The following is a 54,891-nucleotide window of genomic DNA, read 5'->3' as shown; positions in this document are numbered from 1 at the left end:
ACGCGCGACGAACTCGGGCAGACCGTCGAGGCCCTGGCGGGCAAGGCCGACGTCAAGGCACAGGTGAAGGAGAGGGTGGCGACGGTGAAGGAGCAGGCCGCCTCAGCCTCCGCCCAGCTCCGGGAGAAGTCCGGAGAGGCCGCGCGACTGGTGAAGGACAAGGCCCCGGACCCGCTGGTGGAGAAGGCCGAACAGGGAGCGAGGGCCGCACGCGCCAACCGCACCCCGCTCCTCGCCGGCGGCGCCCTGCTGATCGCCTTCCTGCTGGTACGCCGGAGCCGGGGGCGCAACCGATGAAGAGCACCAAGAGCACCAAGATCGCCTACAAGCCGGTGGGTTTCGCCCTCGGCGCGCTCAGCGGCATGATCGCGAGCGCCGTGTTCCAGCAGACGTGGAAGCTCATCGAAGGCGAGGGCGACGCGCCCGACGCGCTGGACGAGGACCGCTCGTGGCGGCAGATCCTCCTCGCCGCCGCCGTGCAGGGCGCGATCTTCTCCGTGGTCAAGGCCACGGTCGAACGCTCGGGCGCCAAGGCGACCCGCCGCGTCACCGGCGCGTGGCCGGCGTAACCCGCCTGCCGCGCCTGCGGACCGGCGGCCTCCGGGGACCGCCCCGGGGGCCGTCGTCCGCGAGGGGCGACGGCGCCGGGCCCTACACGGCTCGGGGCGCCCGCTCCCGCCCCCGGCCGGCGGGGAAGTCCCGCTCGGGGACGTGAGCCCCGGGGGAAGCGCTGCGGTTGCCGGGCATGAGCCCGGGGAAGCGCTGCGGTCGCCGCTAGAACTGGCGGAGGTGGTCGCGCAGGCTGCGGGCGGCGTCGGCCATCACCGCGTCGACGCCCGGCTGCGCTCCCGCCGGGACCGACGACTCGGTGAGTACGGCGATGGCGAAGGTCTGCCCGTCGGCGTGCTCGACGACGCCGATCTCGTGTCGCAGGTTCAGCAGGGTGCCCGTCTTGGAGGACCATCTGCTCGCGTCGGAGCTGAAGTCCGGGGTCAGCCGGTGGCGCAGCACGTTGTGGGCCATGAGGCCGCGCATCCGCTCGGCCACCTCCGGGTGGATCTTCGACGGGGTCCAGAGGGCCTGGAGGAGGTCCACGAAGGAGCGCGCGCTGCCGGTGTTGGCGCGGGCCGTGTCGAGCTGCGCCACCCGGTGGCCGCGACCGCTGGTGCCCGCGTCGATGGCCAGTGCGTGGGCGAGGTGCGCCTGGCCGGCGTCGAAACGCTCGGCGGGGGTGTCGAACAGCTCCTCCGTCCGGTGGCGGACCGTGATGCCGCGCAGGCCGGCCTCCCGGAGGATGGCGGCGACCCGGTCGGGCGGGGTGAGGGTGAAGAGCGCGTCGGCGGCCGTCCCGTCGCTCAGACAGGTACTGAGATAGAGCAGGTCGTCGATGGCGATCCGGGCGGGGTGCCGGAAGCGGCTGAGGCCGGTCGGGCCCGGCGTGGTCACGCGGCCGGGAGCCACGTCCAGCGGCGTCGCGCCGTCCAGCTCGCCGCGCCGGACGCGTTCGAGCGTGGCGAGCGCGAGGGGGACCTTGACCAGGGAGGCGGACGGCAGCTCCGTGTCCGGCTCGATGCCCAGCTCCTCTCCCGTGCCCAGGTCCCGCACCAGCAGGCAGGCGCGCAGGCCGCCGTCGTGCAGCCGTCCCCGCACCTCCCGCAGCAGCGCCTCGGTGTTCACTCCGCCTCCCCTCCCCCCGTACGGGCCGGGTCCTCCGCGCCCAGGCAGCGGGCGACGGCCCCGCCCAGCCGCGCCTCCATGGGCAGGGGGTTGCCGTCCGCCGCGACCGTGAGAGCGTAACCCCGGCGCAGCGTCAACTCCCCGAGGGGACGCCAGGCCAGGGCGAGTTCGTCCGCCTGTGCCCGGGAACACAGCAACAGGTCGTCGGAGCAGAGCACTTCGGCGGCGGCGGCCGTCGCATCGGATGCGGCGGCCACCTGCGCGGGCCGCAGCCCCACCGCGTCCCGCAGCCGGGTCAGCGGGTCGCGGATGTGCGGCACGTCGTCCTCCGGCTGGATCCAGATCCGGCGGGCCGGCCCCCGGGAGGCCCGTCCGAGCCGCAGCGTCTCGATGTGGATCCGCCGCACCCCGTCGGCCCGCGTTCCGGCCAGCCCCAGCGGCACGGTCCAGGACGCCTCCCCCGCGGGTACGGCGAGCAGCGCGGCCCGCACCTGGTGCGCGTGGAGGAGTTCCTTGCGCCGGGCGGGCCCGGCGGTCCGGAGGTCGAGCCTGACGTCGTGCCCCCGCGCCTCGGCGACCAGGCGGGCCAGGGCGGCGGCGGAGCAGATGGCGGGGACGGCCAGCCGCCAGGGTTTGCGCTTGACGGCTTCGGCCTCGTCCAGCAGGACGTCGGCGGCCTGGACGAGCTGCCGGGCGGCGGTCAGCATGTCGCGCCCGAAGGGGGTGAGCACCGCTCGCCGCGACGTGCGCTCGAACAACTGCTCGCCGAAGCGCTCCTCCAGGGCCGCGACCCGGCGGCTCGCCACCGACTGGGACATACCCGCGGCCGCCGCCCCGTCGGTGAAGCCTCCGTACTCACTGACGCTGACGAACGCCCGACACGCTCCGACCAGATCCACACCCCGAAGCCTATGCGGTTTCGGCATGGAAACGGCCACAAAGGTATTGGACCGCATAACCGGAGGGGACGAAGGTGGCTTCGGCACGCACGACCACACGTCCGGGACCGGAACCGTCCCGGCGCCGATGCGCTCCGGCCCGGAGCGCCAGGAGGTTTGGCCCATGCACCACTCCCGCTTCAGGACCGGCGTCGCCGGAGCGCTCGCCGCACTGTTCCTCGTACCGGTGGCGGCCTGCGGACGGACCGCATCCACTTCGCCTCCCCCGTCCGCCGAACCCGTCGCGGGTACGTCGGCCTCCTCGGCCGCGAAGCCGCCCACCGCCGCGTTCAAGAAGCTGGAACGGGAGTTCGGCGCCCGGCTGGGGGTCTACGCGGTCGACACCGGCACCGGGCGCGAGGTGACCCACAACGACCGGGCGCGGTTCGCCTACAACTCGACCTTCAAGGCGCTCCAGGCCGGGGTCGTCCTCAGCACCTACTCCCTGGACGGCCTGGACAAGCGGGTGACCTACACCCGTGAGGACCTGGTCGCCAACTCCCCGGTGACCGAGAAGCACGTGGACACCGGCATGACGCTCAAGGAGTTGTGCGACGCCTCCGTGCGCTACAGCGACAACACCGCGGCCAACCTCCTCTTCGACCACGTGGGCGGGCCCGCGGGGCTGGACGCCGCGCTGGAGAAGCTGGGCGACGACGTCACGCGGATGGACCGGGAGGAGCCGGAGTTGAGCAGCTGGGTTCCCGGCGAGGAGAGGGACACGTCCACCCCCCGCGCCCTGGCCGGGGACCTGCGTTCGCTCGTCCTGGGCAAGGCCCTGCCCGCCCCCGAGCGGAAGCAGTTGACGACCTGGCTGCGGACCAACACCACCGGGGACGCGGTGATCAGGGCGGGCGTGCCCGACACCTGGGTCGTCGGCGACAAGACCGGGACCGGCAGCTACTACGGAGCCCGCAACGACATCGCCGTGGTGTGGCCCCCGGACTCCGCCCCCATCGTGATCGCCATCCTGTCGCACCGCTCCGCGAAGGACGCCGAGCCGCAGGACGAACTGATCGCCGAAGCGGCCTCCGTGGTCGTGGACTCCCTCTCCTCCTGAGGGCCGGCGGGCGGGCGCGGGGGACGCGCCCGGCCGGGCGTCGTCACCCGGACGGCGCGTTCCCCGCCGGATGCTCGCCCCACCGGACCGTACGGTCGCACCAGCGCTCCAGCAGCACCCGGTCGTGGCCCACCGCCAGCAGCGCCGCCCCGGACTCCGCGCGGTAGCGCTCGACGACCGCGACCAGCGCGGCCGTCGTGGAGGCGTCGAGCATGGCGGTCATCTCGTCGCAGATCAGCAGCCGGGGCCGCAGGACCAGCGCCCGTGCCAGGCAGGCCCGTTGCAACTGGCCGTCGCTCACCGCGTGCGGACGGCGCTCCAGCAGCTCGTCGGAGAGGCCGACCAGCCGGGCCAGCTCCGTCACCCGGTCGGGGGCCTCCCGGCGGCGGCCGGTGGCGCGCAGCGGCTGGGCGACGAGTTCGCGCAGGCTCAGGCGCGGGTCGGCGGAGAGCCGGGGTTGCTGGAAGACGACGCCCACGGCCGTGCGCTGCTCGCGCGGCGCGCGGTGGCGCCAGCCGCGCACCGCCGTGCCGTCGAGGGTCATGGTTCCGGCGTCCGGGCGGTGCAGCAGGGCGGCGACCTTGGCGAGGGTGGATTTGCCGCAGCCGCTGGGACCAAGGAGTCCGACCGCCTCGCCCGCCGCGACGCGCAGGGACACCTCGCGGACGACCGGGTCGCGGCGGTCGTATCCGGCGGTGATGCGGTTCAGCTCAAGCACCGGCGGCCTCCTTGAGCGGGTGCGTCCGGCCGGCCGGCGCGTGGTGGCAGGCCAGGTCCGCGTCGAAGGCCGGGCGTTCGGCGGTGCAGCGGGCGTCCGCGTAGGCGCAGCGGTCGGCGAAGGCGCAGCCCTCGGGCAGCGCTCCCAGCTCCGGCGGCATGCCGGGGATGGGGAGGAAGTCCCGTTCGGGCAGGGCCGCCAGCAGGCCCCGGGCGTACGGGTGGCGGGGGCCGGGCGCTCCGAAGAAGCCCGCCGCCTCCGCGATCTCGACGATCCGCCCCGCGTACATCACGGCGACCCGGTCCGCGATGCGTTCGGCGGCGGCCAGGTCGTGGGTGATGATCAGCAGCGCCCGGCCCTCGTCGGTGTGGCGGCGCAGTTCGTCCACGGTCCGCTCGACCAGGTCCCGGTCGAGTCCGGTGGTCGGTTCGTCGGCGAGCAGCAGCGGCGCGTCGCCGATCAGGGCGAGGGCGGTCGCGGCGCGCTGGGCGAGGCCGCCGGAGAGCTCGTGCGGGTAGCGGTCGAGATGGCCCTCGGGGAACGAGGCGCGGGCGGCGGCCTCGACGGCGGCCTTCGGCAGCGCGTTCCCCCGCACTCCGGTCAGCTCGCGCAGGCTCTCCTCCAGTTGGGCGCGGACGGTGCGCACGGGGGTGAGGTGGGCGGCGGGGCTCTGCGGTACGAGGCCGATGCGCCGCCCCCGTACGGTGCGGGCGAGGACGCGCTCCCCGGCGGTGAGCAGGTCCGTGTCCCCGCCGAGGACGGCGCTGCCGGTGGTGGCCGCGTTGGCGGGCAGCAGGCCGAGGAGGGCGGAGGCCAGGACGGATTTGCCGCAGCCGCTCTCGCCGACCAGGGCGAGGCACTCCCCCGGGGCGACGGAGAAGCGGGCGCCGGTGACGGCGGCGATGTCGCGGCCGCCGCGCATGCGGAAGCGTACGGAGAGGTCCCGGACGTCCAGAACGGGGGGGCCGGCGGGTTCAAGGGCGCGGGTCACAGCATCAGCTCCGATTTCCGGCGCGGGTTGATCCGGTCGCGCCAGGCTCCGGCGAGTCCGGCGAGCGCGAGGGTCGGGACGATCAGGAAGAGGCCGGGGAAGAGGGTCGGCCACCAGTCCCCGGCGAGCAGCGAACCGCGCGCGGACTGGACGAGGTTGCCGAGGCTGGCCTGGTGGGCGGGGAGTCCGAGCCCGAGGAAGGAGAGCGCCGACTCGTGCCACATCGCGTGCGGGACCATCAGTACGGCGGCCAGACCTGCCTGCGGGAGGACGCCGGGCAGCAGGTGGCGCACGACGACGCGAGTGCGGGAGGCGCCGCCGGAGACGGCGGCGTCGATGAAGGGGCGCGAGCGCAGCGAGAGCACCTCGGAGCGGACGATGCGGGCGGTGGAGATCCAGTGCGTCAGGGCGACCGAGACGATCACCGGCCAGACGCCGGGCCGGAACATCGCGACGATGAAGATGCCGAGCAGCAGGTGCGGGATGGAGGAGAGGGCGTCGACGACGCGCATCACCACCCGGTCGGTCCAGCCGCCGAACGCCCCGGCGAGCGCACCGATCGCGGTGCCGACGACGGTGGCGGTGAAGGCCGCGACCAGGCCGACGAGCAGGGAGACCCGCAGCCCGTAGACACAGCGCAGCAGGAGGTCGCGGCCGACGTCGTCGGTGCCGAAGGGGTGGGCGGGGGACGGCGGGACGAGTTTGTTCGCGAGGTCGACGGCCTGCTGGTCGAGCTGGGTCAGCGGCGGGACGACGAGGACGGCGAGCGCGACGGCGAGGACGATCACGGCCGAGGTGACGATCCGGACGCGGCGTGCGGCGCGGCCCGGCAGGGCGATCACGGTGTCAGCCATCGAAGGCCACCCGGGGGTCGGCGAGTCCGTAGAGGAGGTCGGAGATCAGGTTGCCGAGCAGGACGGCGGCGGTGGCGAGCACCGTGAGCGCGGCCAGCAGGGAGAAGTCCACGGAGGTGGCGGCCTCGACGGTGGCGGCGGCGATGCCGGGCCAGCTGAAGACGGTCTCCACGAGCAGGGCGCCGGTGATGAGTTCGGGGACGCGGGAGCCGATCAGGGTGAGCATCGGCAGCATCCCGGAGCGCAGGGCGTGGCCGAGGAGCACGGTGCGCTCGCTCAGACCCCGGGCGCGGGCGCCGCGTACCGGGTCCTCGGCGAGGGCGTCGGCCACCCCTTGGCGTACGTACAGGAAGAACCACGGCAGCTGCGAGACGCCGAGGACGGCGGCGGGCAGCACCAGGTGGGTGGCGACCTGGCCGAAGGTGACGGTCTCGCTGGCGGCGTCGGTCAGGCCGCCGGCCGGGAGGACGTCGAGCTTCAGGGCGAAGAACCAGATGGCGAGCAGGCCGAGCCAGAAGGCGGGGGCGGCTTCCAGGGTGTACGCGAGGGAGCTGACGCACCGGTCGAGCCAGCCGCCGGGCCTGCGGGCGGCGAGGACGCCGAGGCCGGTGCCGAGCAGGATCGCGACGAGGAAGGCGGTGGCGGCGAGCAGGACGGACCAGCCCATGCGCTCCGCGATGACGTCCGCGACCGGTTGGCGCATCACGCTGGAGTCCCCGAAGTCGCCCCGGAGGGCGGAGGTCAGCCAGTCCCACCAGCGTGCGACGAGCGGCTGGTCGACGCCGAGGTTGGCACGGAGCTGGTCGAGGTTCTCCTGCGAGGCGGTGAGTCCGGCGGTGCCGGCATAGGCCTTGACCGGGTCGAAGGGGGAGGCGGCGGCGACGGCGAAGACGCCGAAGGTGACGGTGCCGAGGACGGGGACGGCGAACAGGGCCCGCCGTCCCGCCATCCGCGCCATCGGCCCCCAGGGGAGGGGTCGGCTCACTTCTTCGCGTCCCCGCCGCTCTTGGCGGACCACTTCTCGACGTTCCACCAGGGGCCGGAGGCCAGCCCGTGGTCGTGCGGTTCGACCTGGGTGGTGAGGGCGCCGAAGCGGTCGTCGACGACGTAGAGGTGGTCGATGTGGGTGAGGAAGGTGTAGCCCGGGTTCTTCACCAGTTCGCGCTGGACGGTGTCGTACGCCTTCTTCCGCTCGGCCTTGTCGCCGCTCCTGCGGCCCGCCTCGATCGCGGTGTCGACGGCCTTGTTGTCGTACCAGGCCATGTTGTTGAAGCCGTCGCCCGCGAGGGAGGACTTCAGCAGGGTGTACTGGTCGAAGTCGGGGTCGGCCGGGGAGCCGCCGCCGGCGAGGACGGCGTCGTGCTTCATGCGGGGCTCGATGACCTCCCAGGTCCCGGCCTCGGTACGGATGTCGATGCCCGCCTTCTTGGCGTCGGAGGCGTAGGCGAGGGCGTGCTCCTGGCGGAGCTTGTCGCCGCTGAGGTACCAGAGCGGGAAGGTGGCGCGCACCCCGTCCTTGACGCGGACGCCGTCCTTGCCGGGCTTCCAGCCGGCCTCGTCCAGGATCTTCTTCGCGGCGGCGAGGTCGTGGGGGCGCTCGGTGCCCTTCGTGAACCACTCGCTGTCGGTGGGGACGGGGCCGTAGGCGGGCTTGCCCGCGCCGTTGAGGATGGCCTTCACCATGGCCTCGCGGTCGACGGCGACGTCGAGGGCGCGGCGTACGGCGGTGTCCCCGGCGACCTTGTTGTGGGTCGGGAGCGTCACCGTGCGGTAGTCGTAACTGGTGGCGGCATAGGTTTTCTTGCGCCTGTCGTCGCCGAAGCCCTTGGCGAGGTTGGGCGGCAGGATCGCCCCGTCGAGGTCGCCGGAGCGCAGCCGGGTGGCGCGCACGTCGTCGTCCTTGATGATCGCCATGGTGAACTTCTTCACCTCGGGTTCGCCGCCCCAGTAGTCGGGGTTGGCGGTGAAGCTGAGCTTCTCCCCCTTGGACCACGTGGTGAGGAGGTAGGGGCCGGTGCCGATCGGCCGGGTGGTGAAGGCCCCGGTGTTGACGTCCTGCCTGCCCGCGATGTGCTCCGGGGCGATGGGCAGGACGGTGCGCTGGGCGAACGGCGCGTAGGGGTACTTGAGGGTGAAGACGACCGTGTCCTCGCCCCGGGCGGTGACGTCCTTAACGGCGTCCAGTTCGGTGCGGGAGGCGTTGTTGGTCTTCTCGTCGAGGATGGTGCGGTAGGTGAAGACGACGTCCTTGGCGCCGAACGGCTTCCCGTCGCTGAACTTCACCCCCTGGCGCAGCTTGTACGTGTAGGTCAGGCCGTCGGCGCTGACCTCGGGGAGTTCGGCGGCGAGAGCGGGGCGGAGCTTCATGTCCGCGTCCAGGGCGAGCAGTCCGTCGAAGATCTTGGAGTTGCCGTCCTTGCCGTAGCCGAGCAACGGGCTGAGGCTGTCGGGCTCGTAGGCGATGCCGACGACGGCCGAGGTGGAGGACGGTCCGGAACCGCTCCCGGCGCCGTCCGGATTCGAGCAGGCCGCGGCGGTGAGGGACAGTGCGGTCACCAGTGTGGCGGCGACCGCCACCCGTATCGATCGGGCCGTCATACTCTGCACATCCCTGTCCAAGATCGACTGTAATTGCGAACGGGTTGCAATTAAACAGCACATAAAAGACCCCGGTACACCCCGCCTCGACCGGTGAGACGGGCGCACCGGGGCCGGTACGCCGGAGAACGCGCCGGGGGCGCGGAACCCGGCCGCCTACGGCGCGGTGTCGGCGAGGTCGATCGTGAGCACGTCCTCGTCCCTCGTCCGGTGGTCGATCGTGATCGAGCCGGACGCTCCGGCGTAGGCCCCCGTCCCGCCGGTGACCGCGAAGACGTGGGACCACGGCCGCGGGTCCACCGGGGACTCGGTCACGGCGGGCAGCGGCCGCCGGAAGGCGGTGGCAGCCGTGATCAGCCCGTCGTCGAGGCTCAGGACCAGCGTCGCCAGGACGAACGAGCCGTCCAGCTCCACGGCGACGGGCAGGCAGTGCGCGTTCTCGGTGCCCACGGTGTCGCCCTGCTCGTCCGACAGCTCGTACCGGACGAAGTAGGGGACGCCGGCCGTGAGGACGTCCGGGATGTTCGCGCCCGTGCGCCGGCCGGTCAGGACGATCCGGCGGGCCGCCTTCCGCTCCGCGTGGGCGGTTCCGCCCGCCCCGACGACCAGTCCCCCGGCCACGGCCGCCGCCGAGGTCAGTTGCAGCACGCTCCTGCGATCCATCTCCGTCATCGCCCGCTCACACCCTTGCCGCTCGTGTCCCAGGGGCGCACGCGCGCCCCAGGGGCAAACGCCCGGCGGGGGCGGAACGGATCGCCCCGCACGCGCACACCACCGGATCGGACCATCGGCTCGGCGCGCACGGGGGCGGTGTCCGTCTACGGGGCCGGCAGCTCCGCCAGCTCCGCGACGGCCCGGCGGTGGCTTCCCGCCGTGCCGTACGCGAGGGAGTCGGCCTTGGCCCGCTTGAGGTACAGGTGCGCCGGGTGCTCCCAGGTCATGCCGATGCCGCCGTGCAGCTGGACGCACTCCTCGGCGGCGTGGACCGCGACGCCCGAGCAGTACGCCTGGGCGACCGCGACGGCGAGCGGGGCGTCGGAGCCGCCGGTCGCCAGCGCGTCCGCCGCGTTGCGGGCGGCGGCGCGGGCCGAGACGACCTCCAGCCAGAGCTGCGCCATCCGGTGCTTGAGCGCCTGGAACGACCCCACGGGCCGGTTGAACTGGTGGCGTTCACGGGTGTACCGGACGGTCTCGGTCAGACACCACTCCGCGAGGCCGAGCTGTTCGGAGGCGAGCAGACCGGCCCCGGCGAGCAGACCGCGCCGTACGGCGGCGGCGCCCGCGGCGGCGTCGGCCAGCGGGGTTCCGGCCGTCCCGTTCAGCGTGACGGCGGCGAGGGGGCGCGTCAGGTCGAGCGGGACGAGCGGTTCCACGGTGACGCCGGGGTCCGACGCCTCGACCGCGTACAGCCCTTCGGCGGTCGGCACCAGCAGGACGTCCGCGGCCTGCGCGTCCGCCACGCCGCGCACCGTTCCGTCCAGTGAGCCCAGCGGCGCGCCCGGGCCGGCGGGCGGGGTCGCGAAGGGCACGGCGAGCACGGCCGTACGCGCCCCGGAGGCCAGCTCACGCAGGAGGGCCGCGGCGGGCCCGTCCCCACCGCCCAGGGCGAGGAGGGTCTCGGTGGCCACGACGGAGCTGGTCAGGTAGGGGGCGGGAGCCACGCTGCGGCCCAGCTCCTCCAGGACCACGGCGGCCTCGCGGTGGGACGCGCCCTGGCCGCCGAACTCCTCCGGGACGAGGAGCCCGGCCGCGCCGATGCCCCCGGCGAGGGAGGCCCACAGCTGCGGGTCGTACGGCGTGCCGGACTCGGTGGCGGCGATCACCGCGGGCGCGGCGGCCCGGTCGGCCAGGAGGGCGCGGACGGCGGAGCGCAGGTCCTCCTCGTCCTGCGAGTAGAGCAGGTCGGGGGTGGCGGCGGGCTGGGCGGGGGCGGTCATCGGCTCAGGTCCTTCCAGGCGACGTCCTTGTCGTTGCGGGGTTCGGCGGGCAGCCCGAGGACGCGTTCGGCCACGATGTTCAGCAGGACCTCGCTGGTGCCGCCCTCGATGGAGTTGCCCTTGGAGCGCAGGTAGCGGTAGCCCGCGTCCCGTCCGGTGAAATCGACCAGCTCCGGCCGGACCATGGTCCAGTCGCTGTACAACAGGCCCTCGTCACCGAGGAGTTCGACCTCCAGGCCGCTGATCTGCTGGTTGAGCCGGGCGAAGGCGAGCTTCATGCCCGAGCCCTCGGGGCCCGGCTGCCCGGCGACGAGTTGCTGGCGCAGCCGCTCGCCGGTGAGCCGGGCGACCTCGGCCTCCACCCAGAGGGTCAGCAGGCGCTGGTGGGTGTCGGGGGTGCGCAGTTCCGGGCGTTCGCGCCAGGTCTTCGCGACCGGGCCGATCATGCCTCCCTCGCGGGGGATGCGGGAGCCGCCGATGGAGACGCGCTCGTTCATCAGGGTGGTCCGGGCGACCTCCCACCCCTCGCCGACGGGGCCGAGGCGATGGCTGTCGGGGATGCGTACGCCGGTGAGGAAGACCTCGTTGAACTCGGCCTCGCCGGTGATCTGGCGCAGCGGCCGGACCTCGACGCCGGGGTCGGTCATGTCGCAGATGAAGTAGCTGATGCCCCGGTGCTTGGGCAGGCCGGGGTCGGTGCGGGCGATGAGGATCGCCCAGCGGGCCAGGTGGGCGCTGGACGTCCACACCTTCTGGCCGTCGACGATCCAGTCGCCGCCCTCGTCCCGGACGGCCCGGGTGGCGAGGGCCGCGAGGTCGGATCCGGCGCCGGGTTCGCTGAACAGCTGGCACCAGACCTCCTCCCCCACCCACAGCGGCCGCAGGAAGCGCCGCTTCTGCTCGTCGGTCCCGAAGCCGAGGATGGTGGGGGCGGCCATGCCGAGGCCGATGCCGATGCGGCGCGGGTCGTTGTCGGGCGCCCCGGCGGCGGCGAGTTCGGCGTCCACCACCTGCTGGAGGGAGCGGGGCGCGTCGAGCCCGCCGAGTCCCACCGGGTAGTGGACCCAGGCGAGCCCGGCGTCGAAGCGGGCCTTGAGGAAGTCGGTGCGGTCGGTGGCGGCGGGCGGGTGTGCGGCGAGCAGTTCGCGGGTACGGCGACGGACCTCCGCGGCGTCGGTCGCGGGGCTCATCGGGCGCCTCCCGGCAGGACGACGATGCGGCCGGTGCTGGTACCGTCGGCGACGCGCTGGACGGCGTCGGCCGCTCCGGCCATCGCGACACGCTCACTGACCAGCGGTTTGACGATGCCCTGCGCGGCGAGCTTCGTCAGCTCGTCGTGGCAGGCGCGGACGGCGGCCGGGTCCTTGGCGTTGTAGAGGCCCCAGTGGAGCCCGACGACGGAGTAGTTCTTCACCAGGGCGTGGTTGAGGGCCGGCGTGGGGATGGCGCCGCTGGCGAAGCCGACGACGAGGATGCGCCCCTCGAAAGCGACGCACTTGGCGGACTTGGCGTAGGCGTCGCCGCCGACCGGGTCGTAGACGACGTCCGCGCCGCGCCCGCCGGTGGCCTCCTTCACGGCGGCGACGATGTCCTCGCTCCGCCGGTCGACGACCAGGTCGCAGCCGAGTTCCCGCGCGACGGCCGCCTTCTCCGGTCCGCCGACGACCCCGATGACCTTCGCCCCGGCCGCCTTTCCGAGCTGGACGGCGGCGCTCCCGACGCCCCCCGCCGCCGCGTGGACGAGGAGGGTCTCGCCGGGCTGGAGGCGGGCGCGGCGGTGCAGGCCGAACCAGCCGGTCTGGTAGCCGATGTGCAGCGCGGCCGCCTCCGCGTCGTCCAGGGCGTCGGGGGCGGGCAGCAGGGCCGCCTCGTCGGCGACGACGAAGTCGGCGAAGCCGCCGTGGGGCAGGGCCGGGGTGGCGAGCACGCGCCGCCCGTCCTCGGTGGCGCCGCACACTTCGACGCCCGGGGTGAACGGCAGCGGGGGCCGCACCTGGTACTGGCCCCGGCAGAGCAGGGCGTCGGGGAAGTTGACGTTGGCCGCGCGGACCTCGACGAGCACCTGCCCGTCGCCGGGCGTGGGCCGGTCGGTCTCCTCCAGCCGCATCACCTCGCCCGGCTCGCCGTTCCGGTGTACGCGCCATGCCTGCATGAGGGGCCTCCACAACACTGTCGGCGTCAACCGCCCGAGCGGTCGGCGTTACCACTGCCGCCCGCATACTAAGCGGTCGCTTGCCGATCTGGGAACACCTCGATCCGCCCGCCGGGGGCCTCCGCCCTCAGGCCCGCTTGGGCTTCGCCCGTACGTGCATCCGCTCGCCCTGCGGCCCGAACAGGCTGAGGAATTCCACCGTCTCGTCCTCGGCCGGGCCGAACCAGTGCGGCAGCCGGGTGTCGAACTCGGCGGCCTCCCCCGGCTCCAGCACCAGATCGTGTTCGGCCAGCAGCAGCCGCAGCTTCCCGGAGAGCACGAACAGCCACTCGTACCCCTCGTGCGTGCGCTGTTCCGGCGGCCCCCCGCCCGGCTCCTGGATCAGCTTGTACGCCTGGAGGCCGCCGGGCCGGGCGGTCAGCGGCAGCATGGTCCGTCCGTGCTGCACGATCGGCTTGGCCCGCACCCGGGGATCGCCGACCGGGGCGGCCCCCACGAGGTCGTCGAGCGGCACCTCGTGGGCGCGGGCGATCGGCAGCATCAGCTCCAGGCTGGGGCGACGGCCGCCGGACTCCAGCCGGGAGAGCGTGGAGACGGATATACCGGTGGCGGCCGAGAGGGCGGCGAGGGTGACCCCGCGCTCCTTGCGCAGCCGGCGCAGGCGGGGTCCGACGCCGGAGAGGACGGCGTCCAGTTCCGGGTCGTCCCGGTCGTGTTCCTTCATCCGGCCATTGCAGAATCGGCAATCCGGTTTGTCAACCCGCCAAAGCGCGGCGCCGGGCTCCAGGGTGTGTCCGGCGGATCAGGATCGGAGAGGCCGCGGCGTCTGGTGCGGTGCATCGCAAGGCGCTGGAATGCCTGCATCGCGGAGCGATTCGGGCGTTTCGGCAACGCCGCGAGGTGCTGTGCCGGGCGTCGTGGACCCGGTCAAGATCCGCCGGACACGCCCTAGCGGGCGAAGACCTCGAAGGGGACCGCCGGCCGTCCGCCGAACCGCTCGGCGGCGGCCTGGACCATGCCCGTCAGGAAGGTCCGGCAGTACCGTTCCGGGTCCTCCTCGGTCAGCGCCTCGATGTACGTGCGGTGCTCCAGCAGCGACCGGACCGAGCGTTCGAGACCGGCGGTCGCGTCGACCGCGTGCGTGGGCCGGTCGCTGCCGGCCACGGCGGTCCAGCGCACCCCGTCCCACGGCCGGAGGCCCTGGTCTGCGAGGTCCGGGAAGATCCAGCGGTTGCCCGCGTCGGCCACCGCGTCCAGCGCGGCTCGCCCGACCGCGCGGTGGTCGGGGGTGTTCCAGGCGGTCCCGCCCCAGGTGTCGCGGTGGTTGAGGGTGACCACCAGCTCGGGGCGGTGACGGCGGATGGCGGCGGCGATGTCCCGGCGCAGCCCGGCGCCGTACTCGATCACGCCGTCGCGGTGGTCCAGGAATTCCACGGTCCGCACGCCGACGACGGCGGCGCTCGCCCGCTGCTCCCGCTCGCGGACCGGGGCGCACTCCTCGGGCGGCAGAGTGTCGATACCGGCCTCGCCGCGGCTGGCGAGCAGGTAGACGACCTCGCGTCCCCCGTCGGTCCACTCGGCCACGGCGGCGGCCGCCCCGTACTCCAGGTCGTCGGGGTGGGCGACCACGGCCAGGGCGCGCTGCCAGTCGCCGGGCATGGGTTCGAGACGCTGCGGGGCCATACCGGCAGGCTACCGGGGGGCGGCCGCGGCGGCAGGGGCTCCCGTACGGACCGCCGGGGCCGGGGCGGCACACCGGCGAAAGCCCCCGCCACGCCCGGACGTGTTCCCCGCACCCGCGGGCGGGGCGGCCCGGCGCCCGGGGGGGGGACCCCGGCGGGGCCGGGCCGGGGCCGGGGGGGGGCCCCCCCGGGGCTGTGGGGGGGGGGGGGGGGGGGGCTGCCCGCCGCCCCCGCCCCCCGGCCCGGCCCGGGGGGGGGCCCGGGGGGGGGGGCGGGGGGGGCGGGGGGGGGGGGGGGGCCCCCACGTCCGGGACCGGTCCGGGACCGGGGGCGGCCCCGCCGGGGCCCGGTGGCGGTACGGGGCGTGCGACGCTGGAGGCCGGTGGCGGCCCGCCTCGGACACGAGCCGGGCCGTCCAGGTCCGGGTCCGGACGGGAGGGGCCGTCTCCCGACGGGAGGGCCCCCTCCCCCCACCGCCCCGGCGAACGAAAGGAACCTCCTCGTGCCCACCCCCTCCTCCCTCTCCCCCGCCCAGGCCGCAGCCCGTCTGGAGGAGTTCACCGTCATCGACGTGCGGGCGCCCGGCGAGTACGCCTCCGGCCACGTTCCCGGCGCCCTGAACATCCCGCTCGACAAGCTGCCGGACGCGCTGCCGGCGCTCAAGTCCGCCTCCGCGCGCGGCTCGCTGCTCCTGGTGTGCGCCTCCGGGGTCCGCTCCACCCGGGCCTGCGAGATCCTGGCGGGCGCGGACATCGAGGCCGTGACGCTGACCGGCGGCACCTCGGCCTGGGAGGGCGACGGCCGCGGCCTGGACCGTCCCGCGGGCGCCCGCGCCATCTGGCCCATGGAGCGCCAGGTGCGGCTCGCGGCGGGCTCCCTGGTGGTGGCCGGGCTGGTGGCGGGCCTCCGCTTCCCGGCGGCGCGCTGGCTCTCCGCGGGTGTCGGCGCGGGGCTGGTGTACTCGGCGGTCAGCAACACCTGCGGGATGGCGGCGGCCCTGTCGAAACTGCCGCACAACCGGCCCTCGCGCGCCGTCGGCGACCTCGACGCCACCCTGGCGGAACTCCAGCGCTGAGCCCGTCGTCCGGGGCCCCGCCGCCATCGGCCCCGACCGGGGGGCGAGCGGCGGCCGGGGCGGGCGTGTGCTTCTCGCCGGACGGGCCCGAGGGCGGTCCGCCCCGTCACACCTCGTCGCGTACCAGGGCCAGCAGCCGGTCCAGGACCCGGGGGCCGCCCGCCCGTACCCCGTCGTGCTCGTACTCGTTCGTCACCCAGGTCCGCAGCCCCCGGATCGCCGCCGCCGTGCGCAGCGAGTCGGCGGTGTCGACGTACATGTCGTCGTGGTAGACCGCCGCCGCGACCGGCACCTCGTTGGCGGCCAGCCGCTCGGGGTCGTACAGCACGGGCCAGTCGGTGCGCCGCGCCAGCAGTTCGGCGGTCTCGCGGAGCGGGCGCAGCGCCGGGTCGACGTCGAAGTGCCAGGGGTGGATGGTCTCCCCGGTGAAGAGGACCGGGCCCTCGCCCGCCAGCGCCGCCGCCGCGTCGAACTGCGGGAACTCTCCGCGTACGCGCTCTGCGGCCCAGGCCGTGGGGCGCTCGCCCTGCCCGTAGATGGCTTCGTGCAGCAGGGCGTAGAGCGGGTGCCCGGCGAAGGAGGAGGCGGTGCGCACCGCCTCCTGGAAGGCGTCGGAGAGTTCCGTGCCGTGCGGGGTGCGGACGAAGGCGTTCTCCAGCAGGTAGTGGAGCTGGTGGCTGCCGCTGCCGGAGCCGAGCAGGATGCCGAGCGACTGGAAGCCCTCCGGGGTGAGCCGGTGGCCGCCGCTCTCGGGCCGGTGGTCGGCGAGGTGCGCGGCGATGGCGCGGGCACGCCCGACGTCCTGCGGGTAGCGGGCGTAGTGGGCGGCGACCTTCCGCTCGATGCGCGGGTACGCGGCGCGGTAGACGTCGTCGGCGTGTCCGTCGAGCGCGGGCAGGCCGCCGGTGATCAGGACCTCCTTGAGCCCTTCCGGGGCGGCGGAGAGGTAGCGGACGGCGCAGAAGCCCCCGAAGGACTGGCCGAGGACGGTCCAGGGCGCTCCGCCGGTGAGCTGCGGCCGGATCAGTTCGCAGTCGCGGACGATGGAGTCGGCACGGAAGTGGGCGAGGTAGTCGGCCTGTTCGCGCGGGCCGCCGCGCAGCGGCAGGGTCTGCCGGTTGGCCGGGGTGGAGAGGCCGGTGCCGCGCTGGTCGAGCAGGAGCACCCGGAAGTCGCGCAGGGCCCGGCCCAGCCAGGCCTCGGCGCCGACGAAGCGGCGTGCGCCGAAGCCGGGGCCGCCCTCCAGGTAGACCAGCCAGGGCAGCTCCTCGCCGGCCCGCGAGGCGGCGACCGCTTCCCGTCCGTAGACCTCGATCTGCTCGCCGCCGGGGTCGCCGTGGTCGAGGGGCACGGTGAAGCGCCGGTCGGTGAGGACGACACCGGGCTGCCGGTAACTGCTCACGGGGGACTCCTGAATGCGGGGTGCGGGCTGATCGGGGGGACCGATCGGAGGGGACCGATCGGGCGGAAGGGCCAGTCCAGCACACGGCCGTCCCGGTCCGGCGAAGGGGGCGTGCCTCGTACGGGCCCGGTCGGTGTGCGGTGCGGCGGGGCCCCTTCTAGCGTTCAGGCATGATCCGGTTCGAGCAGGTCGGCAAGGTCTACGCGGACGGGACGACAGCGGTCGACGGGCTGTCCTTCGAGGTGGCGGAGGGGGAGCTGGTGACGTTGGTGGGCCCGTCCGGCTGCGGCAAGACGACCACCATGATGATGGTGAACCGGCTGATCGAGCCGACCTCCGGCCGGATCCTGGTGGGCGGCGAGGACATCGCCGGGGTCGATCCGGTGAAGCTGCGCCGCCGGATCGGCTACGTGATCCAGCAGGTCGGCCTCTTCCCGCACCGGACCGTCCTGGACAACACCGCGACCGTCCCGGCGCTGGTCGGCTGGAAGCGGGCGCGGGCCCGGGAGCGGGCGGCGGAACTGCTGGACCTGGTGGGCCTGGACCCGGCGACGTACGGATCGCGGTATCCGGCGCAGCTCTCCGGCGGCCAGCGCCAGCGGGTGGGCGTGGCGCGGGCGCTCGCGGCGGACCCGCCGGTGCTGCTGATGGACGAGCCGTTCGGCGCGGTGGACCCGGTGGTGCGGGAGCGGCTGCAGAACGAGTTCCTGGCGCTCCAGCGGCGGGTGCGCAAGACGGTGCTCATGGTGACGCACGACATCGAGGAAGCGGTGCGGATGGGCGACCGGATCGCGGTGTACGGGGAGGGGCGCATCGAGCAGTTCGACACCCCGGCCGCCGTGCTCGGCACCCCGGCGACCCCGTACGTGGCCGGGTTCGTCGGCTCGGACCGGGGGCTGAAACGGCTGTCGGTCACCGCGATCGAGGCGGAGGACCTGGAGGAGCCGCCGGTGGCCCTCGTGGAGGAGCCCGCCCGGGAGGCGGCGGCCCGGCTGGCGGCGGCCGGGGCCCGGTGGGCGGTGGTGCTGAACCGTGCGGGCGAGTTGCACGGGTGGGTGTCGGCGGACGCGCTGCGGCCGGCCGGGGAGGCCGAGGGGGTGGGCGCGCTCGCCCGCCGGATGGACGCGTGGGTGCCGGTGGGCGCGCCGTTGAAGCAGGCGTTCAGCGAGATGCTCCAGTACGACGCGGGGTGGGTGGCGGTGCTGGACGGGAGCCTGTTCCTCGGCGTCCTCACCCCGGCGAAGCTGCACGAGGCGCTGCGCCGGTCGGTGGACGCGGACGCCCAGGGCGTGGGGCGCGAGGAGGTGGAGTTCGACTCCGTGTCGGACGCCTGACCCCTCGGCGCCCCGGCCCCCGGCGCCTTCGAGGCCGACGGCGCAGCGGTGACTTGGGGGCCGAGCCGGAGGCCCGGAGAGGGGCGCCGCCGCCGGAGCGGCCCGGAGGCGCACCCCCGGCCGGGCTCCGGCGCCCTCCGCCGAGGGAGGCGCCGCGGGCGGCGGAAGCGCCCGGTCAGCGTCCGCGCCGGTAGTCGGCGCCGTCCCGGGTCCGCACCATCAGCCCGGCGACGACCAGATAGCGGCGCAGCGCGGAACAGTCCTCGTGGACGGTGAGCAGCGCCTCGTTGACCTCGCGTTCGGTGTACGAGCGCTCCGGCTCGAACAGCGTCTCGGCGAGGTGCGTGAGCAACTGCTCGCGCCGGGCCGGTCTGCGGGGGATCGCGACCAGGCGGCCGCGCGAGAAGAGCGCCTCCACGGAGGGCGAACCGGAGGAGGACGACGGCGTCGGGGGCGGCAGGGCGCCGTGGGCTGCGGGCATGGCCGGAAGCGTCGCAGCCCTGCCCGGGGCGGGCAACGTGTTTTCCGTGCCGTCCGGCCCGCCGCCGCCGGTGCGCGGCTGTGCCGCTCCCCCGGAGCGCGTTGACAGCCGGACGCCGTCCGGGTTGTGATGGGCGGGTGCGGCGCGACGTCGGCCAAAGAGATCTGGGCCGGCCGGCAGTCGAGCCGACACCTTCACCCAGGGAAGCCGCCATGAGCCGACTCATCGCCCCCTGCCTCTGAGCAGTCCGCTCGGGACCGCGCCCATCGGCGCGTCCCCCCCGTCCGACCTCTGTTCCGTCCGCGGGCCCCGTGCGCCCGCTTCCTTCCGGGAGACCCAGAATTCCCCTGCACCCTGCCACCCAGCCCTCCGGTTCCGAGGCGGCGGCCCCCGCGGCCGCCACCCTCGCGGACAAGATCGTGGAGGTACACACCTGGCTGCGCGGCCAACTGCGCCACGTGTACGCCGAGACCGAGGCCCACATCGCCGCACGGGCCGCCCACCGGGACGCCGGACGGCCGGACGACGGGCAGCCGCCCGCCCCGCCGCTCGGTCTGCAGATCCGGCAGCGCTGCCTGGAGTTCTGCCAGGCGCTGCAGTTCCACCACACGGCCGAGGACGGCCATGTGTTCCCCGCGATGGAGGGCCACCACCCCCATCTGGGGCCCGTCTTCGAGCGGTTGCGGAAGGAGCACCGAAGCATCCGGGCGGTGCAGGCGGCGCTCGCCGCCCACCTCACCGGTGCGGCCCTCGCGGAGCCGGACCGCTTCCGGGCGGAACTGGCTCGGATGACGGAGGAGTTGACCGCCCACCTCGACTACGAGGAGAAGCACCTCGTGCCCTTGCTGACCGAGGTGCCCTGGCCGCCCGCGCCGCCCGGCGCCTGAACCCTCAGGAGCTCAGCCCTTCGGGAGGAGCTTCTTCGACTCCAGGTAGCCGCGCGCGACGTCCTCGGGCAGCCTGCGCCAGCTGTCGACCTGCTCGTTCATCGACGCCAGGTCGGCGGTGGTCAGCACGGTGTTGAGCCGCCCGAGGGCGTCGCGCACCCCGGCGCCGCCGACGTGGGCGCGGTTGACGACGGGGACCACGTAGTCCGCGTTCTGGAGCTTCTTGTCGTCCTCCAGGAGCACCAGACCGAACTGGTCCAGGGTGGCGTCGGTCGTCGTGGTCAGGACCATCTGGTCCTGACCGCTCTGGACCGCCTGTTTGGCCTGGGTGGTGCCGACGCCCTTCGGGTCGACGGCGACGACGTCGATGCCGTACGTCGTACGCAGGCCGGGGGCGCAGTAGGGGCGCTGGACGCACTCGTCGCCCGCCGCGAGGCGTACGGGCAGTTTCGCCGCGCCCACGTCGCTCAGGGTCCTGAGGCCGTGCTTCCTCGCGTAGGCGGCGGTGACGGCGAAAGCGTTCTGGTCGACGGCCCGGCCGGGGTCGAGGACGGTCAGACCGCGGGGGGCGGCGAGCGCGCGGAGCGCCTTCATGGTGGTGGCGAGGTCGGGCGATCCGACCGGTTCCGCGTCGGCGCCGCGGGCCTTGGCGTTCAGCCAGTCGGCGAAGGTCGCCGCGTACTCCGGTACGACGTCGATCCGGCCGTTCTCCAGGGCTGGTTCGTAGATCTCCCGGTTGGTGACGGAGATGAGGTCGGTGGAGTATCCGGCGTGCTCCAGGAGCAGGGCGTACAACTGGGCCAGCAGGTCGCTCTCGGTGAACCCGGCCGACCCCACGGTCAGCTCCCCGCCGTCGCCGGACGGAGCGGTGGCCGCGCCCCGGTTCTCCAGGGACGGGCCGCCGGCGCAGGCGGTGGCGGCGAGGAGGGCCAGCGCGGCGAGCGCCCGGCGCACGCGGTTCACGCGGCCTCCCGGCCGCGCTGCGGCACGATCCGCCGACCGGCCTCGAAGAGGCTTTCCACCAGGAGCGCGAAGACGGCCACCAGGATCGCTCCGGCCACCACCTGCGGGGTGGAGGCGAGGTTGAAGCCGGCGGTGATGATCCGGCCCAGCCCTCCGCCGCCGGCCAGCGCGGCGATGGTGGCGGTGGCGACCAGTTGGACGGCGGCGGTCCGCACGCCGGTGAGGATCATCGGGAGGGCGAGCGGCAGTTCGACGCCCAGCAGCATCTGGCGCCAGGTCATGCCCATGCCCCGGGCGGCCCGTACGACGTCTCTGTCGACCTCGCGCATCCCGACGTAGGCGTTGGTGAGGAGCGGCGGTACGGCGAACAGGACGAGTGCGATGATCGTCGGCCACTGCCCGTACGTACCGATGGGCGTGAGCAGCAGCAGGACCAGGACGGCGAAGGTGGGCACGGCCCGCCCGACGTTGGAGATGTTGACGGCGAGGGCGCCGCCCTTGCCGAGGTGGCCGAGGACCAGGGCGACGGGCAGAGCGATCAGGCAGCTGATGAGCAGGCAGACGACGGTGAGGTAGAGGTGTTCGCCGAGCCGGTGCCAGACGCCGTCGGGGCCGGACCAGTGGGCGGCGGTGGTGAGCCAGGACCAGGTGGCGGAGAGGGTGTTCACGCCGGTCTCCTCTTCCGGGGCGGCCGCGCGCCCGCCCGTCGTACGCGAGCGTTCACGCCTGCCTCCGGGTCCAGGGGGTCAGCAGCCGTCCCGCGCCCAGGAGCAGCAGGTCGGCGGCGACGGCGATGAGGACGCAGAGGACGGAGGCGGTGAGCACCTGGGCCTTGAAGTAGGTGTTCATGCCGGAGTAGATGAGGTTGCCGAGTCCGCCGTGGCCGACGATCGCCCCGATGGTGGCCAGGGAGACCGCGGAGACGGTGGCGATGCGCAGCCCGGCCAGCGCGGCGGGCAGGGCGAGCGGCAGTTCGACGGCGAGCAGCAGGCGCAGCGGGCCGTACCCCATGCCGCGTGCGGCCTGCCGGGTCTCCTCGGGGACGGCTCGGAGCCCGGCCAGGATGTTGCGGACGAGCAGGGTCAGGGAGTACAGGACGAGGCCGGCGATCACCAGCGCGGCGGAGAGTCCGTACAGCGGCAGCAGCAGCGAGAACATCGCCAGCGACGGGATCGTGTAGAGGACGGTCGTCAGTCCGAGCACCGGTCCGGCCGCCCGGCGCCACCGGCGGGCGGCGAGCGCCAGGGGGACGGCGATCAGGAGGGCGAGGACCACCGAAGCGGCCGTCAGCTGGAGGTGTTGCAGGACCGCGTCGACCAGGATCTCGCGGCGGCTGGAGAGGTACTCCCCGCAGATCCACTCGTTGCGGGCGAGGCAGTCGTCCGGGGGCGCCGTCATCCGTCCATTCGAGCGCGGGCGTCCTCACCCCGCCCGTCGCGGGCCGCCGTTCGAGGGGTGTTTGAGCACTCGCTCAACCCTCTGGTAGCCTCCCGACGCAGGGGTTGAGCACTCGCTCAACCCCGCGCGTCGAACGGGGGCGGGCATGGGGCTGTACATAGAGGCGCTGATCCGCACCGATCCCGACGTCCTGTGGGAGCGGACCCAGGAGCCCGCACAGCATCAACGGTGGGATCTGCGGTTCACCGCGATCAGCCCGCTGCCCGGCCCGCCGGAGGGCGCGCGGCGGTTCCGGTACGCGACCCGGGTGCTGCCCTTCCTGACCGTGTCGGGGACCGGGACGAGCGCGGGCGAGCGGCTGCGGGCCGACGGCGAGCGGGTGTCGGCCCTGCGCTTCGCGTCCGCCGAGCGGCTGTCGTTGCTGGCCGAGGGCAGCGGGTACTGGCGCTACGTCCCCACCGCCGAGGGCGTCCGCTTCCTCACCGGGTACGACTACCGGACCCGGTGGGGCCGTTTCGGCGCGGTCGCGGACCGGTGGGCGTTCCGTCCGCTGATGGGGTGGGCGACCGCGTGGTCCTTCGACCGGCTGCGGCTGTGGTGCGAGCGCGGCGTCACCCCGGCCCGGTCGCTGGCGTACGCCCTCCTGGAGGCGGCGGCACGGGTCCTCCTGGTGGCGGCGGCCCTCCCCTTCGGTCCTGCGGCGGCGGCGCCGGCCGTTCTGGCCGCGCTGTTCGTGCCCCCGGCCCCCTTCACCCCCGCCGCCCGGCGCTGCCTGCGCCGCCCGGTCGGCCGGCCGGCCCCCGCCCCGTCCCTCCTCACCCGTCTGGAACGCCCGTGACCTCGATCTTCGCCCGTGCGATGGGAGCCGACTTCGAGCGCCTCCACCCTCAGCTGCGACGGCGCTTCTCGGTCGGCCTGGAGAGCGGGGAGGCGTGCGTGGGGCGCGGTTCCATGGACCGGATCTGGCACGGCCGGGCCTTCGTGAAGCCGTTCCTCGCCCTGGGGGCCACCCGCAACATCCTGGTGCCGAAGACCGGCCGGAACGTTCCCTTCACCATCGAGAACGTGCCGTACACCGACGCCTTCGGCCGGGAGACGGTCACCTTCGTCCGGACGTTCGCCCTGCCGGGCGGGGTGCGCCGCTTCGACGCCACGATGGTGCACAGCCCCGAACGGTCCTGCGTACTGGACTACCTGGGCACCCACCAGCACCTGGCCACCGACCTGCGGCTGACGGCGGAGCCCGACGGCTCCCTGCTGATCCGGTCCGGGGAGCACCGCTTCCGCGAGGGCCCCGTCGACGTGCGGGTCCCCCACCTGATCGGCGGCGACGCCGAGGTCCGCGAGTCCTTCGACGACGCCACGGGCCGCTTCCGCATCCGGGTCTCGGTGGCCAACCGCCGCTTCGGCCCGCTGTTCGGGTACGAGGGGACGTTCCGCGCCCGCTATGTCGACGCCTTGCGCCACGGTGTGCGTGCGGGCCTGCGCCCGGTCCGTGAAGAGGCGCGGGCGTGACGGGGGGCGCGGGAAACATCGGCGCGAAGGGCGGCGCGGCCGGCCCGGACACCCGCACGAAGCTCCTGGAGGGTGCGCTGCGCACCCTCGCCGCGCAGGGGATCGCGAAGACCTCGGCCCGCTCGGTGGCGGCGGCGGCCGGGGTCAACCAGGCGCTGGTCTTCTATCACTTCGGCTCGGTCGACGAGCTGCTGGCGGCGGCCTGCCGGTACGGCGCGGAGCAGCGCGTCGCCCGCCACCGCGACCGGTTCGCCGCCGTCACCACCCTCGCCGAGCTGCTGCGGTTCGGGCGGGAGCTGCACGAGGAGGAGCGCGAGGGCGGCCATGTCGCCTTCCTCGCCCAACTCCTCGCCGGAGCGCAGACCCAGCCCCGGCTGGCGCCCGCGACGGCGGCGGGACTCGACCTGTGGACCGCCGAGATCGAGCAGGTCCTGACCCGGGTGCTGGCGGACTCGCCGCTCGGCGAATTCGCCGACCCGGTGGGGCTGGCGCGGGCCGTGACGGGGGCGTTCGTGGGCCTGGAACTCTACGAGGGCGTCGATCCGCAGGGGGCTCAGAGGGCCTTCGGGGCGCTGGAGCAGCTCGCCGCGCTGGCCGGAGCGCTGGACGAGCTGGGCCCGGTGGCCCGGCGCGCGGTACGCCATCGGCTGCGGCGCACGGAGCGGACGTAACGGTCCATATGCGGGGCGGCCCGGAACGACCTGGGCCGCCCGAGCAACCCCCCGCGCCCGACTGCCGTCTTGATCGTCGACAGGACGGTTCGCCGCACACGACGAGCGGCGGCCCCACCCCCACATGCCGCGGGCCTGCACGACCAGCTGACTATTCTCTCCATGTATACACAGAGGGTATAGTCGCTTCGCTCCGGGCCCGGCACCGCGCGGAAGGCACCCATGCAGACCAAGGCACTGGCGCCCGAGTACCAGGGAGCGCTCACCAAGATGTCGGTGAACGCCTCCCTCACCGATGTACTGGCCGAAGGCGTACGCCACTTGAGGCTGGCCGAATGCTCCGGATCGCAGGAGGAGGTGGCGCGCGCGGGGCTCGCCGTGGCCGAGGCGCACCGCAGGCTCGGGCAGGTGGCGGAGGCCGACCGGGCCTGGAAGGCCAGCTACCGGGCCGCGCGGGCGGCCGGGAACACCGGGGCGATGGCCTGGGCACTGTGGAGCGGCGGCACGCTGGCACGTCAACGCGGTTCGCTGCGCCTGGCGTTCCGGCTGCTCGGCCTCGCCGCCGAGGCGGGGAAGCGGGGCGGCGACGTGGTGGCCCGCGGCTACTCGCTGGCCGGCCTGGCCGAGACCGGGCGGATCCAGGGCGACTACGCGACCGTCGCCACGCTGCACGAGCAACTGCTCGCCGAGGCCCGCGCCCGGGGCGAAGCCCGGCACACCGTCTGGGCGCTGGAGGGCATCGCGCAGATCCACCGCAACACCGGTTCACTGGACTCGGCCCTGGAGATGTTCGAGGAGGCGGCGGCGCTGGCGGGCGAGGCGGACGACCGCCGGGGCCGGGCCTGGGCGCTGCGCGGCATAGCCGACATCGTCTCCCTCCGGGACGGGGCGACGGCCCGCGCGCTCGGTCTGCTCTCCGAGGCCGAGGTCGCCTGCCGGGAGATGAACCTCTCCAGCGCGCTGGCGTACAACCACAAGATGTGGGCCAACGTGCTCTTCCGCGCCGGACGGTACGAGGAGGCGCGCGAGGTCTACGAGCAGGCGCTCGGCGAGTTCCGCGCGATGGACGAGCCCCGCGGCGAGGCGCTGGCCTCGCTCGGGCTGGTCAAGGCGCGGGCCCGGCTCGGCCGGGACCGCGGCGCCACCGCCGCCGAACTGGACGAACTGCGCGGCAGGCTCGACCGGATCGGACTGCTGAACGCCCGGGAGATGGTCGAGAAGGCGTACGCCGAACTGGGCGTGGAGCCCGTGTCGGCCGCCGCCGGGGACGGCCGCCGATGACGCTCTCCACGACCCGCCGGGCGAGCGCCCCGCAGATTCTGGACCGGTGCCGCGAGCTGGTGCGCCCGGCCATGGTGGAGGCGGTGGGCCGGCTGCACCCCTGGCACGCGGAGGCGGCGGCGTTCTCGCTCGGCTGGCGCGGGACGGACGGCGAGCCGGGGCCCGGATCGCAGGGCAAGGGGGTCCGCCAGGCGCTCGCGGTGCTCGGCGCGCGGGCCGCGGGCGGTGACGCCGCGGAGGCGGTCCCCGGCGCGGTGGCCGTCGAGCTGATCCACACCTTCTCGCTGATCCACGACGACATCATGGACGGCGACGAGACCCGGCGCCGCAGGCCGGCGCTCTGGAAGGCGTACGGCACGGGGCCGGCGGTCCTCGCGGGGGACGCCCTGTTCGCCCTGGCCGTCTCCACGCTGGCGGAGGCCCCGGGTCCGGGCGGCCCGGCAGCGGTGCGCCACCTGGCGCGCGCCCTGGGCGACCTGGTGCGCGGTCAGGCGCAGGACCTGCTCTTCGAGTCGCGGCCGTGGAGCGGGCCGGGAGCGGTCCTGCCGCACGAGTACCGGTCGATGGCCACCCACAAGACGGGATCCCTGCTCGGCTGCGCCGCGGCCCTGGGAGCGGAGCTGGCCGGGGCCCCGGAGGCCGTCGTCGAGGCGTTGGAGCTGGCGGGGCGTCACGTGGGCGTGGCGTTCCAGGCGGTGGACGACCTCCTCGGGATCTGGGGCGACCCGCAGGTGACCGGCAAACCGGTGCACAGCGATCTGCGGCGGCTCAAGAAGACCTACCCGGTACTCGCGGCCCTGTCCGCCGGCCATCCGGCGGCCCGGCGCCTGGACGCCCTGCTCTCCTCCGCCGTGCCCCTCGACGACCTGGCGGCACAGCGCGCTGCGGACCTGATCGAGGAGGCCGGCGGCCGGGCGGCCGCGGTCGCCGAGGCGCACGAGCACCTGGCCGCCGCCCGCCTCTGCCTGGACCGGGTACCGCTCGCCGAGGACGCGCGGGAGGAGCTGCTCACGCTGGTTCCGTACCTCGTGGACCGCACCGGCTGACCCGCGGTCCGCGCGGCTCGCCGCCGGGGGCGCTTCGGACACCGTCCGGGGCGCCTCCGGCGTTTCGGCCACCGCACCGCGGCCCCGGGCCCCACGGCGCGGCCCGATGATGGATGGTGCGGCCATCCACTGCGGCGAACGGTGGTGTGCGCCCCGCCGGAAAAGGCCGGCGGCACCACCGGCGCCGTCCGTGCGGAACCGCCGCCCCGACGCGCCCGGCAGACCTCTCGAAACCCTCGCGCCCCGGCCCCCGCAGGGGCCCGGTCCCCCTGCCGCCCCCCTCGCGCGGCCACCCGGACGGCCCATCTGCACGCGCAATCCCCATGTGGTCGTATGAGCGAGTCAAACGCACGATTTCGCCATATATCTGCCAAAGTGCACCTCGGCTTTACTCACCGGATTGAGCGAAGAGAGCCGTGCGTGCTGCACATGCGTCGTACCGAGGAAAGACAATTGACGGTCCTTCACCTGGTTCAGCCCGTGGACGGCGGAGTGGCCCGGGTGGTCACCGATCTCGTCAGGGCCCAGGCCGGGTACGGACTGCGCCCCGTGGTGGCCTGCCCGCCCGGAAGCCCGCTGGCCCGGGGGGCGGCGAAGGCCGGCGCCGAGGTGCACGGCTGGCACGCCACCCGCGCCCCGGGCCCGGGGCTGGCCGGCGAGGTCGCCGCCGCGCGCCGGATCGTCCGCGCGAGCCGCCCGCACGTGGTGCACGCCCACAGCGCCAAGGCCGGGCTGGCCGGCCGCATCGCGGTGCGCGGCCGGATCCCCACCGTGTTCCAGCCGCACGCCTGGTCGTTCGAGGCCGTCGACGGCAGCACCGCCGGACTCGCGCTCGGCTGGGAGCGGTTCGGCGCGCGCTGGGCCGATCGCATCCTGTGCGTCAGCGAGTCCGAGCGCCGCACCGGCCAGGAGGCGGGCATCGCCGCGCGCTGGTCGGTCGTCCACAACGGCATCGACCTCGACCGCTTCCGCCCCGGCGGCCGCGCGCTCCGGGCGGAGGCCCGCGCCTCGCTGCCCTTCCGGCAGGACGGCGACCACGACGCCCCGCTGGTCGTCTGCGTCGGCCGGCTGACCCGCCAGAAGGGCCAGGACGTCCTGTTGCGGGCCTGGCGCCGGATGGGGGTGGCCGGGGCCCGGCTGGTGCTGGTGGGCGACGGGCCCGACCGGGAGGCGCTGGAGGGGGCGGCCCCGCCGGGCGTGCTGTTCACCGGAGCGTGCGAGGACGTCCGGCCCTGGCTCCACGCCGCCGACGTCCTGGTCCTCCCCTCCCGCTGGGAAGGCATGGCCCTGGCCCCGCTGGAGGCGATGGCCTGCGGCCGCCCCGTGGTGATGACCGATGTGAACGGGGCGCGCGAGAGCCTGCCCCCGGGCCAGGAGGAGTACTGCCTCGTACCGCCGGACGACCCGGCGGCGCTGGCCGGGGCGCTGACCGCGCTGCTCACCGACCGCGGACTGCGCGAGGAGGTGTCCCACCGGGTCCTGCGCCACACCCGGTCGGCCTTCGACGTCCGACGGACCGCCGGGGCGATTGCCGGCCTCTACCAGGAACTTGCCGGTATGTCCGTCCCCACGACGAGGAAGCGCACCGAGCGATGACGATGGAGAGTGCACCGGCCCCCGGAGCCGGCCAGGCAACGGCCGTGCAGGCTCACACGGTCCACCCGCCGCGCAGAAGCGGTGGCGGGGCGCAGGTGCGGCCCGGCGGCCGCCGGCCCCTCCGGTGCGGCCGGCTCGCCCCGCTGCTGTGCGTGGACGCCCTGGCCGCGGCCGCGGCGTTCGTCCTCCTCGCCCCGGCCGCCCTGCCCCGGCCGCTGGCGGCCCTCCCGGCGGTGGCGCAGATCCTCCTCCTCGCCCACCGGGGCCTGTACCGGACGCGGCTGTCCCCCTCGGTCCTCTCCGAACTGCCCGCGTTCCTGGGCCTCGCCCTCCTCCAGTGGTACCTGGCCATGCAGGTGCTGGGCGCCTGGGCCCCGCAGCAGGCGATCGGCTGGACGGTCCTCGCGTACGGAGCCGGTACGCAGGCCGCGCTGGGCTGTGCGGGGCGCGCGGCGGTGTACCGGGCGCGGCGGCGGGCCGCCGTCCGCCGCCCGCTGTCCACGCTGGTCGTCGGCCACGGCCCGCAGGCCCGCCAGGTGGCGGCCGCGCTGTTCGACCACCCCGCCTACGGGCTGCGGCCGGTCGGCCTGGTCGCGGCTCCGGGGGCCGGGGACGAGGAACGGGCCGGGAGCTCCGCCGCCGCCTCACTCCCGGTCCTGCTCTCGCCCCAGGAGGTGGGGCGGGCCGTCGTGCAGAACAGCGTGCGGCACGCCGTGTTCACGGCCCCGCCCGAGACGGTGCCGGACGGTCCCGCCCTCCTCTCCCTGCTCACCGGGCACGGTTGCCGGGTGTGGCTGGTCAGCGGACCGGGCGGCGCGGCGTCCGCCCCGGCGGGCCGCCGCCCCGACCACCTGTGGGGCTTTACCGCCCGGCCGTTGCGCGACGGGACGGACCGCCCCTTCGGCCACGCGGCGAAGCGGGCGGTGGACGCCGTCCTCGCCGCCTTCGGCCTGCTGCTCGCGGCCCCGGTGATGGCGGCCTGCGCCCTGGCCGTACGGCTCTCCGACGGCCCCGGGGTGATCTTCCGGCAGGAGCGCGTCGGCCGGCACGGACGCGTCTTCGTGCTGCTGAAGTTCCGTACGCTCCGGCCCGCCGACGCCCAGGAGTCGGCCACCCGCTGGAACGTCGCGTCCGACGAGCGGATGAGCCGGGTCGGCAGGGCGCTGCGGCGGACTTCCCTCGACGAGCTGCCGCAGCTGTGGAACGTACTGCGCGGCGACATGAGCCTGGTCGGCCCCCGCCCCGAACGCCCGTACTTCGTCGCGCAGTTCAGCCGTGCCCACCCCGGTTATCAGGCCCGGCACCGGATGCCCGTGGGCATCACCGGGCTGGCCCAGGTCAACGGGTTGCGCGGCGACACCTCGATCGAGGAGCGGGCCCGCTTCGACAACCACTACATCGAGACCTGGTCGCTGTGGCAGGACGCGTGCGTGCTGGTGCGGACCGCGGGCTCCCTGTTCCGGCTCGGAGGCAGCTGACCATGGCGGCAGTCCTCACCCCGCCCGCACCGGCTTCGTCCGGGCCCGGCGCGCTCCCCCGTTCCCGGTGGGGCGGCCGGCGGAACCGCTGGCCGCTGCTGCCCCTGGTCGCGACCGTCCTGCTGCCCGCCCTGCCGTACGGGGCGTCGGGCGGTGGCGGTCCGGCCGACCTGGCGTCGGGCGTGGCGGTGCTCGTGTGCGCGGGCCGGCTCCTGCGGTTGCGCAGCCGCCCGCTGAGCGCCACCGCCGCGCTGGTCCTGGGCCTGCCCGCGGTGGGGTTCGCGGTGGCGGCGGTCGCGGCGGCGGACCCGGCGGCGGCCCTGCCGGGCCTCGTCCGCTACCTCCAGGTCTTCGTGCTGGTGCCGACGGCGGTGGTCCTGCTGCTCCGGGACGCGTACGGGTTCCGGGTCGTGGCCGGCTCGCTCGTCCTCCTGGCGGTCGTCCAGGGCGTCACGGGCGTCCACCAGTACGTCACCGGCACCGGCGCCTCGTACATGGGGGAGGACGTCCGGGCGGTCGGCACCTTCGGCCCCGGCGACATCATGGGCATGGCCACCGTCGTCGCCTACGGACTGCTCGCCGCCGCGGCCTGCGCCCTGCGTGCGCCGCACAGCGCCCCGGCCTGGCTGCGGCCGTGCGCCGCCGTCGTCGCCGCCGCACTGGTCGTGCCGCTGACGCTGTCGTTCAGCCGGGGCGTGTGGATCGCCACGGGCGTCGCGCTCCTGGTCGCCCTCGCGCTGGCCGGACGGCGGCAGGCGCTGACGTCGCTGGCCGTGCTCGGGGCGGCGGGCGTGGTGCTGGTCGGCGGGTTCGGCGTGGGGTCGGAGATGATCGCGGACCGGGCGGCCAGCGTGACCCAGGTGACCCGGGCCCCGGACCGGTCGGTCAGCGACCGGTACGCCATGTGGAGCGCGGCGGGATCGATGTGGCGCGAGCGGCCCGTCACCGGCGTCGGCCTCAAGGGCTTCCCCGCCCACCGCGACGGACACGCCTCCATCGGGCTCTCCTCCGGCAGTGACACGGCCGGGGCGGGCCAGGAGTTCCGCAGGCAGGCCCTCCTCTCCCCCCACAACATGTATCTCCTCGTCCTCGGCGAGCAGGGCCTCATCGGTCTGACCGCCCTCGTCGGCAGCTGGGCGGCGATCCTGGTCGGCGCGGTCCGCAGACTGCGCCTCGCCCGCTCGCGCGGGGGCGCCGCCGTTGACTGCGGGCTGGCGGCGGTCGCCCTGATGGTCTGGCAGAGCGTCGACTTCCTGTACGCGGACATCGGCGGGCCCACCACCGTGCTGAGCGGGATCGTGCTGGGGCTGGCCGCCTGGTGGGCGCTGGCCGAACCGGACCGGGGGAGCACCGCGTGAACGACACCGGCCCGGGCGCCGGGGCCCCGGTGCGCCCGGCGGACGCCCCTCCCCCGCCCCGGGCCCCCGGGGCGGGCCCCGGCGCGCCCCGCCCCCCCGGCGCCGCGCCCGGGACGGCGAGCGGCGGGCCGCCCCGGCTCGGGTCGTTCCTCGCCCGCGCGGCAGCGGCGACGGCGGTGCTGACCGTGCTGGGGGCCGCCCTCGGTCTGGTGCGGGACCAGGCCATCGCCCGGTACTTCGGGGCGAGCGACGCGAGCGACGCCTTCCTGATCGCCTGGACCGTACCGGAGATGGCGGCGACGCTGCTGATCGAGGACGGGATGGCCCTGCTCCTCGTCCCCGCCTTCAGCCTCGCCCTGAGCCGACGGGACGAGGCCGTCGGGCCGGCGGCCGCCCGGAGGGAGAACGGGACCGCGGAGCTGCGTCCCGGACGGGCGGCCGTCGCGGACGGTCCGGTTCCCGACCCGGTACGGGAGCTGGTCGCGGCCACCCTCCCCCGGCTGCTCCTGCTGCTCGCCGGCGGGGCGGGGCTGTTGGTCCTGGGCGCGCCCGCGGTCGTGGGCGTGCTGGCCCCCGGGCTCGCCGACCCCCGGCTCGCGGTGGACTGCACCCGGCTGACCGCCGTCACCGTCCTCACCTTCGGGATCACCGGCTACTTCAGCGCCGCCCTGCGCGCGCACCGCAGCTTCCTGCCGCCCGCCGGGGTCTACGCCGCCTACAACATCGGCATCATCGCGACGACGCTGGCCCTGCACGCGGCGTGGGGGGTGCGGGCAGCGGCGGCCGGGGTCGCGATCGGCAGCGTCCTGATGATCCTCACCCAACTGCCCGTGTTCCTGCGGTTGGCGCCGCCCGGACGCCCCCGGCGGCCCCGGTTCGGACGGATCGGGAAGCGGGCCGCGCGGACCGCTCCGCCGCTGGGGTTCGCGGTGCTGGCCCCGGTGATCCTGTTCGTGGTGGGCCGTCAGTCCCAGGTGCTGGTGGAGCGGTTCCTCGCCTCCACGCTGCCGGCGGGCGCGATCTCGCACCTGAACTACGCCCAGAAGGTCGCCCAGCTGCCGATGGTGCTGTCGCTGATGATCTGCACGGTGACCTTCCCGGTCGTCGCGCGGGCCATGGCCGCCGGAGAGCGGGAGGAGGCCCGGCTCCGGGTCGAGCGCGACCTCGCGCTGGCCGGGACGGTGGTGCTGCTCGGGGCGGCCGTCGTCCTCGGCTACGCGCCCCAGATCATCGAAGTGCTCTTCCAGCGCGGCGCGTTCGACGCCTCCGACACCGACTCCACCGCCCGGGTCATGCGGGTCTACGCACTGGGGCTGCTCGGGCACTGCCTGGTCGGAGCGCTGAGCCGGCCGTTCTTCTCGGCGGGGCGGCCCACCTGGTTCCCGGCGTTCGCCATGGGCACCGGGCTGCTGGTGACGATGGGAGCCGGGTACGCGCTGACGTACCGCTTCGGCGTGGACGGGATCGCGACCGCCAACGCGCTCGGGATCAGCACGACCGCCCTGCTGCTCCTGATGGGCCTCGGCCCCCGGGTGGTCCCCATCCGGGCCCGTGCCGTGGCGCTCTCGCTGGGCCGGCTCGCCGGGGCGTCGCTGGCGGCGGGCGCGGCCGGCTGGGCATGCGCCCCCCTCGTCGCGGACCCGGTGGCGAGTCTGGCCGCCGGATGCCTCCTCGTTCCCGCCGTCTTCTTCACGACCGGCCTCGCCCTGCGCTCCCCCGAGGCCGTCTCCCTGCTGGCACTCATCCGACGGAGGTTCCTCGATGGCCGCTGACTTCCCGGCGCCTTGCGCCGACAGTCCCCCGTCCCGGCTCCACCCGCACGCCCGCCGTCAGCCGTGGATCCTCACCTACCACTCGGTGGCGGACCCGGACGACGACCCGTACGGCATCACCGTCTCCCCCGGGCGGCTCGACGAGCAGCTGTCCTGGCTGCGCAGCCGGCGCCTCAGAGGCGTGGGGGTGGCCGAGCTGCTGCGCGCGGGCCCCGCGGGGTGGCGCGGGCTGGTCGGGCTGACCTTCGACGACGGGTACGCGGACTTCCTCGACGAGGCGCTGCCGGTGCTGCGCAGGCACGGCTTCCGGGCCACGGTCTTCGTCCTGCCGGGACGGCCGGGCGGCGTCAACGAGTGGGATCCGCTGGGTCCGCGCAAACCGCTCCTCACCCCGGCGGACGTCCGGCGGGTCGCCGCGGCGGGCATGGAGGTCGGTTCGCACGGCCTCCACCACCGGGATCTGAGGGCGCTGCCGGACGGGGAACTGCGCCGCGAGACCCTGCACAGCCGGGAGCTGATCGGCGATCTCACGGGCGCGCCCCCGGAGGGCTTCTGCTACCCGTACGGCCACCTCGACCCCCGGGTCGTCCGGGCCGTGCGCACGGCGGGGTACGGCTACGCGTGCGCGCTGGCCCCGGGGCCGCTGCTCAGCCGGTTCGCGCTGCCCCGCACCCACATCAGCCAGGCGGACCGGGGGGTGCGGCTGTGGGCCAAGGACCTGCGGCACGGGCTGCGGCAGGCGGCGTCGCCCGGGGCGGGCCTCCGGGCCGCCGGGCCGGCGCGGGCGGGCGGCGCCCGATGAGGGCGCTGCACGTCATCACCGGGCTGGGGGTGGGCGGGGCCGAGCGGCAGTTGCGGCTGCTGCTGCGTCACCTCCCGGTGGAGTGCGACGTCGTGACGCTCACCAACCCGGGGGCGGTGGCCGAGGAGCTGCGGTCGGACGGGGTCCGGGTGATCCACCTCGGGATGCGCGGCAACCGGGACCTGTCGGCGGTGGGGAGGCTGGCCCGGCTGATCCGGGACGGCCGCTACGACCTGGTCCACACGCACCTGTACCGGGCGTGCGTGTACGGCAGGGTCGCGGCCCGTCTCGCCGGGACGCGGGCGACGGTGGCGACCGAGCACTCCCTGGGGCGCGCCGAGATCGAGGGCCGTCCGCTCACCCGGTCCGTCCGCGCCCTCTACCTCTCCACCGAACGCCTCGGCGCGGCGACCGTCGCCGTCTCCTCCACCGTGGCCGGGCGGCTGCGGGACTGGGGGGTGCCCGCCGAGCGGATCCGGCTGGTGCCCAACGGGATCGACGCGGACCGGTTCCGCTTCGACGCCCGGCGCCGGGCGGAGGTCCGGGCGGCGCTGGACATCCCGCAGGACGCGTTCGTGGTCGGCGGGGTCGGCCGGCTGGTGCCGGGCAAGCGGTTCGACGTGCTGATCCGCGCGGTCGCCGCCCTGCCCGGGGCCCGGCTGCTGCTGGCCGGGGGCGGCCGGGAGGCCGGGACGCTGCGGACGCTGGCACTGCGGCTCGGTGCGGTGGACCGCGTCCGGTTCCTCGGGGAGTGCGACGAGGGCGGGGACGGTCCGGTCCCCGGTGTTCCGGCGCTGCTGAGCGCCCTGGACGTGTTCGTGTCCACCTCCCGCGAGGAGTCCTTCGGCCTCGCCGCCGTGGAGGCGCTCGCCGCCGGGCTGCCGGTGCTCCACGACGCCTGCCCGGCCATCGACGACCTGCCCGCCGCGCATGCCCCGGGGGCCACCCGGATCGCCGGGAGCCCCGAGGAGCTGACGGCCCGGCTGCGGCAGTTGATACAGGCCGGCACGGACCGGCGCCCGCCGCCCCGGGCCGTCGGCCACTACGACATCAGGCGCAGCAGCGAGCGCCTGATGGACGTGTACGCGTACGCCCTCGACACCGCCCCACCGAACCGGAGAGCCTTCTCATGACCGACTCGCCCGAGCAGCAGCGGCATCTCGTCGTCCAGCGGCTGCGCACCGCCCTCACCCGGCTGCCGCAGTGGTGGCCGCTGCCCGTCTCCGTGCTGATCGGCGCCGCGTCCGGTCTCTCCTACGGTGCGTTCGCCTCCCCGCAGTACGAGGCGACCAGTTACGCGATGGCGGTCGCGGAGGGGGAGACCGACCCGGCGGCGGCGCTGGGGTACGCCCAGTCGTACGGGCGGCTGGCCACGAGCGACGCGACCCTCTCGTACGCGCAGGGCGCGGCGGGCGAGCCGGTGCGCGAGCTGCGGTCCCACGTGCGGTCGGAGACCTCCCCCGACTCGCCGATGATCGCGGTGACCGGCGTCTCCGAGGACCGGCGCAAGGCGGCCGACATCGCCAACGCGGTCATCGAGGCCGTCGTCGTGAGCAGCGGCCACGTCTCGAAGGACACCGGAGTGAAGCTGATCGAGTTCACCCACGCGATGACACCGGACCAGCCGGTCTCGCCGTCCGTGCCGCTGGGTACGGCCGTGGGGGCGGCGGCGGGCGGACTGCTGGGCGGTCTCGTGCTGCTGGTCCGGCCGCGCGGGGCGGGGTGGAGCGTCTCGGCGCAGGTGCCCGGTCCGACCGTCGGGGGCGGCGCCGTCCAGGACGTGCGGGAGGCGGTCCGATGACGGCCCCCCGGGCGGGCGGGCTGGCCGTCACGTTGTGCCGGGATTTCGGGGAGTTCGGCGCGCTGGCCGGCGAGTGGGACGCGCTGCACCGGCGGTGTGCCACCGCCACCCCGTTCCAGAGCCATGCCTGGCTCCACTCGTGGTGGATCTCCTACGGCCAGGAGGGGCGGCTGCGGGTGCTGCTGGTCCGGCGGGCGGGACGGCTGATCGGGGCGGCGCCGCTGATGCTGGTGCACCGTCCGATGCCGCTGCTCGTCCCGATGGGCGGTGCGGTGTCCGACTTCTTCGACATCCTGCTGGACGAGGAGGAGGCCGGGTACGCGGTGGGGGCGCTGGGACGCGGCCTGGACCGGGCGGCGCGGCACACGGTGGTGGATCTGCGGGAGGTCCGGCCGGACGCGTCGGCGCAGTTGCTGTTCGGGCGGTGGACGGGTGCCCGCAGCCGGCTCACGGACTCCACGTGCATGGAGCTTCCGGCCGCGCCGCTGGACGGCCTGGTGGCGCGGCTGACGGGCTCGCGGGGGCAGCGGCTGCGGTCCAAGCTGCGCAGGATCGAGGCCCTGGGCGTCGAGGCGCGCCGGGTTCCGGGGGACGCGGTGCCCGCCGCGATCGGCACGCTGCTGCGGCTGCACGAGAGGCAGTGGGAGGGCCGGGCGGTCAACCCCGAGCATCTGCGGGCGCGGTTCTCGGACCACCTGATCCGGTCGGTGGGCCGGATGGTGGGGGACGGTACGGCGGCCCTGACCGAGTTCCGGCTGAACGGCGAGGTGGTGGCGTCCAATCTGTCGCTGGAGTCCGGGCGGCTGGCGGGCGGCTATCTGTACGGTGCGGATCCGGTGCTGCGCGAGCGGAAGGTCGACGTGTCGACGATGCTGCTGCGGGAGGTGGCTCAGCAGGCCGCGGACGGCGGGCGTGAGGTGCTGAGCCTGCTGCGGGGGGCGGAGGCGTACAAGAACCACTGGCGGCCCTCTCCCGTGGTCAACCAGCGGCTGCTGCTGGCCCGGCCGGGTCTGGAGCCGCTGCTGCGGCTGCGCGAGTCGCAGGTGGCGGTACGGGAGCGGGCGGCGGAGTCGGTGAAGGCCCGTTTCCCCGCGGCCCGGGGCTGGCACGAGCGGCTGACCGCGCTGCCGGTGATCGGCCGCTGACACGCCGGGGGTACGCCGGACGGCGGTGTCGAAGGGTACTCCTGGCTGTTGATCCGTTACCGACCGGCGTCTTTCGCGTTGTCAGGGGGTGCGGGCTTCGTGCCCGCGGCGCAACCCCCCTTCTTTACAAGGAGTTCTCCATGTCTCGTATGACGAAGGTCGCCGCTGTGATGGCCGGCACCGGCGCCCTGATCGCCGGCGGCGCCGGCATGGCGTCCGCGGACGCCGGTGCGCAGGGCCTCGCCGCCGGTTCCCCCGGTGTCGCCTCGGGCAACGTCCTCCAGATCCCGGTGCACGTGCCGGTGAACCTCTGCGGCAACACGATCAACGTGATCGGCGTGCTGAACCCCGCCTTCGGCAACACCTGCGTCAACGCCGACGGCCACGACAACGGCCACGGCGGCGACTACGGCTACGGTCGCTGATCACCCGTAGGACCCGAGCGGCCGGTCTCCTCCTCGCGGAGGGGGCCGGCCGCTTCCTCGTGCGGGTTCAGGCGTAGCGGTAGACCTTTCCGTGGTCGAGGAGCTTCCGGGGGGTCACGCCCCAGGGCGGCATCGCCTCGTCGAGGCCGAACACGTGGTCGCGCTCGGGTCCGGGGTCGGCGGGCTTGCGGCCCGGCACGTAGGCGGACTTCGGGTGGGCCGAGCGCCAGCGGTCCCAGATCAGGTCGATGAAGGAGTGGTGCAGCCAGAACACCGGGTCCTCCGGGGAGGCCGCGCCCGCCATGGGGCCGCCGACCCACTGGTGGACCCGGTTGTGGAGGCCCACCGTGCGCACGCCCCGGATGCCCCACCCCTCGACGCGGTTGCGGAAGCCCCGGGTGCAGACGCTGTTCCAGGGTTCGGTGTCGTAGACCGGGTCCTTGAGCGCCCGCGCCAGGTCGTCCTTGGTGGGGAGGGAGACCGGGTCGCGGCCGGGGCGGCCGAAGTTGCGGGTGAGGTAGTGCTGGTCGGTGACGCCCCGGCCGACGCTCCAGTTCCCGGCCGCGTAGGCGAAGGGCCCGGTGGTGACCCGGCGGTCGCCGGGCCGGCCGTTGCCGCCGAGGAAGTCCTCCGCCCAGAGGGACGAGGCCGGGCTGTTGTCGCGCGTCCAGTCCCAGTAGGGGACGCTGACGCCCGCGTCGATGCGCTGGAGCGCCTTCTCGAACTCCAGCAGGTACTGGCGGTGCCAGGGGAAGAAGGAGGGTGTCATGTGCGCGGGGCGCGGCCGGCGTTCGGTGTCCATGACGTAGTACTCCCGGTGCATGGCGACGAAGTCGTCGTAGCGGCCCGAGCGTTTCAGTTTCAGGATCGCGTCGACGAGGCGGCGCTTCTCGGCGCGCGTCAGGTCGCGCTGGTTCTTGCGGGTGTACACCGGTGCGGGTCCTCCTCGTTCACATGTGGTGTGCGGCGGGGGGCGCGAGTCGGGCGTCGCCGAGTTCGTCGACGGCGGCGCGGGCCGTCTCCAGCAGCGTCGGGTAGGACTCGTAGTGCCGGACGTCGCTCAGGTAGGTGCCGTCCGCCCGCCTCATGACGTGCAGCGGTCTGCCGTCGATGCGGATCTCGGTGACCGGTTCGGCGGCGATCGCCGGGCGGGCGTCGTCCGTGGCTCCGGCGGGGACGGCCGAGGTCGCCGTCGCCCGGATCTCCCGTCCCCGGTACATCTCGGCGAACTGTTCCGCCGGGGAACCGGATCCGGCCCTCCCGGGGCCCGGTGCGGGGCGGGCCCCGGCGGTCCGCTCGCGGTCGAGCAGCGGGAGCAGGGCTCCGGCGGTGCCCGTGGCGACGGCGGCCGTGAAGGCTCCGCGCAGGACGATCCTGCGGGAGGGGACGGGGGCGCCGCCCGGTTTCGCGGGGGTGGGGCTCATGGGTTGGCTGCCTGCCTCTCGTTAACTCGTCCGAGGTGCTTCTGATGGCGATGTTGACAACGAGGCGGTGGCGAAACAGTTCTCGTGGGTGCGGCGTACGGTGCATGCGCGGAGCTCGCGTTCCGGCAAACGCGTGAGGGTGCGGGGCCATCGGCGGCGGTGGGCCGCGTCGCGGGCCCCCTCGCTTCCCGGCGCCCGGACCATGGTCGGGCGAACCGTGGAGGTGATGGGCGTGACCGTCCCGTACCAGCTGTCCTCAGACCGTCCGCCGCGTGCGGCGGACGTCGATCTGGCCGACCCGGCGTTCTGGCGGCTGCCGCGCCCCGAGAGGCTGCGGGCCTTCGCCCTGCTGCGGGAGGCGGACGCGCCCCTGCTGTTCACCCCCCGGCCGGGCGCCGCCCGCACCGCCGGCAGACCGTTCTACGCCTTGCTGCGCCACGCCGACGTACGGGCCGCGAGCCGTGCGCCCCGGGTGTTCGCGAGCGCGCCGGGGGTCACCACCCCGGAGCCGGCCGGCTGGGCGAAGGCGTTGTTCGGGAACTCGATGGTGAACATGGACGGGCCCGAGCACGCCGCACTGCGCCGGATCGTCTCCCGGCGGTTCACGCCCCGGCTGCTGGCGGGCGTCGAGGAGAACGTCGGCAGGCTGGCCGGGCGGCTGGTGGACGAGTTGATCGCCGAACGGCCCCGGGACTTCATGGCGTCGGCGGCCGCGCGGCTGCCGCTGGAGGTGATCTGCGACCTGATGGGCGTCCCCCGGGCGTTCCGGGCGCGGATCGCGGAACAGATCGACCAGGCGTCGGAGCAGGTCGGCGTGGAGCGCCGGGGCCGGGGCCGGCTGCGGCTCCCCGGCCGGGGGCTGGCCTCCCTCGCCCGGATGCAGTACGTCATGGGGCGGCTCGCCCGGGAGCGTCGGCGCCGTCCCGCGGACGACCTCGTCTCGGCGCTCGTGTGTGCGGACGTCGACGGCGAGGCGCTGTCGGGGCGGCAGTTGGGGGCGTTCTTCTCGCTGCTGCTGGTGGCCGGGGTGGAGACCACCCGCAACGCCATCGCGCACGGGGTGTTCCTGCTGGACCGCCATCCGGCCCAGCGGGAGCTGCTGCGATCCGACTTCGACCGGTACATCGGCGGGGCGGTGGAGGAGATCGTGCGGCATTCGACGCCGATCATCCAGTTCCGCAGGACCGTCACCACGGAATACTCACTGGGCGGCCGCACTTTCCTCCCGGGAGAGAAAGTCGCGCTCATCTATGCGTCCGCCAACCGCGATGAAACGGTTTTCACCCATCCGGATCGCTTCGACATCACCCGGTCGCCCAATCCCCACCTCGGATACGGCGGCGGAGGGCCCCACCACTGTCTGGGGGCGCATCTGGCCCGGCTCGAAATGACGACTCTCCTGCGGGAACTGATCGAACGACGTCCGGTCGTCCGAAGCACCGGAGAGCTGGAACTCGTCGATTCGAATTTCGACAACCGGGTCGGTTCACTCCCGTTCACCTTCGGCCGCGCATTCACCTGAACGACAGGTCGGACGACAGGTCCGCAACGCCGGACAGGATAAATGGACTCCTCCGCGTGCCGGCCGTGCACAATGATGAAACTCTCTTCCCACCGGACGAATCGACCGGAATTCATCGCAGCCAGGAGGAGCAATGCCGGCCAAGCGCCGTCTCATCGTCTCGTGTGCCGCGGCGCTCGCTCTCAGCCTCCTGGCGGGCGGCGGCATCGCGGGCCGTCCGACGTCGGGCCCGGACTCCGTCGACGGAGCCGCCCCCGGACCGGCGCGGACGGCGGGCGCCACGGCGCACGGGGCGTATCTGGACTACGGGCCCGAGGGGGTCGGCCGGATGGCCGACCTGTCGCGCTGGCTCGGCGGGGCGGAGCTGCGGGTGGGGCACACGTACCTGCCGGGCGACCTGTGGGTGAACATCGAGGGCGCCCCCCGGTTCCTCGACGCCTGGGCGGAGTGGAGGCGGGCGGACGAGGACCGGATGTTCGTCCTGAACGTACCGATGCTGGAGCGGAACGAGGAGCGGCTCCCGGACGAGGAGGTCCGCACCCTGCTCCGGGCGGGCGCGGCCGGCGAGTACGACGAGCACTTCACCCGGCTCGCGGAGCGCCTGGTGGGGCTGGGCGTGCCGGACACCGTGATCGTGCTCGGCTGGGAGATGAACGGCACCACCTACACGCACCGGTGCGGTCCCGACCCCGCGTCCTGGAAGGCGTACTGGGAGCGGATCGTCACGGCGATGCGCGCGGTCCCCGGCCAGGAGTTCCGCTTCGACTTCACGCCGAGCCGGGGCCGGGACGCGGTGCCGTGGACCGAGTGCTACCCGGGTGACGACGTGGTCGACATCGTCGGGATGGACTCCTACGACCAGCCGCCCGGCGAGACCTTCGACGACCAGGTCGCCGACCCGTACGGACTCCAGAAGCACGTCGACTTCGCCGCGGAGCACGGCAAGCCCATCTCCTTCCCGGAGTGGGGCCTCTTCCGCAACGGCGACAACCCCGCGTACATGCGGCGGATGCTGGAGTGGATCGACCGGCACGACCCCCTGTACCAGACGGTCACGGATTACTGTCCGCACGGCGTCTGGCAGTGCACGAGCAATCCGCGGTCCTCCGAGGTGTTCCGGACGATGATGACCTCGATGGCCGCGCCCTCCGGACCCACCCCCGACCCGACGCCCACGGTCACGCCGGACCCGAGCCCCGCGCCCCCGGAGCCCGCCCCGTCCCCCTCCCCCGCGGCCACCCCGTCCGTGCGGCCGTCCCCTCCCGTGGCGCCCGCGTCCCCGGCTCCGGGCAACGAGGCGCCGCCCTCGCGCGGGTGGTGCGTCACCGTGCCGTTCGCCCACTGGCTGGGTCCGCGGCTGCGGGAGCGCGAGATCTGCTTCCGCCGCTGACCCGGGCACGGAAACGGCTCCGGTCCTCCCGTCGGGGCCGGAGCCGTCCGCCCGCACGGGTCCGGGGGCGAGCGGCCGGTCGCCGTCCCGCCCACGGGGGTGCGGCCCGCTCCGGCACGGTGCCGGACGGGGAACGGCGCCCGGCGGGCCCGGGACCGGCGCACCGGGCGCGGTCCGGGGCGACGCGCGACCATGGAAACCTACAGAGGGTGGTGAGGTGCAATGGCATCCGCCGATGAGGGCTCCCCGGCGGAGCCCGGCCCGCTGCCCTCCGGGGGCGGGCGCGGGCCGGTGCGAACGGCCGACGAGGCGGCGGCGGTGGTCGCCGGGGACGGCACGATCACGGGCTGGACCCGCGGGGCCGAGGCCCTCCTCGGGTACCCGGCGGCCGAGGCCGTCGGCCGGTCCGCCGCCCGCCTGCTGGCCGGTCCGCCGGACCCCCGGCGGACGGCCGCGGTGGCCGCCCACTGCCGGGCGGGGGCGGGGTGGAGCGGGCTGCTCCCCCTGCGGGCCCGGGACGGCCGGTCGCTGGACGTCGACGTACGGGTCACCTCCTCGTTCACGATCGACGGGCGGGAGGTCTTCCTGGTCTCCGGGCGGGAACTCACCCCGCACTGGACGATGAGCGGGCCCGTCCTGGACGACTTCCTGAGCCGGTCACCGGTCGGGATGGCGGTCCTCGACCCCGACCTGCGCTACCTCTGGCTCAACGACTCCCTGGAGCGGTTCGGAGGCGTGCCCCGGGACCAGCGGCTGGGGCGCAGACCGGGCGAGGTGCTGCCCGGCGCGCTCGCGGCACCGCTCGAACGGCTGATGCGGCAGGTCCTGTCGACCGGCCGGGCGGTCGCGGACTACGAGTACGTGGGCTGGAGCTGGTCCGATCCGCACCGCCGACGGGCGTACACCACCTCGTTCTTCCCCCTGACGGACGCCCGGGACCGGCGGATCGGTATCGGGTACATGGTCCTCGACGTCACCGACCGGTGGAACGCCCGCCGGCTGCTCGCGCTGGTGAACGAGGCCGGGGCCAGTATCGGCTCCACCTTGGACGTGCAGCGTACGGCGCAGGAGTTGGCCGACTTCGCCGTGCCCCGGTTCGCGGACTTCGTCTTCGTCGATCTGCTGGAGACCCCGTTCGGCGGTGAGCGGCGCGGGACGGCCCCGCCGGCCGGGGGCGAGCGGCCGGCCATGCGCCGGGCGGGCATGTGCTCGGTGCGGGAGGGGTGCCCGGAGGCGGTCGTCCGGATCGGGGAGCCGGTCGACTTCGTGCCGCCGCCGCACGACGCGCACTTCCTGCTGTACGGCGACCCGGTGCTGCTGCCGGTGCTCGATCCGGACAGCCACGGGTGGACGGTGGAGCATCCGGAGCGGGCCGCCCGGCTCCGGGAGTTCGGGCTGCACTCGTTGATCTCCGTACCGATGCGGGCGCGGGACACCGTGCTGGGGCTGACCACCTTCATGCGCTCGCGGAATCCGGTGCCGTTCGACGAGGACGACGTGGCGCCGGCCCGGGAGCTGGTGGCGCGGGCCGCGGTCTGCGTGGACAACGCCCGCCGCTACACGCGGGAGCACACCGCGGCGGTGGTGCTCCAGCGGAGTCTGCTGCCGCACACGTTGCGCGGCGGCACGGCGCTGGACGTGGCGTCGTCGTATCTCCCGGCCGACGCGAAGGACGGCGTCGGCGGCGACTGGTTCGACGTGATCCCCTTGTCGGGGGGCCGGGTCGGCCTGGTCATCGGCGATGTGGTGGGGCACGGCATCGGAGCCGCGGCGACCATGGGCCGGCTGCGTACCGCCGTCCAGACCCTGGCCGACATGGACCTCCCCCCGGACGAGCTGCTGGCCCGTCTGGACGACCTGGTCCTGCGGCTCAGCGAGGAGGAGCCGGTGGACCGGACCGGTACGACGGTGGTGGGCGCCACCTGCCTGTACGCGGTCTACGACCCGGCGAACGGCCGCTGCACGATGGCGCGGGCCGGTCATCCGCCGCCGGTCGTCGTCACCCCGGGCGGGGCGGTCAGTTTCCCGGACCTGCCGGCCGGGCCGCCGCTCGGGCTGGGCGGGCTGCCCTTCGAATCACTGGAGCTCGCGCTGCCCGAGGGAAGCCTCCTCGGCCTCTACACCGACGGACTCGTCTCGGGGGCCGACAAGGACGTGGAGAACGGCATGGAGCGGCTGGCCCGGGCGGTGTCCCGGGACGGGCTGCCGCTGGAGGACCTGTGCCCGGCGGTGGTCAAGGAGTTGCTGCCCGTACCGCAGCCGGACGACATCGCCCTGCTCCTCGCCCGGACGCATGTGCTCACCCCCGACCACCTGGCCTCGTGGGACGTGGCGGTGGACCCCGCGGCGGTCGGGGAGATCCGGGCGAAGGCGGCCCGCCAGTTGGAGGCGTGGGGGCTCGCGGAGCTGTCGATGACGACGGAGCTGATCGTCAGCGAGCTGGTGACCAACGCGATCCGGTACGCCTCGGGGCCGGTGCGGCTGCGGCTGCTGTACCAGTCGGCGCTGACCTGCGAGGTGTCCGACGCCAGCAACACCTCGCCGCGGCTGCGGCACGCGAGGACCACGGACGAGGGCGGGCGGGGGCTGTTCCTCGTCGCGCAGCTCGCCCATCGGTGGGGAACCCGGTACACCGACCGGGGCAAGATCATCTGGGCGGAGCAGCCGCTGCCCTGAGCGCGGAACACGACGCGATGCCCGGCGGCGGACGGGGGGGCGGCGGGTCCGCGCGGGACGGACTCCTTTTCCCTCGCGGGCGGGGCGGGGGCCGTCGCCCCACGGCGCCCGCCCCTCGGGTGAAGGGGCGTCGCGGGACGGCCCCCGCCCCCCGGACCCAGGACCGGGGCCGTCATGGGGCGGCGCCCGCCTCCTCCCGCGCGAAGAGGCGGGCCAGCGGCCCGCCCGCTGCGATCAGTTCGTCCCAGCCGCCCTCCTCGACGATCCGCCCGCCCTCCAGGACGGCGATCCGGTCGGCCCTGCGGACGGTGGCCGGGCGGTGGGCGATCAGCAAGGTGGCCCGGCCGGCGCGGTGGGCTGCGAGCGCTTCGGCCAGTTCCGCGTCGCCCCGGGGGTCCAGGTGGGCCGTCGTCTCGTCCAGCACGAGGACGCGCGGGCCGCTCAGCAGCCCCCGGGCCAGGGCCACCCGGGCCCGCTGGCCGCCGGACAGGGTCGCACCGCGCTCCCCCACGGCCGTGTCCAGCCCGTGGGGCAGGGCGTCGGCGATGGCGGAGACCCCGCAGAGGCGGGCCACTTCGCCCAGCTCGTCCGGCGTGGCGTCGGGAGCGCCCAGCCGAAGGTTCTCGGCGAGGGTGCCGTGGAAGAGGGGGGCCTCCTGGCCCACCACGGAGACGGCGGCGCGCAGGTCGTCCTCGGCGAGGTCCCGCAGGTCCACGGGGCGGGCCGGGCCCGGTGGCAGCAGTTCCACGGCTCCCTCGGCCGGATCCCAGTACCGCGCCAGGAGGTGGGCGCAGGTCGACTTGCCCGTACCGGACGCGCCGACGAGGGCGACGGTCTCACCGGGCCGGACGGTCAGGTCGACGCCGTCGAGCACGGCCTCTCCCCCGTAGTCGAACCGTACGCCGCGCAGCCGCAGCCCGAGCGGGCCCGCCGGCAGGGGGCGCGGGGCGGCGGGCGCGGGCGCCGGGGCCGGGGCGTGCACGGCGGCGCCGACCCGGGCGGCGGCGGCGCGCAGACCGCCCGCCCGGCCGAGCGCGGCAGCCGATTCCGCCACCGGGGCCAGGGCGCCCAGGGCGAGGGCCATGGCGGCGGGGGCCCACGCCCCGTCCAGCCTCCCGGCGGACGCGGCGTGCGCCGCGGCCGCCACGACCCCGATGACGGCGGCGACGACCAGCAGATCGCGGACCGCGCCCGCCCCGGCCTCCCAGGACTGTTCGGCCCGCTGGGCGCGGGCGAGCCGGCGCCCGGCGGAGCGCAGCCGGGCCCGCGTGCGGTTCAGCGCCCCGGTCATCAGGAGTTCGCGCAGGCCGTCGACGCTCTCCACGGTCTCGGCCGACACCTCGGCGAGCGCCGCCCGGGTCCGGGCCCCGCGCTCGGCCCGCCCGCGCGCCTCGACCAGCGGCGACCAGGCGAGGAGCAGCGCGGCGGGCAGGACGGCGAGCAGCAGCCACGGCCCGAGCGTCGCCAGCACGGTGGCGGAGACGGCGAACACCACGCTGGATGCCAGGAGTTGGGCGATGGCATGGGCGTAGAAGAACTCCAGGGCCTCGACGTCCCCGAGCGCGGTGGCCGCCAGGTCGCCACTGCGCCGTCCCGCGATCCGGGCGGGGGCGCTGCGGGCCAGCCCGTCGAAGACCCGGACGCGCAGTTCGGCCAGCACCCGGTAGGCGAGGTCGTGCGAGAGGTCCATCTCGCGCCAGGTGGCGAGGGCCCGGAGCAGGACGAGCCCGACCAGAACGGCGACGGTCCCCGGGGCGGGCGGGCGGTGGGCGGTGACAGCGGCGCCGACCGTGTGCGCGGCGAGGGTGACGAGGGCCACCAGGGCCGCCTGGTCGACGAGGGCGGCCAGACAGGTGCGCAGCACGGTGGCGCGGTGCGCGCCGAGGACCGGGAGGAGCGAGCGGAGGGCGCCGCTCGGGACGGCGGGGGCCGGGGCGGCGGGCCGGGGTCCGGGCGGGCGGCCTGGGCCGGCCGGGGCGGCGGTGGGTCGGGGTCCGGGCGGGGCGGGGGCGGGGCCGGGGGCCGGGGGCGTGGTCATGCGGCGCGCTCTTCCTGTGCGGTGCGTCCGGCCGCGACGAGCGAGGCGTACACGCCGCCGCCCGCGAGCAGGGTCGCGTGGTCGCCCGCCGCGGCGACGCGGCCGGCGTCGAGGACGACGATGTGGTCGGCGTGGCGTACGGCGTCGAGCCGGTGGGCGACGACGATGCAGGTGCGGCCCCGGCCGGCCGCCGACAGTTCGCGCACGATGCGCGCCTGGCCGCGCTCGTCGACGGCGCTGGTGGCCTCGTCCAGGATCAGGACGGGGGCGTCGGCCAGCAACGCCCGGGCGAGGGCGAGCCGTTGGCGCTGGCCGCCGGAGAGCGTGGCGCCGCGTTCGCCGACGAGTGTGGCGTAACCGTCCGGGAGCCGGGCGATCTCCTCGTGGATCCCTGCGGCCCGGGCGGCGGCGCACAGGTGCTCGTCGGTGGCGGCCGGGCGGGCGATGCGCAGGTTCTCCGCGATGGTGGCGTGGAAGAGGTAGGTCTCCTGCGAGACCACGGCGATGCCCCGGCGCAGCGAGGCGAGCGAGTACGCGGCGGCGTCGGTCCCGGCGACGGTGAGACGGCCGCCGTCCGGGTCGCGTTGCCGTAGCAGCAGGCTCAGCAGGGTCGACTTCCCGGCTCCTGAAGGGCCGACGACGGCGGTGGTGCGCCCGGGGGCGGCGGTGAAGCTGACGCCGTCGAGGGCGGGCCGACCGCTCCCCGGATGGGTGAAGCGCACGTCCTCGAAGCGGATTTCGGGTGGTCCGGCCCAGGCCGCGGTCTTGTCGCCCCGGTCCGGCACGGCGGGTTCGGCGGTGCGCAGGGCGGCGATCCCGTCGGCCGCGGAGACCCCGAGGTAGCCGGCGTGCCACTCGCGCGAGAGGTCGCGGACGGGCCGGAAGCACTCGGAGGCGAGGAGGAGCAGGAGGTAGGTGCCGGTGGCGGCGGTGCGGCCGGTGGCCGCCGACGAGCAGGCCACGAGGACGGCGGCGGCCGTACCGCCCTGGACGGCCAGATCGGTGAGGCCGGTGTCGACGAGGGAGACCCGCAGTTTGGCGACGGTGCTCCGGTGCAGGGCGGCCGACCGCCGCTCCAGCCGTTCCCGCACGCGCCCCACCGCGCCGCCCGCGCGCAGGGTAGGCATCCCCTGGAGGGCTTCCAGGTAGTCGGCGGCGAGGGCTTCGTAGGTGTCCCAGTGCTCCTTCCCGCGCCGGGCGAGCAGCCGGTCCCACCAGCGCGGCCCGAACAGGGCGAGCAGCAGGGCGAGTCCGAGGGCGAGCGCCGCGTACGGTTCCACGAGGGCGACGGCGACGAGCAGCAGCGGCGGGACGGCGCAGGTGAGAAGCGCCTGGGGCAGGTAGCGCGAGATGTAGGCGTCCACGCCCTCGACACCGTCCACCAGCGTGGCCCGTACGGCTCCGGCCCGCGCGCCGGTGACGGCGGTGGGGCCGAGTGCGCCGAGCCGCAGCAGCAGGGTGTCGCGGAGCCGCACCCGCACGGCGGCCCCTGCCGTGACGGCGGTCAGCCGCTGGAAGCGGCCGAGGACGGCACGGGCCAGGACCACGGCGAGGACGGCCGTGAGCAGCGGGGCGAGCGCCGCCGTCTCCCCCCGGGCGATCCGGGAGAGCACGAGGGCGAGCAGGACGGCCTGGGCGAGGTGGGTGAGGGTGACCGCCGCGAGCAGGGCGGTGGCGAGGGCGAGGGGGCGGCGCACGGTGTTCGCGGCGCGGAGGAGTTCGGGGTGGAGCATCATGGGCGTTCTTCCTCGCCGGGTGGGGTGGGGGGTGGCGGAGGTGGTCGCGGGGGCCGGTCCCGTGAGCCGGCCGGCCGCCGTGAGAGGGGCCGTGGTCCGGGAGGCGGAGGGAGGCGGGGCCGCCGCCGGGGGCGCGCCGAGGGCCAGGCCGTGCACGATCCAGTCGCGTCCGGGCGTGTCGCCCAGAGCCGCGCCCAGGTCGGCCTGTTGCCAGGAACCGATGGGGCGGGAGCGCAACCCCAGGGCGGTGGCGTGGGCCTGGGCCGCGCCGACCGCGTGACCGGCGGCCAGATGGGTGCGGCGGACCTCGGCGGGCGGGGCGTCCCCGGGGCAGCCGTGGGCCAGGAGGACCGCGCCCGCCGCGCCGATCCACGGTTGGTGCGCGGCCCAGCGGGCGAGGGCGGGCCGCGCGTCGCCGCAGGCGCGGACGTGGAGACCCGGCTCGTCCGGGGCCGCCGCGTAGAGGGCGGGGGCGTCCCCGCCGGCCGCCAGGGTCCAGTCGGGCCCGGCCGGACCCGTGGTCCGGGCGGTGGCCAGGATGCGGGCGAGCAGATCCCTCCCGGGCGGGCGACGCAGATCGTCGGGCGGGGCGCTGCGGCGTGTCTCCAAAGCGCCGTCGGTCACTCCCGCCGGGTGCCGGACCGGGCGCCACGTGCCCTCGGGCTGACCGGGGGCTTCCGCGAGCTGATGCAACAGCCTTTGCGCGGTGATGAGTTCACGGGGCGGCGCGGTCGCGGCGCCGGGGCCCGGGGCCGTCGGGGACGCGGCCAGGGGCAGGGCGGCCCAGGCGCTCAGCGGTTCGGGGGCGGCTGCGGAGGCTCCCGGGGGCGTCAACCGTACGGCGGCGAGCGGAAGTCCGGGTTCGGTGCCGGGCCAGGCGTCCGGCCAGTCCGGTGCGCCGGGCAGACCCGCGGCGGCGGCCAGCAGGGCGCCGTCGGCGTCGAGGGAGACCAGGACGTCGGCGGCCGGGGGCGCGGCCAGCGCGAGCGCGGCGGCGGCATGGCCGGCGTCGAGCAGCAGCAGCGGCCAGGCGCGGTGACCGTAGTGGGCGACCGTGCGGGAGAGGGTCACGGTGAGGACGAGGAGGGCGCCGGGGGGCACGCCGTCAGGGGCGGGGCCGCGCGGATGGGCCCGGTGGGCCCGCGGGTCGTACGCGTAGCGCCCGGGCGGCAGGGAGCACCCCGGTCCGATGAGGAGATGGGCGCGGACCGGGTGGAGGGCGCCCGCCGAGGGCACGGGGCGCCTCCTGCCGGACGTTCCGGGGGGCGCGGCGAGGGAGAGCCGCAGCCACCGGGCGAGGTCGATCGTGCCATCGGAGCCGGGGGCGGCGCCGGTACGGGGATCGGGCGCGGTCGGCCCGGCCCCGGCCCCGGACGCGTCCCCCGCCTCGGACCGCGGCCGGTCGCCCTGGCCCCACGGCAGTCCGGGGCCGCTCCACGGGAACGGGCGCTCCGGGACGTACGGGGAGAGGTCCGGGACGCGGGGCGACCTGGCGTCGGCGAGCGCCCGGCGCAGGAGGTCCCGTGCGGCGGCGGGGGGCGCAGGCGGTTCGGCCGGCGTCGGGGCGGCGCAGGCGTCCGACGGCTCCGCGCACACCTCGCGTGCGGGTGCGGTGGTTCGGTCCGGGGTCCGGGGCACGGCGGCACGCTCCTTCACATGTGCGGCGGCGGGGCGAGGGTGAAGTCCTGCGGGGCGGTGGGCGGTCGTACGCGCCACCCCCGGCCGAGCGCCGCGTCCGCGAAGCGGGGGCAGCCGAAGTAGCCGAAGGCGGCGGGGGCGTTGGGGATGAGGCCGGAGACGAGGACACGGGCGACGCGCAGCGGGGTCTCGGCGACGTCCTCCGTGGTGAGGTCCGCCGTGATCACCCGGTGCCCCCCGGCGGCGAGCGCCGCGTCCAGGGCGGCCCGGCTGCCGGGCTCGATCGCGGTGACCGGACCGGTCCCGAGGGCGGGTTCGGTGAAGCGGCGGGCGAGCGGGGCCATCCGGTCGTCCAGCCAGACCTGGACGTGGGCGCCCAGGTCGCGGACGGCGGCGAACCCGGCCCCGCAGTCGTCGAGGTAGCGCCGGTCCGGCCGGTGGTCCAGGTAGAGGCCGCGGGCGAGCATGCCGGCGTCGATCGCCCGGTAGACCCATCCGTCGGCGTCCACCGCCCCCTGGGTGAAGACCCAGGTGTGCACGGCCTCCAGGACGGCCTTGCGCGCCGCCTCCGCGGGGTCGTACCGGCAGGCGAACCCGGCCGCGTGTATACCGCGTTCGGGGTCGTGGACGAGCGCGGCCGAGCAGGGTGCGAACTCGGAGGGCATCTCCACGATGTGCACCTCGAGACCGCAGCCGGCCAGCTCCTCGGTGAGGCCGGGAACGCTGGCGGGATCGATGCCCCGGGTGGGTCCGTCCAGGTGCCACCACAGCTCCAGCGCGTCGCGCTCGACGATTTCGAGGAGTCCGCGCTCGACGGCGTCGTCGAGGCCCTGTCCGGTGGCGATGCCCGCGTAGTTGAGGTGGTGGGTTCGGGGCAGTGAACGGAGCTCGCCCTGGCGCCAGTTGAGGTGGGTCAGCGCGACGGGGGCCCAGCAGGGCAGTCCGTTCTCGGTGGCCCGGGTCCACAGCGCCGGTGTGTCCGGGGTGAGTTCGGTGTAAGGGAAGCGGGGGCGGCCGTACTGCCAGGGGGCGTACGTCGGCAGGGCCCCGGGCCCGTAGACGCGGTGCCCTTCGGCGGCCAGTTCGGCGGCGGTGGCCCGCCGGGGCTCCTGGGGATGGCCGGGGGGCGGGACGCGGTTGCCGCAGTAGCGTTCCACCGCTTCCGCCACGGCGGCGGTCCAGGCTCCCGCGGGGTCGCCGAACGTCGTGCCGAGCGACACGCGGTCGGCGGGCCAGGCGCCGAGGCGGCGGGCGTCGGCGACGTCGGCGGTCATCGCGGTGTAGCGGGGCGGGGCCCCGGCGGGGTGCTCGACGGGTGCGACGCCCCGGATGATTCCGCCGACGGGGTCGACGAGGGCTTCGATGGGCAGAGTGCTGGTCAACGGCATATCTCCGGTGCGGGCTCGACGTAGCGGCGTCGGGCGACGACGGGCAGGTGGAGGGCGCCGCCCCGGGGGTTCACGGTGCGGCGGGACGGGACGAGCCGGGTGGCGGTGACGGGGTCCTCGCCGGTGTGCGGGTTGCGGGCGTGGGCGGGGAAGTGGTGTCCGGCAACTTCGGCCCGCAGCCGGGTTCCGGCGGGCAGCCGACGGCCCAGCGTGCCGAGCGGCACGGTGACGTCCGCCGCCCGGCCGGGCGGGTCGGCGCGGCGGACGATGCCGAAGGCGAGGGGGTCCGCGCGGCCGGACGGGTCGAGCGCGGTCAGCCGTACTGCCCAGTCCGCCGAGGGCGTGTCGGCCGTGACGTCGAGGCGGGCGACGGCGGTCCCCGCCAGATCGAGCGGGCGGGGCAGGGGCGGCGAGAGGAACAGACACCGGTCGGGACGGCCGCCGAGCGGGGCGGCCAGGTCGTCGGAGCGCACGGGGCGGCCCGGATCGGCGGTGAACTCGGCTCCGTGGAGCAGCTGTAGACCGGTGGGCGAGCCGAAGGTCCAGCTCCGCGCCGCCTCCGGTCTTCCCGGCGAGGAGGTGCCGGGAGCCACCGCCGTCCCGGGGGCGCGGTGCCAACGGCCGCTGTCGCCCAGGGCGATGGCCCCGTACCGCGTGGGCTCCAGCGCTCCGGCGAGTGCGGCGCGGGCCCACCGTACGTACAGCGCACCGAGGTTGAGGCGGGCGCGGGGCGGCGCGGCCGGGTCGGCGGTGAGGCGGTGGCCCCACGGGCCGAGCAGCAGACGGGCCGGGCCGCCCCAACCGTGCCACAGGGCCACGGTGTCGTCCGCGAAGGGGTCACGGGTGCCGCCCACGGCGAGCAGCGGGAGGCGCGCGGTGGCGCCCGCCGCGACCAGTCGGCCTCGATCGTGTCCGGCCCAGAGGCGTGGCCACGACGGCAGTTCCCGCCCCAGCGGCCCGGCCAGCCGCTCCGGCAGGCGGGCGATCGGGAGGTGTTCGAGCAGGCCGGGGTCGTCCGCCACGGCACGGTTCAGCGCGTCCGGGTCGGAGTCGTGCCGGTCCCCGTGGGCCGCCCACCAGCCGGCCCGGGCCCACAGCCGTTCCGGGCCGCCGGGTTCCCGTGCCGTCTCGACGAGTCCGAGGGCGGGGACGGCGGCGATGACGGCGTCGGGGCCGCCGTCGCCGTGGGCCCCGCCCGGGCGGGCGCCTTCGCCCCGCCCGTCGCCGGGCCCGGTGAGCGCCGTGACGAGGGCGCAGTACGCGGCGTAGGAGGCCCCGGCCGCGACGACCTTTCCGTCGCTCCACGGCTGGGACCGCACCCAGGCGACGGAGGCCGTTCCGTCCGGCCCCTCGTGTTCCCCGTAGGGCTGCCACTCCCCCGGCGAACCGTGGCGGCCGCGCACGTCCTGGGCGAGGGCCGCGAACCCGCGGGCAGCCCAGCCGCGCAGCTCGGCGCGGTGGGCGTCCCGCCCGTAGGGGGTCCTGATGACGACGGCGGGGCAGGGGCGGGCCCCGTCCGGAAGGCATACGTCGGTGGCGAGCGCGGTGCCGTCCGGCGCGACGACGTGCACGGTACGGATGTTCATGAGGGGGCCTGCCCGGTCCCGGCCCCGGGGCGCCCGCCCGCCCGGGCCGCGGCGGGCAGAGGCGCCACGTCCGGGACGGGCAGCACGGGGTGCTCGGTCACGGTGAGGTCGCGCAGGTCGATCCGGCGCAGCCGGCGGCGGGCCGGAAGGGGCCGCCGCGCCGCGGGTCCGCCCCCGGCCCCGGATCCGGGGTCCGTACCGGTTTCCGCCCCCGGCCCCGCTTCCGCGTCTGCCGCGGCCCAGGCGATCAGGTCGGCGGTGAGCAGAGCGGCGATCAGCGCGGCGGAGGCGCCCGTGGGGTGCGGACCGGTGTCGGGGGTGCGGTGCCCGGCCCAGTACGCGGCGAGTTCGCGGTGGGCGGGGGTGGCCGCGAGCCGACGGAGCCGGACGTGGCGGGAGGTGACGTCTCCGGGGGCCGCGGCGAGGGGTTCGGTCCAGAGATGGGCGCCCTCGCGGTGACAGCGCAACCAGGCGACGCGCCGCCCCGGCAGCCGGTCCGCCGCGTCCCACAGCCCTTCCGGCACGGGTGAGTCGAGGCACCACACCACGGCGGTACGGCCCTCGGTGCGGTGGTCCGCGGCCCCCAGGGCGAGCTCCGCCACGCCGTCCCGGGTGGCGGGGTGGACCTCGGCCCCTTCCGCGCCCGCGCAGCCGGCCACCGCCCCGGCGAGCACAGGGTCCCCGAGGACGTGGACGGTGCGGCCGTCGAGCGGGCGCCGGGGCGAGGAGGTCCCCGCGTATCCGGCGGCCTCGAACGCCTCCACGAGTCGCGCCAGCCGCTCGTCGTCCGGGCCTCCGGCGGTCGGCTTCCCTTCCCCCGTGAGGCGGCGCACCAGAGCGGCCCCGTCGGCGCCACCGGTGTCGATGCGGAGGAACTCCCCGTCCGGGGAGCGGAGTACGGGGTCGGCACCGGGGGCGGTGACGATCCCGGTACCGGGAGCCAGTCGACTGCGGGTCACGAAATCCTCCGGGACGGGGGGCGAGAGCGGGAGCAGGTGATGGGGCGGGAGAGGGGAATGCCGGGAGGTGAACGGGGCGGGCCCGCCCGGGATCTCACCGGGCGGGCCCGCCCGCACTGTGCGGGGAAGCTGCCGTCAGCGGCAGGTTCGGTCTACTTCTCGGCCGCGGTGTCGGCCTCGACGGCGTCGTCGAAGGGGTTCTCGACGAGGGCGTTCGAGTGGGTGGCGGAGAGGTGGGCGAGCTGGCCCTGGTCGGCGATCGGGCTGAACACCTTGTTCTGCTCCATGAGTTGAAGCCTCCATTCACATCGGATGGGTGTCGGTCGCGGCGATGTTCCGTGCCGCACCACAGACACTAATGAATACGATTTTCATTTCGCAATAGCTGGGACAGGCCGACAGGGTGATCTGGGTAACAGACGGGCCAACCGCCCTCGCCGTCGATCCCCACCCGGCCCTCCACGCCGAGGACTTCGGCCAGCAGCTGTCGCGTGACCACCTCGGCGGGAGGGCCGTCGGCGGCGACGCGTCCTTCGCGCAGAGCGACGATGCGATCGGCGAACCGGGCGGCGTGGTTGAGGTCGTGCAGCACCATCACCACCGTCAGCCGGCGTTCCTCGCGCAACCGTACGACCGTCTGCAGCACCTCCAGTTGGTGCCGCAGGTCGAGATAGGTGGTCGGCTCGTCGAGGAAGAGCAGCGGAGCGTCCTGCGCCAGCGCCATCGCCAGCCGCACACGTTGGCGTTCCCCGCCGGACAGGGCGTCCACCGGGCGGTCGGCCCAGGCGGTGACGCCGACGTCCGCGAGCGCCCGGGACGTCACCTCGTCATCGCCCTCCCGCAGCATCCCGAGCGGCCCGCGGGCGGCGTAGCGGCCCTGACGTACGAGCTGGCGCACCGTCAGCCCCGGCACCGCGGGGGCTGATTGGTGGAGCAGGGCGACGCGCCGGGCAGCGGTGCGGCGGGACAGCCGCGCCACGTCGTCCCCTTCCAGCAGGACGCGCCCCCCGCTCGGGGTGAGCAGTCCGGCGGCGAGCTTGAGGAAGGTGCTCTTGCCACATCCGTTCAGCCCGATCAGGGCGACCAGTTCACCGGCGCGGATGGTCAGGTCCACCCCGCGCAGCACGGTGCGTCCGGGGTAGCCGAAGGCCAGCGCGTCCGCGCGGACCACCTCCGGTCCGGCCCTCCCACCGGCGTCCGAGCCTCCCGCCGCGCCCACTTCCGCCCCCGGGCGGGGCTCCCCCGCCCGGCACACGTCCACGCGTCCGCTCAGACCGTCGGCCATCTCCGCCTTCTCCATCCGCTCTCTCCTTCATCGCTCGTCCGCCCGTCGTCGCGCCACGGCCAGCAGCAGTCCCGCCCCCACGCAGGTGGTCAGGGCGCCGACCGGGAGGGTCAGCCGGTCCGCGCCGAAGGCGGCCGCCAGCAGCGGGGACAGCAGTTGGGCGGCCGCGTCCGCACCGCACACCACCGCCGCACCGAGCAGGGCGGCGCCCG

50 protein-coding genes and 1 pseudogene (2 of these 51 running past the window's edge) are annotated in these 54,891 nt (G+C 75.3%); 23 read left to right on the top strand and 28 right to left on the bottom strand.

Features of this window, described 5'->3' with window-relative positions; all coding sequences use genetic code 11:
• Together ACH4K1_RS18705 and ACH4K1_RS18700 are read left to right on the top strand one after the other, a co-directional pair.
• On the top strand, positions 1-297 hold the 3' portion of the coding sequence (locus ACH4K1_RS18705) for a DUF3618 domain-containing protein (protein WP_398090390.1). Its footprint begins 69 nt before the window's first position; 297 of the gene's 366 nt are visible here — the last part of the coding sequence; its start codon lies beyond the left edge, outside the window; the stop codon is at positions 295-297.
• Positions 294-569 carry a DUF4235 domain-containing protein gene (locus tag ACH4K1_RS18700; RefSeq protein ID WP_398090389.1) on the top strand — a complete coding sequence of 92 codons (276 nt, stop codon included), beginning with the start codon at positions 294-296 and terminating at the stop codon, positions 567-569. Before ACH4K1_RS18705 ends, ACH4K1_RS18700 begins: the two co-directional genes overlap by 4 nt.
• A 205-nt stretch (positions 570-774) precedes the next feature.
• On the opposite strand, the gene ACH4K1_RS18695 is transcribed toward ACH4K1_RS18700, so the two are convergent.
• Positions 775-1,677 carry a serine hydrolase gene (locus ACH4K1_RS18695; protein WP_398090388.1) on the bottom strand — a complete coding sequence of 301 codons (903 nt, stop codon included), beginning with the start codon at positions 1,675-1,677 and terminating at the stop codon, positions 775-777.
• Entirely contained in the window at positions 1,674-2,576 is a 903-nt protein-coding gene (locus tag ACH4K1_RS18690) for a LysR family transcriptional regulator (protein WP_398090387.1), read from the bottom strand. Before ACH4K1_RS18690 ends, ACH4K1_RS18695 begins: the two co-directional genes overlap by 4 nt.
• A gap of 163 nt (positions 2,577-2,739) precedes the next feature.
• Between ACH4K1_RS18690 and bla the strand changes: the two genes are divergently transcribed.
• Complete coding sequence (bla, locus tag ACH4K1_RS18685; protein WP_398090386.1) at positions 2,740-3,675, top strand: class A beta-lactamase; 936 nt, start codon at positions 2,740-2,742, stop codon at positions 3,673-3,675.
• A gap of 43 nt (positions 3,676-3,718) precedes the next feature.
• On the opposite strand, the gene ACH4K1_RS18680 is transcribed toward bla, so the two are convergent.
• The 11 genes from ACH4K1_RS18680 to ACH4K1_RS18630 all read right to left on the bottom strand — a co-directional run bounded on the left by ACH4K1_RS18680 (position 3,719) and on the right by ACH4K1_RS18630 (position 14,608).
• Positions 3,719-4,393 carry an ABC transporter ATP-binding protein gene (locus ACH4K1_RS18680; protein WP_398090385.1) on the bottom strand — a complete coding sequence of 225 codons (675 nt, stop codon included), beginning with the start codon at positions 4,391-4,393 and terminating at the stop codon, positions 3,719-3,721.
• A complete protein-coding gene (locus ACH4K1_RS18675) occupies positions 4,386-5,315 on the bottom strand; it encodes an ABC transporter ATP-binding protein (protein ID WP_398090498.1) in 930 nt (309 codons plus the stop codon). The genes ACH4K1_RS18680 and ACH4K1_RS18675 overlap by 8 nt, the downstream gene beginning before the upstream one ends.
• A 65-nt stretch (positions 5,316-5,380) precedes the next feature.
• A complete protein-coding gene (locus ACH4K1_RS18670; protein WP_398090384.1) occupies positions 5,381-6,238 on the bottom strand; it encodes an ABC transporter permease in 858 nt (285 codons plus the stop codon).
• Complete coding sequence (locus tag ACH4K1_RS18665) at positions 6,231-7,196, bottom strand: ABC transporter permease (RefSeq protein WP_398090497.1); 966 nt, start codon at positions 7,194-7,196, stop codon at positions 6,231-6,233. The genes ACH4K1_RS18670 and ACH4K1_RS18665 overlap by 8 nt, the downstream gene beginning before the upstream one ends.
• A gap of 23 nt (positions 7,197-7,219) precedes the next feature.
• Entirely contained in the window at positions 7,220-8,836 is a 1,617-nt protein-coding gene (locus tag ACH4K1_RS18660; protein WP_398090383.1) for an ABC transporter substrate-binding protein, read from the bottom strand.
• Between the two features lie 156 nt (positions 8,837-8,992).
• The gene (locus ACH4K1_RS18655) at positions 8,993-9,508 is read right to left on the bottom strand and encodes a hypothetical protein (protein WP_398090382.1); all 516 of its coding nucleotides are present in this window, start codon (positions 9,506-9,508) and stop codon (positions 8,993-8,995) included.
• A 146-nt stretch (positions 9,509-9,654) separates the two neighbouring features.
• Entirely contained in the window at positions 9,655-10,773 is a 1,119-nt protein-coding gene (locus tag ACH4K1_RS18650) for an acyl-CoA dehydrogenase family protein (protein WP_398090381.1), read from the bottom strand.
• Entirely contained in the window at positions 10,770-11,963 is a 1,194-nt protein-coding gene (locus tag ACH4K1_RS18645; protein WP_398090380.1) for an acyl-CoA dehydrogenase family protein, read from the bottom strand. Before ACH4K1_RS18645 ends, ACH4K1_RS18650 begins: the two co-directional genes overlap by 4 nt.
• A complete protein-coding gene (locus ACH4K1_RS18640; protein WP_398090379.1) occupies positions 11,960-12,925 on the bottom strand; it encodes an NADPH:quinone oxidoreductase family protein in 966 nt (321 codons plus the stop codon). Before ACH4K1_RS18640 ends, ACH4K1_RS18645 begins: the two co-directional genes overlap by 4 nt.
• A gap of 127 nt (positions 12,926-13,052) precedes the next feature.
• Positions 13,053-13,649, bottom strand: a complete 597-nt coding sequence (locus ACH4K1_RS18635; RefSeq protein ID WP_073770667.1) for a helix-turn-helix domain-containing protein — start codon at positions 13,647-13,649, stop codon at positions 13,053-13,055.
• Positions 13,650-13,873: 224 nt separating this feature from the next.
• Positions 13,874-14,608: a PIG-L deacetylase family protein gene (locus ACH4K1_RS18630; protein ID WP_398090378.1), complete on the bottom strand. Its 735-nt coding sequence runs from the start codon at positions 14,606-14,608 to the stop codon at positions 13,874-13,876.
• A 501-nt stretch (positions 14,609-15,109) separates the two neighbouring features.
• On the opposite strand from ACH4K1_RS18630, the gene ACH4K1_RS18625 reads away from it, so the two are divergent.
• Positions 15,110-15,682, top strand: coding sequence for a rhodanese-like domain-containing protein (locus ACH4K1_RS18625; RefSeq protein WP_398090377.1), 573 nt, complete (start codon positions 15,110-15,112; stop codon positions 15,680-15,682).
• Positions 15,683-15,788: 106 nt separating this feature from the next.
• On the opposite strand, the gene ACH4K1_RS18620 is transcribed toward ACH4K1_RS18625, so the two are convergent.
• A complete protein-coding gene (locus tag ACH4K1_RS18620; protein WP_398090376.1) occupies positions 15,789-17,084 on the bottom strand; it encodes an alpha/beta fold hydrolase in 1,296 nt (431 codons plus the stop codon).
• A gap of 170 nt (positions 17,085-17,254) precedes the next feature.
• Here ACH4K1_RS18620 and ACH4K1_RS18615 point away from each other — a divergent pair, with 170 nt between their 5' ends.
• Positions 17,255-18,418, top strand: a complete 1,164-nt coding sequence (locus ACH4K1_RS18615) for an ABC transporter ATP-binding protein (protein WP_398090375.1) — start codon at positions 17,255-17,257, stop codon at positions 18,416-18,418.
• A gap of 175 nt (positions 18,419-18,593) precedes the next feature.
• Here ACH4K1_RS18615 and ACH4K1_RS18610 read toward each other — a convergent pair whose 3' ends face one another.
• Positions 18,594-18,899, bottom strand: a complete 306-nt coding sequence (locus ACH4K1_RS18610; protein WP_398090374.1) for a DUF2087 domain-containing protein — start codon at positions 18,897-18,899, stop codon at positions 18,594-18,596.
• A 380-nt stretch (positions 18,900-19,279) separates the two neighbouring features.
• Here ACH4K1_RS18610 and ACH4K1_RS18605 point away from each other — a divergent pair.
• Positions 19,280-19,786, top strand: a pseudogene (locus tag ACH4K1_RS18605) (hemerythrin domain-containing protein); the annotation flags it as partial.
• Positions 19,787-19,798: 12 nt separating this feature from the next.
• On the opposite strand, the gene ACH4K1_RS18600 reads toward ACH4K1_RS18605, so the two are convergent.
• From ACH4K1_RS18600 to ACH4K1_RS18590, 3 genes are read right to left on the bottom strand one after another with little or no spacing between them, the layout of a single operon-like run.
• The gene (locus ACH4K1_RS18600) at positions 19,799-20,749 is read right to left on the bottom strand and encodes an ABC transporter substrate-binding protein (RefSeq protein WP_398090373.1); all 951 of its coding nucleotides are present in this window, start codon (positions 20,747-20,749) and stop codon (positions 19,799-19,801) included.
• Positions 20,746-21,417 (bottom strand): ABC transporter permease, encoded by a 672-nt coding sequence (locus ACH4K1_RS18595; protein ID WP_398090372.1) that lies wholly within the window; start codon positions 21,415-21,417, stop codon positions 20,746-20,748. The genes ACH4K1_RS18600 and ACH4K1_RS18595 overlap by 4 nt, the downstream gene beginning before the upstream one ends.
• Positions 21,418-21,469: 52 nt before the next feature.
• On the bottom strand, positions 21,470-22,147 hold the full coding sequence (locus ACH4K1_RS18590; protein ID WP_398090371.1) for an ABC transporter permease: 678 nt from the start codon (positions 22,145-22,147) through the stop codon (positions 21,470-21,472).
• Positions 22,148-22,292: 145 nt separating this feature from the next.
• Here ACH4K1_RS18590 and ACH4K1_RS18585 point away from each other — a divergent pair, with 145 nt between their 5' ends.
• From ACH4K1_RS18585 to ACH4K1_RS18520, 14 genes are all read left to right on the top strand, one after another.
• Entirely contained in the window at positions 22,293-22,985 is a 693-nt protein-coding gene (locus ACH4K1_RS18585) for a hypothetical protein (RefSeq protein WP_398090370.1), read from the top strand.
• Positions 22,982-23,662, top strand: a complete 681-nt coding sequence (locus tag ACH4K1_RS18580) for a DUF4166 domain-containing protein (protein ID WP_398090369.1) — start codon at positions 22,982-22,984, stop codon at positions 23,660-23,662. Before ACH4K1_RS18585 ends, ACH4K1_RS18580 begins: the two co-directional genes overlap by 4 nt.
• Entirely contained in the window at positions 23,659-24,333 is a 675-nt protein-coding gene (locus ACH4K1_RS18575) for a TetR/AcrR family transcriptional regulator (RefSeq protein WP_398090368.1), read from the top strand. Before ACH4K1_RS18580 ends, ACH4K1_RS18575 begins: the two co-directional genes overlap by 4 nt.
• Positions 24,334-24,555: 222 nt before the next feature.
• Entirely contained in the window at positions 24,556-25,614 is a 1,059-nt protein-coding gene (locus tag ACH4K1_RS18570; protein ID WP_398090367.1) for a tetratricopeptide repeat protein, read from the top strand.
• On the top strand, positions 25,611-26,660 hold the full coding sequence (locus ACH4K1_RS18565; protein ID WP_398090366.1) for a polyprenyl synthetase family protein: 1,050 nt from the start codon (positions 25,611-25,613) through the stop codon (positions 26,658-26,660). Before ACH4K1_RS18570 ends, ACH4K1_RS18565 begins: the two co-directional genes overlap by 4 nt.
• Positions 26,661-27,080: 420 nt before the next feature.
• The gene (locus ACH4K1_RS18560) at positions 27,081-28,256 is read left to right on the top strand and encodes a glycosyltransferase (protein WP_398090365.1); all 1,176 of its coding nucleotides are present in this window, start codon (positions 27,081-27,083) and stop codon (positions 28,254-28,256) included.
• Positions 28,253-29,734: a sugar transferase gene (locus tag ACH4K1_RS18555; protein ID WP_398090364.1), complete on the top strand. Its 1,482-nt coding sequence runs from the start codon at positions 28,253-28,255 to the stop codon at positions 29,732-29,734. The genes ACH4K1_RS18560 and ACH4K1_RS18555 overlap by 4 nt, the downstream gene beginning before the upstream one ends.
• Before the next feature lie 2 nt (positions 29,735-29,736).
• Positions 29,737-31,092, top strand: coding sequence for an O-antigen ligase family protein (locus ACH4K1_RS18550; RefSeq protein WP_398090363.1), 1,356 nt, complete (start codon positions 29,737-29,739; stop codon positions 31,090-31,092).
• Entirely contained in the window at positions 31,089-32,864 is a 1,776-nt protein-coding gene (gene murJ / locus ACH4K1_RS18545; RefSeq protein WP_398090362.1) for a murein biosynthesis integral membrane protein MurJ, read from the top strand. The genes ACH4K1_RS18550 and murJ overlap by 4 nt, the downstream gene beginning before the upstream one ends.
• Positions 32,854-33,666 carry a polysaccharide deacetylase family protein gene (locus ACH4K1_RS18540; RefSeq protein ID WP_398090361.1) on the top strand — a complete coding sequence of 271 codons (813 nt, stop codon included), beginning with the start codon at positions 32,854-32,856 and terminating at the stop codon, positions 33,664-33,666. The genes murJ and ACH4K1_RS18540 overlap by 11 nt, the downstream gene beginning before the upstream one ends.
• Entirely contained in the window at positions 33,663-34,799 is a 1,137-nt protein-coding gene (locus tag ACH4K1_RS18535; RefSeq protein ID WP_398090360.1) for a glycosyltransferase, read from the top strand. Before ACH4K1_RS18540 ends, ACH4K1_RS18535 begins: the two co-directional genes overlap by 4 nt.
• Positions 34,796-35,467: a lipopolysaccharide biosynthesis protein gene (locus tag ACH4K1_RS18530; RefSeq protein ID WP_398090359.1), complete on the top strand. Its 672-nt coding sequence runs from the start codon at positions 34,796-34,798 to the stop codon at positions 35,465-35,467. Before ACH4K1_RS18535 ends, ACH4K1_RS18530 begins: the two co-directional genes overlap by 4 nt.
• A complete protein-coding gene (locus tag ACH4K1_RS18525) occupies positions 35,464-36,612 on the top strand; it encodes a GNAT family N-acetyltransferase (RefSeq protein WP_398090358.1) in 1,149 nt (382 codons plus the stop codon). Before ACH4K1_RS18530 ends, ACH4K1_RS18525 begins: the two co-directional genes overlap by 4 nt.
• A gap of 140 nt (positions 36,613-36,752) precedes the next feature.
• Positions 36,753-37,037: a chaplin gene (locus ACH4K1_RS18520; protein WP_398090357.1), complete on the top strand. Its 285-nt coding sequence runs from the start codon at positions 36,753-36,755 to the stop codon at positions 37,035-37,037.
• Between the two features lie 67 nt (positions 37,038-37,104).
• Here the strand turns inward: ACH4K1_RS18520 and ACH4K1_RS18515 are convergent, their stop codons facing one another.
• On the bottom strand, positions 37,105-37,968 hold the full coding sequence (locus tag ACH4K1_RS18515; protein ID WP_398090356.1) for a tyrosinase family protein: 864 nt from the start codon (positions 37,966-37,968) through the stop codon (positions 37,105-37,107).
• Positions 37,969-37,987: 19 nt separating this feature from the next.
• Positions 37,988-38,461 (bottom strand): tyrosinase family oxidase copper chaperone, encoded by a 474-nt coding sequence (locus ACH4K1_RS18510; protein WP_398090355.1) that lies wholly within the window; start codon positions 38,459-38,461, stop codon positions 37,988-37,990.
• 232 nt (positions 38,462-38,693) lie between these two features.
• On the opposite strand from ACH4K1_RS18510, the gene ACH4K1_RS18505 reads away from it, so the two are divergent.
• The 3 genes from ACH4K1_RS18505 to ACH4K1_RS18495 all read left to right on the top strand — a co-directional run bounded on the left by ACH4K1_RS18505 (position 38,694) and on the right by ACH4K1_RS18495 (position 44,049).
• Complete coding sequence (locus tag ACH4K1_RS18505) at positions 38,694-39,983, top strand: cytochrome P450 (protein ID WP_398090496.1); 1,290 nt, start codon at positions 38,694-38,696, stop codon at positions 39,981-39,983.
• Positions 39,984-40,116: 133 nt separating this feature from the next.
• Entirely contained in the window at positions 40,117-41,373 is a 1,257-nt protein-coding gene (locus ACH4K1_RS18500) for a glycoside hydrolase family 26 protein (RefSeq protein WP_398090354.1), read from the top strand.
• Positions 41,374-41,595: 222 nt separating this feature from the next.
• Positions 41,596-44,049, top strand: coding sequence for a SpoIIE family protein phosphatase (locus tag ACH4K1_RS18495; protein ID WP_398090353.1), 2,454 nt, complete (start codon positions 41,596-41,598; stop codon positions 44,047-44,049).
• Between the two features lie 172 nt (positions 44,050-44,221).
• Here the strand turns inward: ACH4K1_RS18495 and ACH4K1_RS18490 are convergent, their stop codons facing one another.
• From ACH4K1_RS18490 to ACH4K1_RS18455, 8 genes are all read right to left on the bottom strand, one after another.
• On the bottom strand, positions 44,222-46,087 hold the full coding sequence (locus tag ACH4K1_RS18490) for an ABC transporter ATP-binding protein (protein WP_398090352.1): 1,866 nt from the start codon (positions 46,085-46,087) through the stop codon (positions 44,222-44,224).
• Complete coding sequence (locus tag ACH4K1_RS18485) at positions 46,084-47,823, bottom strand: ABC transporter ATP-binding protein/permease (protein WP_398090495.1); 1,740 nt, start codon at positions 47,821-47,823, stop codon at positions 46,084-46,086. The genes ACH4K1_RS18490 and ACH4K1_RS18485 overlap by 4 nt, the downstream gene beginning before the upstream one ends.
• Positions 47,824-49,475: 1,652 nt before the next feature.
• Complete coding sequence (locus ACH4K1_RS18480; protein WP_398090351.1) at positions 49,476-50,843, bottom strand: YcaO-like family protein; 1,368 nt, start codon at positions 50,841-50,843, stop codon at positions 49,476-49,478.
• Positions 50,840-52,435, bottom strand: a complete 1,596-nt coding sequence (locus ACH4K1_RS18475; RefSeq protein ID WP_398090350.1) for a CocE/NonD family hydrolase — start codon at positions 52,433-52,435, stop codon at positions 50,840-50,842. The genes ACH4K1_RS18480 and ACH4K1_RS18475 overlap by 4 nt, the downstream gene beginning before the upstream one ends.
• Positions 52,432-53,394 (bottom strand): hypothetical protein, encoded by a 963-nt coding sequence (locus ACH4K1_RS18470; RefSeq protein WP_398090349.1) that lies wholly within the window; start codon positions 53,392-53,394, stop codon positions 52,432-52,434. Before ACH4K1_RS18470 ends, ACH4K1_RS18475 begins: the two co-directional genes overlap by 4 nt.
• A gap of 152 nt (positions 53,395-53,546) precedes the next feature.
• Positions 53,547-53,681: a streptamidine family RiPP gene (gene amiA / locus ACH4K1_RS18465; RefSeq protein WP_006129278.1), complete on the bottom strand. Its 135-nt coding sequence runs from the start codon at positions 53,679-53,681 to the stop codon at positions 53,547-53,549.
• A 68-nt stretch (positions 53,682-53,749) separates the two neighbouring features.
• The gene (locus ACH4K1_RS18460) at positions 53,750-54,679 is read right to left on the bottom strand and encodes an ABC transporter ATP-binding protein (RefSeq protein WP_398090494.1); all 930 of its coding nucleotides are present in this window, start codon (positions 54,677-54,679) and stop codon (positions 53,750-53,752) included.
• A 27-nt stretch (positions 54,680-54,706) separates the two neighbouring features.
• A protein-coding gene (locus tag ACH4K1_RS18455; protein WP_398090348.1) for a FecCD family ABC transporter permease crosses the window boundary here: on the bottom strand, positions 54,707-54,891 show its end. 883 nt of this gene lie beyond the right edge of the window; the window shows 185 of its 1,068 coding nt (coding positions 884-1,068); its start codon lies off the right edge, out of view — the gene reads right to left on this strand; it ends in the stop codon at positions 54,707-54,709.

Source organism: Streptomyces sp. NPDC017448 (genome assembly GCF_044330565.1).
In the GTDB taxonomy this organism is placed as follows: Bacteria; Actinomycetota; Actinomycetes; order Streptomycetales; family Streptomycetaceae; genus Streptomyces.
This window is presented reverse-complemented; position numbering and strand designations above follow the sequence as displayed.

Excerpts from the sequence above, each read along its gene's own strand:
- ACH4K1_RS18700 (WP_398090389.1), top strand. The coding sequence starts at position 294 with ATGAAGAGCACCAAGAGCACCAAGATCGCCTACAAGCCGGTGGGTTTC.
- bla (WP_398090386.1), top strand. The coding sequence starts at position 2,740 with ATGCACCACTCCCGCTTCAGGACCGGCGTCGCCGGAGCGCTCGCCGCA.
- ACH4K1_RS18675 (WP_398090498.1), bottom strand. The coding sequence starts at position 5,315 with ATGCGCGGCGGCCGCGACATCGCCGCCGTCACCGGCGCCCGCTTCTCC.
- ACH4K1_RS18670 (WP_398090384.1), bottom strand. The coding sequence starts at position 6,238 with ATGGCTGACACCGTGATCGCCCTGCCGGGCCGCGCCGCACGCCGCGTC.
- ACH4K1_RS18665 (WP_398090497.1), bottom strand. The coding sequence starts at position 7,196 with ATGGCGCGGATGGCGGGACGGCGGGCCCTGTTCGCCGTCCCCGTCCTC.
- ACH4K1_RS18660 (WP_398090383.1), bottom strand. The coding sequence starts at position 8,836 with ATGACGGCCCGATCGATACGGGTGGCGGTCGCCGCCACACTGGTGACC.
- ACH4K1_RS18655 (WP_398090382.1), bottom strand. The coding sequence starts at position 9,508 with ATGACGGAGATGGATCGCAGGAGCGTGCTGCAACTGACCTCGGCGGCG.
- ACH4K1_RS18650 (WP_398090381.1), bottom strand. The coding sequence starts at position 10,773 with ATGACCGCCCCCGCCCAGCCCGCCGCCACCCCCGACCTGCTCTACTCG.
- ACH4K1_RS18645 (WP_398090380.1), bottom strand. The coding sequence starts at position 11,963 with ATGAGCCCCGCGACCGACGCCGCGGAGGTCCGTCGCCGTACCCGCGAA.
- ACH4K1_RS18640 (WP_398090379.1), bottom strand. The coding sequence starts at position 12,925 with ATGCAGGCATGGCGCGTACACCGGAACGGCGAGCCGGGCGAGGTGATG.
- ACH4K1_RS18635 (WP_073770667.1), bottom strand. The coding sequence starts at position 13,649 with ATGAAGGAACACGACCGGGACGACCCGGAACTGGACGCCGTCCTCTCC.
- ACH4K1_RS18630 (WP_398090378.1), bottom strand. The coding sequence starts at position 14,608 with ATGGCCCCGCAGCGTCTCGAACCCATGCCCGGCGACTGGCAGCGCGCC.
- ACH4K1_RS18615 (WP_398090375.1), top strand. The coding sequence starts at position 17,255 with ATGATCCGGTTCGAGCAGGTCGGCAAGGTCTACGCGGACGGGACGACA.
- ACH4K1_RS18610 (WP_398090374.1), bottom strand. The coding sequence starts at position 18,899 with ATGCCCGCAGCCCACGGCGCCCTGCCGCCCCCGACGCCGTCGTCCTCC.
- ACH4K1_RS18590 (WP_398090371.1), bottom strand. The coding sequence starts at position 22,147 with ATGACGGCGCCCCCGGACGACTGCCTCGCCCGCAACGAGTGGATCTGC.
- ACH4K1_RS18585 (WP_398090370.1), top strand. The coding sequence starts at position 22,293 with ATGGGGCTGTACATAGAGGCGCTGATCCGCACCGATCCCGACGTCCTG.
- ACH4K1_RS18570 (WP_398090367.1), top strand. The coding sequence starts at position 24,556 with ATGCAGACCAAGGCACTGGCGCCCGAGTACCAGGGAGCGCTCACCAAG.
- ACH4K1_RS18565 (WP_398090366.1), top strand. The coding sequence starts at position 25,611 with ATGACGCTCTCCACGACCCGCCGGGCGAGCGCCCCGCAGATTCTGGAC.
- ACH4K1_RS18555 (WP_398090364.1), top strand. The coding sequence starts at position 28,253 with ATGACGATGGAGAGTGCACCGGCCCCCGGAGCCGGCCAGGCAACGGCC.
- ACH4K1_RS18550 (WP_398090363.1), top strand. The coding sequence starts at position 29,737 with ATGGCGGCAGTCCTCACCCCGCCCGCACCGGCTTCGTCCGGGCCCGGC.
- ACH4K1_RS18540 (WP_398090361.1), top strand. The coding sequence starts at position 32,854 with ATGGCCGCTGACTTCCCGGCGCCTTGCGCCGACAGTCCCCCGTCCCGG.
- ACH4K1_RS18535 (WP_398090360.1), top strand. The coding sequence starts at position 33,663 with ATGAGGGCGCTGCACGTCATCACCGGGCTGGGGGTGGGCGGGGCCGAG.
- ACH4K1_RS18530 (WP_398090359.1), top strand. The coding sequence starts at position 34,796 with ATGACCGACTCGCCCGAGCAGCAGCGGCATCTCGTCGTCCAGCGGCTG.
- ACH4K1_RS18525 (WP_398090358.1), top strand. The coding sequence starts at position 35,464 with ATGACGGCCCCCCGGGCGGGCGGGCTGGCCGTCACGTTGTGCCGGGAT.
- ACH4K1_RS18520 (WP_398090357.1), top strand. The coding sequence starts at position 36,753 with ATGTCTCGTATGACGAAGGTCGCCGCTGTGATGGCCGGCACCGGCGCC.
- ACH4K1_RS18510 (WP_398090355.1), bottom strand. The coding sequence starts at position 38,461 with ATGAGCCCCACCCCCGCGAAACCGGGCGGCGCCCCCGTCCCCTCCCGC.
- ACH4K1_RS18500 (WP_398090354.1), top strand. The coding sequence starts at position 40,117 with ATGCCGGCCAAGCGCCGTCTCATCGTCTCGTGTGCCGCGGCGCTCGCT.
- ACH4K1_RS18495 (WP_398090353.1), top strand. The coding sequence starts at position 41,596 with ATGGCATCCGCCGATGAGGGCTCCCCGGCGGAGCCCGGCCCGCTGCCC.
- ACH4K1_RS18490 (WP_398090352.1), bottom strand. The coding sequence starts at position 46,087 with ATGACCACGCCCCCGGCCCCCGGCCCCGCCCCCGCCCCGCCCGGACCC.
- ACH4K1_RS18485 (WP_398090495.1), bottom strand. The coding sequence starts at position 47,823 with ATGATGCTCCACCCCGAACTCCTCCGCGCCGCGAACACCGTGCGCCGC.
- ACH4K1_RS18475 (WP_398090350.1), bottom strand. The coding sequence starts at position 52,435 with ATGAACATCCGTACCGTGCACGTCGTCGCGCCGGACGGCACCGCGCTC.
- amiA (WP_006129278.1), bottom strand. The coding sequence starts at position 53,681 with ATGGAGCAGAACAAGGTGTTCAGCCCGATCGCCGACCAGGGCCAGCTC.
- ACH4K1_RS18460 (WP_398090494.1), bottom strand. The coding sequence starts at position 54,679 with ATGGCCGACGGTCTGAGCGGACGCGTGGACGTGTGCCGGGCGGGGGAG.